The organism is Nocardia sp. NPDC019219, assembly GCF_040632645.1.
GTDB classification, from domain to species: Bacteria; Actinomycetota; Actinomycetes; order Mycobacteriales; family Mycobacteriaceae; genus Nocardia; species Nocardia sputorum.
Genome location: NZ_JBEYCG010000007.1, coordinates 1 through 56,087 on the forward strand (window position 1 = coordinate 1; position 56,087 = coordinate 56,087).

At 69.1% G+C, this 56,087-nt stretch carries 54 protein-coding genes and 2 pseudogenes (1 of these 56 running past the window's edge); 25 read left to right on the forward strand and 31 right to left on the reverse strand.

Annotated features, from left to right (window positions below; all coding sequences use genetic code 11):
* Positions 1-320 (forward strand): annotated as a pseudogene (locus tag ABZ552_RS15155) (esterase family protein); the annotation flags it as partial.
* Between the two features lie 23 nt (positions 321-343).
* Here ABZ552_RS15155 and ABZ552_RS15160 read toward each other — a convergent pair.
* The 3 genes from ABZ552_RS15160 to ABZ552_RS15170 all read right to left on the reverse strand — a co-directional run bounded on the left by ABZ552_RS15160 (position 344) and on the right by ABZ552_RS15170 (position 3,405).
* Complete coding sequence (locus ABZ552_RS15160; RefSeq protein WP_357437675.1) at positions 344-1,423, reverse strand: LLM class flavin-dependent oxidoreductase; 1,080 nt, start codon at positions 1,421-1,423, stop codon at positions 344-346.
* On the reverse strand, positions 1,420-2,247 hold the full coding sequence (locus ABZ552_RS15165) for a DUF1684 domain-containing protein (RefSeq protein ID WP_357437678.1): 828 nt from the start codon (positions 2,245-2,247) through the stop codon (positions 1,420-1,422). Before ABZ552_RS15165 ends, ABZ552_RS15160 begins: the two co-directional genes overlap by 4 nt.
* Before the next feature lie 432 nt (positions 2,248-2,679).
* A complete protein-coding gene (locus ABZ552_RS15170) occupies positions 2,680-3,405 on the reverse strand; it encodes an SDR family oxidoreductase (protein ID WP_281879703.1) in 726 nt (241 codons plus the stop codon).
* A 58-nt stretch (positions 3,406-3,463) separates the two neighbouring features.
* On the opposite strand from ABZ552_RS15170, the gene ABZ552_RS15175 reads away from it, so the two are divergent.
* Positions 3,464-3,985, forward strand: a complete 522-nt coding sequence (locus tag ABZ552_RS15175) for a MarR family transcriptional regulator (RefSeq protein ID WP_357437682.1) — start codon at positions 3,464-3,466, stop codon at positions 3,983-3,985.
* Between the two features lie 22 nt (positions 3,986-4,007).
* On the opposite strand, the gene ABZ552_RS15180 is transcribed toward ABZ552_RS15175, so the two are convergent.
* The 3 genes from ABZ552_RS15180 to ABZ552_RS15190 form a co-directional block, all read right to left on the reverse strand.
* Complete coding sequence (locus tag ABZ552_RS15180; protein ID WP_281918187.1) at positions 4,008-4,169, reverse strand: hypothetical protein; 162 nt, start codon at positions 4,167-4,169, stop codon at positions 4,008-4,010.
* 20 nt (positions 4,170-4,189) lie between these two features.
* Positions 4,190-4,627: an anti-sigma factor antagonist gene (locus ABZ552_RS15185; RefSeq protein WP_281879697.1), complete on the reverse strand. Its 438-nt coding sequence runs from the start codon at positions 4,625-4,627 to the stop codon at positions 4,190-4,192.
* A 589-nt stretch (positions 4,628-5,216) separates the two neighbouring features.
* On the reverse strand, positions 5,217-6,968 hold the full coding sequence (locus ABZ552_RS15190; protein WP_357437687.1) for an acyl-CoA dehydrogenase family protein: 1,752 nt from the start codon (positions 6,966-6,968) through the stop codon (positions 5,217-5,219).
* Between the two features lie 98 nt (positions 6,969-7,066).
* On the opposite strand from ABZ552_RS15190, the pseudogene ABZ552_RS15195 reads away from it, so the two are divergent.
* Positions 7,067-7,387, forward strand: a pseudogene (locus tag ABZ552_RS15195) (SDR family oxidoreductase); the annotation flags it as partial.
* On the opposite strand, the gene ABZ552_RS15200 reads toward ABZ552_RS15195, so the two are convergent.
* On the reverse strand, positions 7,275-7,718 hold the full coding sequence (locus ABZ552_RS15200; RefSeq protein WP_281879696.1) for a pyridoxamine 5'-phosphate oxidase: 444 nt from the start codon (positions 7,716-7,718) through the stop codon (positions 7,275-7,277). The pseudogene ABZ552_RS15195 and the gene ABZ552_RS15200 overlap by 113 nt on opposite strands.
* A gap of 401 nt (positions 7,719-8,119) precedes the next feature.
* A complete protein-coding gene (locus ABZ552_RS15205) occupies positions 8,120-8,791 on the reverse strand; it encodes a TetR/AcrR family transcriptional regulator (RefSeq protein ID WP_281879694.1) in 672 nt (223 codons plus the stop codon).
* Positions 8,792-9,239: 448 nt separating this feature from the next.
* On the opposite strand from ABZ552_RS15205, the gene ABZ552_RS15210 reads away from it, so the two are divergent.
* Positions 9,240-10,529, forward strand: coding sequence for an oxygenase MpaB family protein (locus ABZ552_RS15210; protein ID WP_281918186.1), 1,290 nt, complete (start codon positions 9,240-9,242; stop codon positions 10,527-10,529).
* A 136-nt stretch (positions 10,530-10,665) separates the two neighbouring features.
* Here ABZ552_RS15210 and ABZ552_RS15215 read toward each other — a convergent pair whose 3' ends face one another.
* Positions 10,666-11,913 carry a TIGR03618 family F420-dependent PPOX class oxidoreductase gene (locus ABZ552_RS15215; protein ID WP_357437689.1) on the reverse strand — a complete coding sequence of 416 codons (1,248 nt, stop codon included), beginning with the start codon at positions 11,911-11,913 and terminating at the stop codon, positions 10,666-10,668.
* 139 nt (positions 11,914-12,052) lie between these two features.
* Entirely contained in the window at positions 12,053-12,652 is a 600-nt protein-coding gene (locus ABZ552_RS15220; protein ID WP_281879690.1) for an SLATT domain-containing protein, read from the reverse strand.
* A gap of 472 nt (positions 12,653-13,124) precedes the next feature.
* Between ABZ552_RS15220 and ABZ552_RS15225 the strand changes: the two genes are divergently transcribed.
* Positions 13,125-13,865, forward strand: a complete 741-nt coding sequence (locus ABZ552_RS15225) for a hypothetical protein (protein ID WP_357437691.1) — start codon at positions 13,125-13,127, stop codon at positions 13,863-13,865.
* A gap of 200 nt (positions 13,866-14,065) precedes the next feature.
* Here ABZ552_RS15225 and ABZ552_RS15230 read toward each other — a convergent pair whose 3' ends face one another.
* The 3 genes from ABZ552_RS15230 to ABZ552_RS15240 form a co-directional block, all read right to left on the reverse strand.
* Positions 14,066-14,962, reverse strand: a complete 897-nt coding sequence (locus ABZ552_RS15230) for a glycosyltransferase (RefSeq protein WP_281879688.1) — start codon at positions 14,960-14,962, stop codon at positions 14,066-14,068.
* A 4-nt stretch (positions 14,963-14,966) separates the two neighbouring features.
* Positions 14,967-15,851 (reverse strand): glycosyltransferase family 2 protein, encoded by an 885-nt coding sequence (locus tag ABZ552_RS15235; RefSeq protein ID WP_357437693.1) that lies wholly within the window; start codon positions 15,849-15,851, stop codon positions 14,967-14,969.
* Positions 15,852-16,158: 307 nt separating this feature from the next.
* A complete protein-coding gene (locus ABZ552_RS15240) occupies positions 16,159-17,550 on the reverse strand; it encodes an aldehyde dehydrogenase family protein (RefSeq protein WP_281918185.1) in 1,392 nt (463 codons plus the stop codon).
* Between the two features lie 161 nt (positions 17,551-17,711).
* Between ABZ552_RS15240 and ABZ552_RS15245 the strand changes: the two genes are divergently transcribed.
* From ABZ552_RS15245 to ABZ552_RS15300, 12 genes are all read left to right on the forward strand, one after another.
* A complete protein-coding gene (locus tag ABZ552_RS15245; RefSeq protein ID WP_281879685.1) occupies positions 17,712-18,689 on the forward strand; it encodes a glycosyltransferase in 978 nt (325 codons plus the stop codon).
* A 31-nt stretch (positions 18,690-18,720) separates the two neighbouring features.
* Positions 18,721-20,028 carry a glycosyltransferase gene (locus ABZ552_RS15250; RefSeq protein ID WP_357437696.1) on the forward strand — a complete coding sequence of 436 codons (1,308 nt, stop codon included), beginning with the start codon at positions 18,721-18,723 and terminating at the stop codon, positions 20,026-20,028.
* An 8-nt stretch (positions 20,029-20,036) separates the two neighbouring features.
* On the forward strand, positions 20,037-20,996 hold the full coding sequence (locus tag ABZ552_RS15255; protein WP_357437698.1) for a UDP-glucuronic acid decarboxylase family protein: 960 nt from the start codon (positions 20,037-20,039) through the stop codon (positions 20,994-20,996).
* A gap of 119 nt (positions 20,997-21,115) precedes the next feature.
* On the forward strand, positions 21,116-22,738 hold the full coding sequence (locus tag ABZ552_RS15260; protein WP_281918181.1) for a carbamoyltransferase C-terminal domain-containing protein: 1,623 nt from the start codon (positions 21,116-21,118) through the stop codon (positions 22,736-22,738).
* Positions 22,735-24,234 (forward strand): HAD-IIIA family hydrolase, encoded by a 1,500-nt coding sequence (locus ABZ552_RS15265; protein WP_357437701.1) that lies wholly within the window; start codon positions 22,735-22,737, stop codon positions 24,232-24,234. The genes ABZ552_RS15260 and ABZ552_RS15265 overlap by 4 nt, the downstream gene beginning before the upstream one ends.
* Entirely contained in the window at positions 24,231-25,274 is a 1,044-nt protein-coding gene (locus tag ABZ552_RS15270; RefSeq protein WP_357437704.1) for a glycosyltransferase family 9 protein, read from the forward strand. Before ABZ552_RS15265 ends, ABZ552_RS15270 begins: the two co-directional genes overlap by 4 nt.
* Positions 25,271-25,834 (forward strand): SIS domain-containing protein, encoded by a 564-nt coding sequence (locus ABZ552_RS15275; RefSeq protein WP_281879679.1) that lies wholly within the window; start codon positions 25,271-25,273, stop codon positions 25,832-25,834. Before ABZ552_RS15270 ends, ABZ552_RS15275 begins: the two co-directional genes overlap by 4 nt.
* Positions 25,831-27,213, forward strand: coding sequence for a D-glycero-beta-D-manno-heptose 1-phosphate adenylyltransferase (gene rfaE2 / locus ABZ552_RS15280; RefSeq protein ID WP_281879678.1), 1,383 nt, complete (start codon positions 25,831-25,833; stop codon positions 27,211-27,213). Before ABZ552_RS15275 ends, rfaE2 begins: the two co-directional genes overlap by 4 nt.
* A gap of 21 nt (positions 27,214-27,234) precedes the next feature.
* Complete coding sequence (locus tag ABZ552_RS15285) at positions 27,235-27,924, forward strand: SDR family oxidoreductase (RefSeq protein WP_357437708.1); 690 nt, start codon at positions 27,235-27,237, stop codon at positions 27,922-27,924.
* The gene (locus ABZ552_RS15290; protein WP_357437711.1) at positions 27,921-28,865 is read left to right on the forward strand and encodes a glycosyltransferase family 9 protein; all 945 of its coding nucleotides are present in this window, start codon (positions 27,921-27,923) and stop codon (positions 28,863-28,865) included. Before ABZ552_RS15285 ends, ABZ552_RS15290 begins: the two co-directional genes overlap by 4 nt.
* Complete coding sequence (locus ABZ552_RS15295) at positions 28,858-30,180, forward strand: UDP-glucose/GDP-mannose dehydrogenase family protein (RefSeq protein WP_281879675.1); 1,323 nt, start codon at positions 28,858-28,860, stop codon at positions 30,178-30,180. The genes ABZ552_RS15290 and ABZ552_RS15295 overlap by 8 nt, the downstream gene beginning before the upstream one ends.
* A 205-nt stretch (positions 30,181-30,385) precedes the next feature.
* Entirely contained in the window at positions 30,386-30,973 is a 588-nt protein-coding gene (locus ABZ552_RS15300) for a hypothetical protein (RefSeq protein ID WP_357437714.1), read from the forward strand.
* Positions 30,974-31,025: 52 nt separating this feature from the next.
* Here the strand turns inward: ABZ552_RS15300 and ABZ552_RS15305 are convergent, their stop codons facing one another.
* Both ABZ552_RS15305 and ABZ552_RS15310 read right to left on the reverse strand, forming a co-directional pair.
* On the reverse strand, positions 31,026-31,688 hold the full coding sequence (locus tag ABZ552_RS15305; protein ID WP_281879673.1) for a hypothetical protein: 663 nt from the start codon (positions 31,686-31,688) through the stop codon (positions 31,026-31,028).
* A 314-nt stretch (positions 31,689-32,002) separates the two neighbouring features.
* A complete protein-coding gene (locus tag ABZ552_RS15310) occupies positions 32,003-33,481 on the reverse strand; it encodes a cytosine permease (RefSeq protein ID WP_357437717.1) in 1,479 nt (492 codons plus the stop codon).
* Positions 33,482-33,960: 479 nt separating this feature from the next.
* Here ABZ552_RS15310 and ABZ552_RS15315 point away from each other — a divergent pair, with 479 nt between their 5' ends.
* Both ABZ552_RS15315 and ABZ552_RS15320 read left to right on the forward strand, forming a co-directional pair.
* On the forward strand, positions 33,961-34,938 hold the full coding sequence (locus tag ABZ552_RS15315; RefSeq protein WP_357437720.1) for an NAD-dependent epimerase/dehydratase family protein: 978 nt from the start codon (positions 33,961-33,963) through the stop codon (positions 34,936-34,938).
* A 310-nt stretch (positions 34,939-35,248) separates the two neighbouring features.
* Positions 35,249-35,677 (forward strand): hypothetical protein, encoded by a 429-nt coding sequence (locus ABZ552_RS15320; RefSeq protein WP_357437723.1) that lies wholly within the window; start codon positions 35,249-35,251, stop codon positions 35,675-35,677.
* Positions 35,678-35,855: 178 nt separating this feature from the next.
* On the opposite strand, the gene ABZ552_RS15325 is transcribed toward ABZ552_RS15320, so the two are convergent.
* The 4 genes from ABZ552_RS15325 to ABZ552_RS15340 form a co-directional block, all read right to left on the reverse strand.
* Positions 35,856-37,496, reverse strand: a complete 1,641-nt coding sequence (locus ABZ552_RS15325) for a RecQ family ATP-dependent DNA helicase (protein ID WP_281918173.1) — start codon at positions 37,494-37,496, stop codon at positions 35,856-35,858.
* 108 nt (positions 37,497-37,604) lie between these two features.
* Positions 37,605-38,201: a GTP cyclohydrolase I FolE gene (gene folE, locus ABZ552_RS15330; RefSeq protein ID WP_281879667.1), complete on the reverse strand. Its 597-nt coding sequence runs from the start codon at positions 38,199-38,201 to the stop codon at positions 37,605-37,607.
* A gap of 2 nt (positions 38,202-38,203) precedes the next feature.
* A complete protein-coding gene (locus ABZ552_RS15335) occupies positions 38,204-38,620 on the reverse strand; it encodes a hypothetical protein (protein ID WP_281918172.1) in 417 nt (138 codons plus the stop codon).
* 34 nt (positions 38,621-38,654) lie between these two features.
* Positions 38,655-39,167 carry a DUF2231 domain-containing protein gene (locus ABZ552_RS15340; RefSeq protein WP_281879664.1) on the reverse strand — a complete coding sequence of 171 codons (513 nt, stop codon included), beginning with the start codon at positions 39,165-39,167 and terminating at the stop codon, positions 38,655-38,657.
* On the opposite strand from ABZ552_RS15340, the gene ABZ552_RS15345 reads away from it, so the two are divergent.
* Positions 39,154-39,984 (forward strand): helix-turn-helix domain-containing protein, encoded by an 831-nt coding sequence (locus ABZ552_RS15345; protein WP_281879663.1) that lies wholly within the window; start codon positions 39,154-39,156, stop codon positions 39,982-39,984. The genes ABZ552_RS15340 and ABZ552_RS15345 overlap by 14 nt on opposite strands.
* A gap of 109 nt (positions 39,985-40,093) precedes the next feature.
* Here the strand turns inward: ABZ552_RS15345 and ABZ552_RS15350 are convergent, their stop codons facing one another.
* From ABZ552_RS15350 to ABZ552_RS15370, 5 genes are all read right to left on the reverse strand, one after another.
* A complete protein-coding gene (locus tag ABZ552_RS15350) occupies positions 40,094-40,720 on the reverse strand; it encodes a hypothetical protein (protein ID WP_357437728.1) in 627 nt (208 codons plus the stop codon).
* Positions 40,721-40,862: 142 nt separating this feature from the next.
* Complete coding sequence (locus tag ABZ552_RS15355; protein WP_357437731.1) at positions 40,863-41,774, reverse strand: manganese catalase family protein; 912 nt, start codon at positions 41,772-41,774, stop codon at positions 40,863-40,865.
* Positions 41,775-42,060: 286 nt separating this feature from the next.
* Positions 42,061-42,669 carry a LysE family translocator gene (locus tag ABZ552_RS15360; protein ID WP_357437734.1) on the reverse strand — a complete coding sequence of 203 codons (609 nt, stop codon included), beginning with the start codon at positions 42,667-42,669 and terminating at the stop codon, positions 42,061-42,063.
* A 396-nt stretch (positions 42,670-43,065) separates the two neighbouring features.
* Entirely contained in the window at positions 43,066-43,374 is a 309-nt protein-coding gene (locus ABZ552_RS15365; RefSeq protein ID WP_281879656.1) for a hypothetical protein, read from the reverse strand.
* Between the two features lie 419 nt (positions 43,375-43,793).
* Positions 43,794-44,189, reverse strand: a complete 396-nt coding sequence (locus ABZ552_RS15370; RefSeq protein WP_350356404.1) for a hypothetical protein — start codon at positions 44,187-44,189, stop codon at positions 43,794-43,796.
* A gap of 92 nt (positions 44,190-44,281) precedes the next feature.
* Between ABZ552_RS15370 and ABZ552_RS15375 the strand changes: the two genes are divergently transcribed.
* Positions 44,282-45,304: a zinc-dependent alcohol dehydrogenase family protein gene (locus ABZ552_RS15375; RefSeq protein ID WP_281879655.1), complete on the forward strand. Its 1,023-nt coding sequence runs from the start codon at positions 44,282-44,284 to the stop codon at positions 45,302-45,304.
* A gap of 220 nt (positions 45,305-45,524) precedes the next feature.
* Here ABZ552_RS15375 and ABZ552_RS15380 read toward each other — a convergent pair whose 3' ends face one another.
* The 3 genes from ABZ552_RS15380 to ABZ552_RS15390 form a co-directional block, all read right to left on the reverse strand.
* Positions 45,525-46,829 carry an APC family permease gene (locus ABZ552_RS15380; protein WP_281879654.1) on the reverse strand — a complete coding sequence of 435 codons (1,305 nt, stop codon included), beginning with the start codon at positions 46,827-46,829 and terminating at the stop codon, positions 45,525-45,527.
* Between the two features lie 11 nt (positions 46,830-46,840).
* Positions 46,841-47,236, reverse strand: a complete 396-nt coding sequence (locus ABZ552_RS15385; protein ID WP_281879653.1) for a VOC family protein — start codon at positions 47,234-47,236, stop codon at positions 46,841-46,843.
* A 76-nt stretch (positions 47,237-47,312) separates the two neighbouring features.
* Complete coding sequence (locus ABZ552_RS15390; protein ID WP_281879652.1) at positions 47,313-48,086, reverse strand: ArsR family transcriptional regulator; 774 nt, start codon at positions 48,084-48,086, stop codon at positions 47,313-47,315.
* A 123-nt stretch (positions 48,087-48,209) separates the two neighbouring features.
* On the opposite strand from ABZ552_RS15390, the gene ABZ552_RS15395 reads away from it, so the two are divergent.
* The gene (locus tag ABZ552_RS15395) at positions 48,210-49,241 is read left to right on the forward strand and encodes a DUF2293 domain-containing protein (RefSeq protein WP_281879651.1); all 1,032 of its coding nucleotides are present in this window, start codon (positions 48,210-48,212) and stop codon (positions 49,239-49,241) included.
* A 41-nt stretch (positions 49,242-49,282) separates the two neighbouring features.
* Here ABZ552_RS15395 and ABZ552_RS15400 read toward each other — a convergent pair whose 3' ends face one another.
* Positions 49,283-50,386: a spore photoproduct lyase family protein gene (locus tag ABZ552_RS15400; RefSeq protein ID WP_357437740.1), complete on the reverse strand. Its 1,104-nt coding sequence runs from the start codon at positions 50,384-50,386 to the stop codon at positions 49,283-49,285.
* A gap of 189 nt (positions 50,387-50,575) precedes the next feature.
* Positions 50,576-51,598: a saccharopine dehydrogenase gene (locus ABZ552_RS15405; RefSeq protein ID WP_357437743.1), complete on the reverse strand. Its 1,023-nt coding sequence runs from the start codon at positions 51,596-51,598 to the stop codon at positions 50,576-50,578.
* Positions 51,599-51,692: 94 nt separating this feature from the next.
* On the opposite strand from ABZ552_RS15405, the gene ABZ552_RS15410 reads away from it, so the two are divergent.
* Positions 51,693-52,292 (forward strand): TetR/AcrR family transcriptional regulator, encoded by a 600-nt coding sequence (locus ABZ552_RS15410; protein WP_357437746.1) that lies wholly within the window; start codon positions 51,693-51,695, stop codon positions 52,290-52,292.
* A 56-nt stretch (positions 52,293-52,348) separates the two neighbouring features.
* On the opposite strand, the gene ABZ552_RS15415 is transcribed toward ABZ552_RS15410, so the two are convergent.
* Together ABZ552_RS15415 and sigJ are read right to left on the reverse strand one after the other, a co-directional pair.
* Positions 52,349-53,533: an FAD-dependent oxidoreductase gene (locus ABZ552_RS15415; protein ID WP_357437749.1), complete on the reverse strand. Its 1,185-nt coding sequence runs from the start codon at positions 53,531-53,533 to the stop codon at positions 52,349-52,351.
* An 82-nt stretch (positions 53,534-53,615) separates the two neighbouring features.
* A complete protein-coding gene (gene sigJ, locus ABZ552_RS15420) occupies positions 53,616-54,560 on the reverse strand; it encodes an RNA polymerase sigma factor SigJ (RefSeq protein WP_281879646.1) in 945 nt (314 codons plus the stop codon).
* Between the two features lie 246 nt (positions 54,561-54,806).
* On the opposite strand from sigJ, the gene ABZ552_RS15425 reads away from it, so the two are divergent.
* Together ABZ552_RS15425 and ABZ552_RS15430 are read left to right on the forward strand one after the other, a co-directional pair.
* A complete protein-coding gene (locus ABZ552_RS15425; RefSeq protein ID WP_357437752.1) occupies positions 54,807-55,988 on the forward strand; it encodes an FAD-dependent oxidoreductase in 1,182 nt (393 codons plus the stop codon).
* A gap of 80 nt (positions 55,989-56,068) precedes the next feature.
* A protein-coding gene (locus ABZ552_RS15430) for an RNA polymerase sigma-70 factor (protein ID WP_357437755.1) crosses the window boundary here: on the forward strand, positions 56,069-56,087 show its start. Its footprint extends 905 nt past the window's final position; the window shows 19 of its 924 coding nt (coding positions 1-19); its start codon is at positions 56,069-56,071; the stop codon falls past the right edge of the window.

Genomic DNA, 56,087 nt, shown 5'->3' on the forward strand with positions numbered 1-56,087 from the left:
ACGACCCCTACCTACACGCCGACAAACTGCGCGGTACCGCCATCTACGTCTCCACCGGCACCGGCACACCCGGACCACACGACACCCTCGACGGCTCCGGTATAGAGCACAACTCCGGCAAACTGATCGACCAGCTCCTCATCGGCGGCGCGCTGGAGGCATTCGCCGACCGCTGCACCCGTCAACTCCGCGAAAGGTTGGACCAGCTGGCGATTCCCGCCACCGTCGACCTGCGCGGCAACGGCACCCACTCCTGGCCCTACTGGCAGGAAGATCTGCACAAGTCGTGGCCCGTGTTCGCCGCGGCGCTGGGCACCTGACGCGAAAACACGTCCCTTTCGTGTCAGGCCCGAGTGGTCGCGGCCACCTCGCCGGTGTCGTGCTCGACGCCGGGCCGACCGGTCACCGGGCGACGACCCAGCGCGGGCGCGATCAGTTCCACGGTGTCGTGCAGGATCTGCTCGTAATCGGCACGGTGGAATTCGTAGGGCAACTCCAGTCGCAGCTCCGCGGTCTGCGCGAGCACCGGGTCTGCTCGCAGCCGGTCGACGATCTCCGCGGCGGGACCGACCAGGTCCGGGGCGAACAGGACGCGCCGCTCCCCCTGCGGCGCCGTGGTGCGCTCGTGCCTGCTCGCCGCGTACTGCCGGTACCGCTCGCGAGTCGTGCGGTCGGCGCTGTCGAACGGGACGATCACCCGCCCCACCGCGACACGGGCGGGCCGGGCCGGGTCGACCAGCCGGCGATAGTCGTCGATCAGACTCAGTTGGGTCGTGGTGAAATCGTCGCTGCGCTCACCGAAGACGATGTTGCCGGTGAGCAGGTTCAGTCCGTTCTCTCCTGCCCAGCGGACCGAACGGATGCTGCCGCCGCCGTACCACAGCCGGTCGATCAAGCCGGGATTGTGTGGCTGCAATCGGGGCCGCTGGGTATTGCCCGGGGAGTGGATCACCGTGTCCGCGTCACCGAGGTAGCCGCCCCGCAGATTCTCGATCAGCCGGGAGATCCGTCCGTAGGACAGGTCGTAGGTGCGCCAGTCCCCATCGAAGACCAAGTCGCCGATCAAGTCGGCATGCGGCGGAGTGCCCGCGCTGAAACCCGCCTGCAACCGGCCCCGCGACAGCACATCGGCCAGCGACAGATCCTCGGCCAGCCGGAACGGGCTCTCGTAGCCGATCGGAATCACGGCCGTGCCCAACTCGATTCGGCTGGTGCGCTGCCCGGCGGCGGCCAGGAACACCGCGGCCGACCCGACGCCGTGCTCGAGATGACGCTGCCGGATCCACGCGCCGTCGAAACCCAGGCGCTCGCCGTATTCGAACAGCCGCAGCGTGTCCTCGAGTCCCGAGTAGGGGTCGTCGTCGGGGTAGTTGCCCGGAGTCAGGAACGACAACGTCCCGATCCGAGGTGTCGTGTTGCTCATCGGGTTCGGCGACGCTCGTACGGGAGCTGCTCACCGGCTTCGATCGCGACCGGCAGCCGGTTCTCTGCCGGTGGCAGCGGGCAGGTCGCCAGGTCGGTGTAGGCGCAGGGTAAGTTCGCGGCCCGGTTGAAGTCCAGCTCCACCGATCCGTCGGCGCCGGGCGGTGACAGGTGGAGAACACGATTGGCGGCGTAAGTCGTGACACCGGAGGTCTCGTCGGTGAACAGCACCGTCAGGCTACCGGGTTCCTTACCCGGGAACGCGGTCAGACCCAGCGGCCTGCCGTCCAGCTCGAACTCGATCCGCCCGGGCGCGTCGTAGACGTGTTCGAGTCCTTCGACAGCGGCGCCGACAGTGGTCGGCTGCGGCTCCGGAAAGGGTACATACCGCCCGGCGACAACCCATTTCGGGTGCGGTGCATAGGCGGGCGTGCCCTGGAACGCGGTGCGCAGTGGGTTGTCGGGATGCCGCGGGCGAACGATGTCGTACCCCCCGCGCTTGGCGACTTCGATCACAGCGTCACCCCAGACGGCGTTCACCCCACCGCGTTCGGGGATGACGCCGAAGCCGTGCCTGCCGTGTACCGGTGTCCCGTCGATCACCAGCTCGTCACCGTCGTCGAGAACCACTGTGACGCCCTCGGCGCCGGTGGACCAGGAGCCCGGTGCGTCCGGGAATCGCTGCGGCCCGCTGGTGAGCCAGTGCAGGTTGGTGATGGCCAGGAATCCGTGCGGGTCGGCCAGTCGCGACTCTTGCGTGTGGTGCCAGTCCGCCCAGTCGGCGACGAAGGCGTCGGTCGGAGTTGCCTCGGCCTGCACTGTCATGTGGTGCTCCTCGTCTGAAGCTGTGCCCTGCCCGGGTTCGGCGCTGTCCCGGCACCGGCCCCTCGGCCGCGACGCCCTCGCGAGTCCGAGGTCGGCACGTTCCGAGGCGTCGGCGACTGCTCTCCGGGAGACGAACGCAGGTGATACCGGATTCAACCGCACGCACCAGCCCACGGACAGGATTGTGATCAGCGCGAATACAAGTACTGCGCACCGGCCCTACCCGACGGACTGCGGCGGTGCGCGCGACGTGAATGCGCGTTCGCTGAGGCCGGTCGACCCTTTCCGGCCGATCCCGTATCTCGTCCGACCTGCATCACTTCCCATGTCGCCGATGGAGCACCGGGAGCGACTTCGGCGTCCTCGTCGAACCCGACGGGCGACCGGGTCAGCCGCATCCTGAGTGCACGCACGAACCCCTCCGCGCGGAGTTCATCTGGTCGTGTGCGCGCCGCCGTTGACGTGGATCGTCTGCCCCGTAATGTGACGGGCGTGCGGGGAGGCCAGGAACTCGATCAATCCGGCGACGTCATCCGGGTCGCCCGGACGCTTGTCATGTGTGGAGTCGATCAACCAGGTACGCCGCTGGTCGCTCAGCTGCCCCTGGAAGAAGTCGGTGTTCTCGATGTAACCGGGCGCGACCGTGTTCACCGTGACTCCCTTCGGCGCGAGCTGCGCCGACAACCCTGCCGACCATGCCGCCAGCGCGGCCTTCGCGGCGCCGTAGGAGCCCGCGGCGTATTCGGCGCCGATCGAGCCGACATTGATCACCGCTCCGCCGGGCCGCAGACGTTCCCGTAGCGCCGAGGTGGTGAGCACCGCGCTCAGCAGATTCGTCGACAGGTTGGCCTGCCACTGCGCGGCCAGATCCGCCAACGAAGGCGTCCCGCCCCCGCCCGCGGCGAGATCGGTGTTGCCGCCGGCCATGTTCACCAGCACATCCACTTCGGGCCCCACCGACTCGGCGAAGCGCTCCACCGCCGTCGGATCACCGGCGTCACATACGATTCCGCGCACTCCCAGCTCCCGCGCCGCCTGTTCGACCCGCTCCGGCGAGCGCCCGGTGATCACCACCTCGGCACCGCCTTCGGCGAATCGCTGTGCCACTCGGCGGCCGATTCCCCCGCTGGCGCCGGTGACGACGACCGTCCCACGCATTTCATCTCCCTTCGTTTATATTTAGCGCTAAATATACCGACGGGAGACACTTGCGGCAATGACGCACGAAACACAGGACGAGATACCGTCGCCCGCCCAGATCGCCGCGGCGTGGCACCGCGAACTACCCGGCGCGCGGACCGAGTCGATCGAGATCCTCACCCCGTTGTGGCGAGTCGCCAAACTCCTCACCGACGAACGGCAGCGCACCCTGCAGCGCTTGGGCATCGACGAATCCACTCTCGATCTGCTCAGCACCCTGCGCCGGTCGGGGCCGCCTTACCAGCTGACCACCCGCCAGATCGCCGCGCGCAGCCTCGTCACCGCGGGCGCCATCTCCCAGCGCCTGACCCGTGCCGAGTCGGCAGGCCTGATCACCCGCGAACCCACCGCGGCCAGCCGACGCGGCGTGCTGGTCACCCTCACGCCGGAAGGCCACCGCCTCACCGAACGAGTCGTGCCCGCGCTGCTCGAGCACGAGACCGCGCTCACCGACCGGCTGCCCGCGAGCGAACGCGCCGTACTGACCGCGGCCCTCACCACACTCGCGGCCGCGCTCCGGTCCGCCGGGCCGGCGTAGGCCGCCGTGCCCGACTCCGCGCTCAGGCGCCGGACAGATCGGCGGAGAGGTCCCGCGCTTGCACCCCTTCGGGCAGTTGCACTTCCGCCACCGGTTCCGGCCGGTCGTCGTACTCGAGACGCAGGGCCCGGCAGATGGTCGCATGCATGTCACCGAGCCCGCCCCTGCGCATCAGAGATGTCACATCGACTTGACCGCGCGACGCTATACCGCCTCGCTTTGCCGGGAAAGCCCGCTCGGGACCGCGTCGGCCAGCGCGTCGTCGACGGACGAGTAGATGGGCAGAAGGGCGTCGAGATTCAGGAGGTCGACGACGCGGGTCACGGTCGACCGGCGGCCGACCACGCACAGCCGGACGCCCCGGCGCCGGCACGCCTCGGATTCCTCGGCCAAGGCCAGTATGGAACGACAGGCCATGAAGTCCAGGCCGCTGGTGTCGATCACCACCAGCCCCGGCGCCGCGGTGGCCGTGGCGGCATCCCGCAGGACTTTGCGCCAGGTCGGCAGGGTGTAGGCGTCGACTTCGCCGTGAGCGTGGACGATGGCCGCCGCGCCGCGACGTTCGACCGTCGCGCGCAATCCGAAGGGAACGTCTTCCGTGGGCTGAAGAAGGCCGCTGAGATCGTGCGATGTTGTGCTCATATGGGCACTCGATTCGTTTCGCGCCTGAAGGCGCTCAGTCGGGCCCATCCTGCAGCTTCAAGACAGACCTGTTCTTCCTTACTAACAGAGACAGGTCTGCCTGTACAGCGAACCGGCGCTCGCCGTGTCCGGCGCCGCACGCGATGGTGAACGTTCCACCTGCCCGAAAGCTGGTCGCCCCGCGCGGAACCTGCGACGCACTCCACGTATCCGATACGATAAGAGAATAATTATATCGTTCTATCAGGAGTTCCCGATGCGTCCCCGGCTCGACTACCGACGTAACCCGATGTTCCAGGCGTTTTTACGCGGTCTGGGAGCGCGCGAGCGCCCATTTCGACGAAGCGCAGCTAGCCGCGCTGGTCTCGCTGATCGCCGCGATGAACGCCTTCAACCGCATCAACGCCATGGTGCGACAGCCCGCCCCGCGGCGGGAGAAACCTACGCCTGATCCGACCTGAGCGGAACCAGCGGTCCGTGCCCGGTACAAGGGCACGGACCGTCGTGTTTCCGGACACACCTGCTCGCGGCCGACGGCCCGACGCATCGTCCTGCTGTGGCCGGTGCGGCTTTCGATCCGGTGGTGTGGCTACGGATTCATCTGGAATGCGCCCGCGTAGCTCATCACCTCGTCGTGCAGACGTGCGATTCGTTGCTCGTCGACAGCGGGTTTGCGCAGGACATTCATCGCCCAGTCCTGCTGCGCCGGTGTCGAGGACGCCTTCGAGAACAGGTTGAGTGCGTACGCGGAGAAATCGCGCACGAAGACCTCGAAAATGGCGTCCACCAAATCTTCCGAAGTCCCGACGAGTGCGGCCTGCTCCAGAATGAGCTGGCCGTAGGGCGGCAGCGTGAACAATTCCCCCACCGCCAGCTGATAGTCCAGATCTTCCAGCTGAATCGACGTCGGCGGAGCCTCGACCGGGAACAGGGTGAATCGCTCCGCCTGCTCGAGGAACAGGGCCACATTGGGCAGATGACGGTAGGGCGCGTAGGCCGGCCGCCAATCCGCGAATCGCACCTTGCTCAATCCGGCAGCGCTCGGCTGCCGGAACAGCGCCTCGTCGTCACCGGGATCCCGCCGCACCGGCACCGGAGGCAGCTCGGCCGGATTGAACAGGAAGTTCGGCATGAATTTCAGCGTGAGCGCCATGTTGACGTGCGCGGTACCCTCCAGTCGTGGCATGGAATCGATGGTGCCGCGCGCGGTGGAGAAGTAGGAGTCCTTCTCGAAACCCCTGGCGGAGATGACATCGGACAGTTCCCGGAATACCCGCTCGGCCTCGCGGGTCACTTTCATCTTGCCGATGGAATTGAACATCACGAAGCGGCGGTCCTCCGGAGTGGAGCAGCGCATGTAGTCGATCGCCCGTTCGTGGTAGAGCCGCATGGCGTTCATGCGTACGTAGCTGTCGTCGAGGATCTGCCGGACCTGCGCGAAGTCGGTGACCGGATGCCCGAACAGGATCTTGGCACTGGCGTGGTTGATCGTCTCGTAGAAACAGTGCTCTACGATGCCCAGCGCGACCATGCCGATATTGAACTTGCCGCAGTTGACCGCGGCGAGTGCGGAATCGAACGCTTTGCGGCCGACGTGCAGCACGTCGTCCGCCGCGACGGGATAGTCCGCCAGATCGTAGGCCGAGACGAAATTCTGACCGTGGATGACGTTCTTGACCAGCCGGTAATTGGGGTGCTGACTGTCGGCGATGAACCAGACGTATGCGTCGGGGCCGTCCAAGTCCGTCCGCCGCCCGATGGTGGGCACGATCCTGGCCACGTTGCCGTTGCCGATGTAGTACTTGCTGCCGGTCGCAGTGAAACCGCCCGCGCCATCGGGGGTGAGCAGCATGTCGGTGGCGTAGATGTCGGCGCCGTGATCCTTCTCCGACAATCCGAACCCGATGATCCCGCCCCGGTCGAGCTCCTCGGCGGCTCGGAGGTGGGCCTTTTCGTTGGCGCTCTGCCAGATGGTGGCGAGCCCGAGCGTCGAAACACCCCACGCGTACCAGTACTGCGATCCGTAGAAACCGGTGATCTCGTTGAACCGGGAAATGACCGCGGTGTCCCAGCGTTTGCCCGGATCTCCGCCCGCATGCGCTCGCGGCGTCGCCATGTGGGCGATGATCCGGCTCTCGGCCAGGAATTCCATCCAGTCCTCGTACCACTCCGCCCGGTGCGCGTCGCCGGTGAGCGCCTGCTTGCCCTTTTTCTCGAAGAAGTCGACCACCGACCGTAGCCGCGCCCGCGTGGCGGGGTCGAACTCCTCGAACGTGTCGGTCTTCGGGTTGAACAGGGCCATGGCGATGCCGCCTTTCGAAGTGATGGCAAGTGCCCTCACATTAAGTCTGATGGCACCTGCCGTCAATTGTCTGACGCGCGCCTCGTCAGCAGCGCCGCCGCGGTGTCCGGCTCGAAGGTCGGACTCGCGCTTATGCGCGGCTGCGTGGCGCGAACGTCGCAGGCACACGCACGGTGCTGCGTCTGGCGCTACAAGGGCAGGGCGTGCCGGTGCATTTCATCTCCACCACGTCGGTGGCGCTCGCGGACGGGAGAGTTCCGCGTGCACCCGTGTCGGAGTCCACTCGCCCTATGCGAGCGAGCTACGGGCGGGCGGCCGACAAGTCCGCCGCGCAGGACGACGTTCTCAGCTGTTGCCGTAGACACGCTCCGGCAGGATCAACACCGCCGCTCTGCGCTCGGCGGCCATCACCCTGTCGTACTCGTCCCAGTCCTCGTGCACACCACCGGCCGCGGTGAACACCTCACGCAGCAGCAGTCGCAACCGCTCGGCGCCGACGCCCGCCGCCGGGTCGTCCGGACCGGCGATCCATACCGGCCCCTCGGCGGCGCACCATTGCCAGCCGACGCGAGCAACGATCGTCGCACGCGGCCGGGCACGCATGTTGTCCAATTTTCGCGCACCGCCGCGCACCACCATGCCGACCACATCGGCACCGGTCTCGGGGTGCCGCAACACGCCCGCGTTGACCAGTGACGAGTGAATGGTGTGGTCGGCTCGAAGGGTGGAGACGACGCAGAGTCCGTGATCGCCGGCGATCAGCTGGGCGAAGTCCGCGAGATCGGTCACGCCGAAAGTCTACGTATGCACGTCGGCCGGACGGCCGCGAACCACAGCCCCGGTGGCGAACCCCGCCGATCGAAGCCCGCGCCGTCGAGCGCCGACGATGACTTCTGGTCGGCGGTGCACGAGCACTTGCGTGGCAGCGCGATCCCACCGCACCGGAAGCGACCGATCAGGACGCCGACCGCCCGCCGGACCACTGACGCCCCCTTCCCCTCGCCGGCAATGCCGCTGAGAACCGCAGCGCGGACGTGAACGCCGCGATGTATTGGGACGCGGGCCACGGCAGCGACGCGGACGCTGCGGACTTCATCAGCTGGATCCGCGACATCACCGGCTACACCCGTTGGCGCGGCGCTTCCCCGCCGGTAGCGAGCGTGGTCCGCCCAGCCCCGCTGACCATAGGTCTACGAGCGGGTTCGCTTCGGAGCAGGAATGGTCAACAGCTCGAGAATCGCTCTGGCGTCTTCCGCGGTCGGCGCGGGCAGGCTGTCACGACCGTGGATGAAGCCGATGCCCAGATACACCATCGCACCGGCCCGCAGACGCGCTCCGTCGGGCGTGAAGCCCAGCTCCAACATCGCTTTTCGCACCGTTTCGAAGATCTGCCGATCCAAGGCGCGCACCGTTTCGGCCACCTTCTCGTCGCTGCGCGCCCATTCACGCACGGTGGCTTCGGTGGCCCAGGTGCCTTGGTCGATGAGATTGGCGGCCATATCGGCGATGCGCTGCTCGACCGGAACGGACGCTATCGCGCCGAGCGCGCGGATGATCTCGCTCTGGCGGGCGGTCCACCGGTCGGCCATCGCCGCCATGAGCTGTTCGATGTCGTCGAAATGCCAGTAGAAACTGCCTTTGGTGACGCCGAGTTCCTGGCACAGCCGGGGAATCCTGATGGCGGAGACACCTTCTCGGGCGAGCAGCGTCAAAGCCCCGTCGACCCATGCCTCATAGGACAGCCGCGGGGTGCGGCCGCGTTGCTGGGCCGCGGCTTTGCGGGAACGCCGCGGCGCGGCGTTCGTTGCGCCCACGTCGGAGGGCCGGATGCCGTCGGCTGCCGACGGCCGGTCCGCTGTCATCGGTGCGGCCCCGTGTCGGTGGAAATCACCACACGATCGTAGGCGACCCGAACACGCGGCTGCTTCGACGCGACGACCGTCCGCCGCGCCTGTGCAGCGCCGGCGCCGAATCCGCCACGCACCGATTTCCTTCGGCACGATCCGCAACGGACCTGCACTTCCATTCAAAATGGTACCGATGACTATACCCAATGGTATGGTCGCCGCAGTGGGCGCCCGACGGGGCCGCCTGAGAAGGGTTCGAACATGAGTCGCGGATCGGACGCCGGAAATTTTGCGAATCCCCTGGGTGCTGCAAAATGCCCCGCCTCACCCACTCGTTGGTCGACCAGCCCGAAAGCCTCGCGCAGGACCACTTGCGGTCGTGGCTGATCCGGCGCGAGCTGGTGGCCTGAGCAGGCCCGCCGGCCGAGCCGGATCGCTATCGGAGAGTAGGAGAAGTTCACCCATGCCAGTGGAAGTCCCGCCCGCGCGCGCGGATGCCGTCGCGGAACCATCGGTGAAGTGCCCGACAGCGTTCCGTTACTGGGAAGCGCGTCGCAGCCCCGGAGTTCGGCGCATCGAGCGTCTTTTCGCGAAAGTCACCGGGAAGCAGCTGTTTCCGACCGATGCGCAAGCCGTCGCGCTGTGCGAGGACCTCTTCACCGGTGATCCGGTCGCGGAGCGGTTCGTCGCTGAGGTCATGCACGGTGAGATCGGTCGGCAAGCCGGCCGCGAGATGCTCGAGATCGCCCTCGCGGCAGGCATAGACGCCGTACCGGACGCACCGGAGTCGATGCGCGCGCTGTTCGAGGAATTCGAGACGGTCCCCGCGTGGGTGATACCCGAATTGGTCGAACAAGGCGCCGCGATCTGGCGACGGTGGGGCACCATGCTGTTCAGCTTCGCCGGCGCGGAAACTCTCGAGATGTACACCGAGGCCGCGGTCGCGACGCCGTTGTCACTGGCCGGTGGGTACGCCGGGGACAGCGCGCTACGCCGCTTCCTGGAGACGACCCGCTTCTGGATCGATGTCTCACAGCCCGGCGCGTTGCTGACGCCGGGATCGGCGGGACGTGCCACCGCGCTGAAGGTGCGCATCATGCACGTCTCGGTCCGCGCGAAGGTCGCGGAGCATCCGGAGTGGGACATGGACCGGTGGGGCCTGCCGATCAGCCAGACCTACCAGATGCTGACCTTGCTGGCCGGCAGCGTCACCCCGGGGCTCGGGCTCTGGGCGCTCGGTTACCAGACGACCCCCTCGGAAATCCGCGCGTTGCTGCATTTCCAGAAGTACATGGGCTACCTGCTCGGCGTTCGGCTGCGCTGGTACCCGGAGACGGTCCTCGACTCGTTGCGTGTGCTGGCCATGACCATTGCCTCCCGCTCCTACGACGCGGGGCGGCACGGTGCGGAGTTGATCGAGTCCTATCCGATGGCGTTCGCGCCCCGTGACGGCCACCGCGGCTTCACGCGGCTGCGCGAGGCGTACAACTTTCGCATCAACTCGGTGTACTCCGCGATGTACATGGTTCCCTTGACCCGGCGCCGCTACATCATGCCGCCGGCGTTTCCCTGGATCGTCATCCCGCTGCTGCGCTTTCCCTTGATCACGACGATGGAGATCCTGCGCAGGACGTTCCCGCCCTTCGCGCGGGCGCACGAGAAGCTCATGCTCTGGCATCGCGAGAACTGGTACCGCGCTCAGATGCAGGGTCGCGAAGCGGCTTTCGAGGCCGGCGGGGCGCTACGCCGATGACCTCCGCTCGCGGACGCCTTTCGCGCCGATCCCGACCGTGTTCGCCGTCACCGGGCGTCGCCGGCCAACTCCCCGGCATGCCATGACGAGCCGGGGAAGTCACGCGCTTCAGTCGGTCCAGAGAGCCGAGTGCGGCTCAGAGTCGGCCGACTACTCGGTCGGGGGTCACCCGGACGACGAGCATCGGGGTATCTCCATACGTGGCCGCCGCTTCCGGGTTGTGCTCGAGGTAGGTCATGCCGGTGTACTTGCGCGCCAGGCGATCCCGCAGCTCGAGGCCGCCTTCGGCGGAGAGGGTGGCGGTGCCGTGGATCGCGGCGTAGGTGTAAGGCTGTTCGGGCGGGTTGACCAGCACGCTCACTCGGGCGTCACGACGCAGGTTGCGCTCCTTGCGACTGCCCGCCCCCACCGCGAAGAGCACGTCGTCACCGTCTCGCAGGATCCACACCACCGATTGGTGCGGACTGCCGTCGGGCTGAATCGTGCCCACCACACCGAAGACGGGCGCGTCGAGGACCTGACGCAACCTGGCCGGGGAAACGCCCGAGGCCGCTGACTGCAGCCGGCCGAGCAGTTTCGTCGTCTCGCTGTAGAGCCGTGCGGCCGCCGCGGCGTCGAACGCGGGTCCGTGCACGTCCAGTGGCCGGCCCTGCGCGAGGGCGGTCAGCGGATCGGCCGGTGGATCGTCCAGGACGTCGAGGATCGGGCGGATGGCTTCGTCGATCGGTCGCGCGGTACGCCGCAGTGCTTCGATCCGGGCCGCCGTCTCGGCGTCGTAGTCACCGGACAGGGCGGTGTCGACCACCCCCGGGTGCACCAGGACGTATCGCACTCGCGCCGACACCGGCCTGCGCGCGAACTCGATGCCCAGCAGATCGTTGAGCTGGCCGCCCTGGGCGAGGGCGCGCATTCCGTGGTACTCGCGCTCGTGTTGCAGGTCGTCCCAGCGGATTTCGCCGGTGCCGCTGCCCGGGCCCGCGACATTCACGACGACCGGGCGCTCGGCGGCGTTCAACAAGTCGACCAACTCGTAGCTGAGCACGAATCGGCTCAGGTAGAACAGCGCGAAGGTGTACTCGAAGCCTTCGTCGGTCGCCAGCCGATCGGACCGGTAGTGCCGGGCGCACAGCACCAGGGCATCCACCGTGGCGAACCGGGCCCGGACGGCGTCGATCGCCCGGCGAGTCGCCTCGATCGAACTGAGATCCGCGGGCACGAAGTGCGCCCGGTCGACCGCGCCGAGCGCCTCCGCGGCGGCGAGAAAGCCTTCGCCCTTCCTCGCGTCTCGACCGATCACCACGACGGAGTCGCCCTCGGCCAGGCGCTCCAGCGCGACCGCCCGGCCGATTCCGTCGGTTCCACCCGCGACCACAACATGCTTCATGCCACGAATTTAACCAACCAGTTCAATCTTGTCACCTGATCGGTTCAGTTACCGTGCGAGCGCAGGCTCCGCTCGCCCGCGCCCACACCGCGTTGTCGATGCTTGCCTCTTGACCATCCGGGCGGGAGGCTTCCCGCCGCTACCTCCGATCGAACCTGCTCATCCGCGCGGTGACCGAGGGCTGCACTTGGCCTGCCCAGCTATCGGTTTCGTGTGCGATCACCTCGTTGACCCGATAGGAGAAGTCTCGCAGCAACCCCATCCGACGGTCGATCTCCCCGTTCGAATTGGCGGGACCACGAGACACCGACGCCCACTCCAGCTGGAAATCGCACAGCATCGCGTTGATCGACTGCGCGCTGCGGAGATCACGAATCCATGCCGTGGAGACGCCGAAGAACCGGTCGAACGCGGCAGTGCCGGCGGCGCAGGCCAGCAGCACGAATCCCCAGCTGGGATCGATGGCGTCGATGCCGGCGGTCGTCAGTAGCGGCACCAGTATTCCGAGTAAGCCGAGAACGAGCGTAGCTCCGGTGAGGGCTAGGCTGATTCGCCGCTTCGTTAGGCCGTCGCGCGAATACCATTCGCGCGCGTCGATGGCATACGCCTCGACGCGTTGGAACAGCCGGGCAAGGGTCTCATCGGAACTCGACCAGTCGGCGGTGCGGAGGTCCAGCGAAGGCGGCACTCCGAGGTCCTGCGAGCGATCCCCGCCGAAGGGCGATCGGTGCTCTGTCACGGCCGTACTGTATCTCCCCAACGTCTCCGGAATCATCTTTCGGCCGTTGTGCGGGTGAGCAAGCAGCACTGCGGACTTCGCAAGCCGGTCACTTCGGCCACAGAACGGCGCGAGACGAGCGCTGCCATGTGCCGCAACGAGATTCGGAACCGCTGTGGGTGACCGGCTCTCCCCTCCGACGAGTCGGTCACCCCGCTCGATCCGGCAGGCGCGGCTGCCGACGTCCCGGGACTGCCGGGCCCGGCCAGTTCTCGCAGCGCCCGCAGGGCCATCCCGCCGGGCTCCGTACCGGGCGCGGCGTGGCGACGCCGGATTCAAGATCGCGCTGATCGCAATAGTTCTGCGGCGGCTCTCCGGCTTCTAGTGTCCGGCTCAACCCTCCTGCCGCGCCGTCCCCAGGACGACCGCAGTGCGGAGACCGCCATGTCCGTCTCGGTCCACGACACCGGACCTACCTCTGATTCGGAGCGACGTGCAGCCAACCCCGTGGTCAGCGAAGGACACTCGGCCCGTCGAGGTTCCGGGTGCGGCGCAGCCGCGCGCTGGTGTCCGCGGCTCCTTGTCGGCGCTCGACGGCCACTGGGGTTACCTGGGCGCGCTGGCGGGCAGCATCGTCACGCTGTTGCTGCTGTTCCAGCCGTGGTTGAACGCCGTGGGTGCCGACGGCAGAGCCCGCGCCGATGCCTTCGGACGGATCACCGCGACCACTTCTTTCCTGAACGCCTGGTCGTCATCGCCGCCGCCCAGCGTGCGAATCAGCGGCGCCCTGGCGATACTCGCCGCAGGCGCGATCGTCGTCACCGTCTGCGTGGTGGCGGCGAATCTCCGTTACCGCGCCGAGGTGCTGTCGCGTGCCGCGGCGGTGTCCGCGGTGGTCACCGCGGCGCTGGTGGTCCTCACCGTGCTCTACGTCAACAGCAAAGCCCCCGAGCTGCGCGGCATGCTCGGACGGTCCTCGGATCTGGGTGGTCAAATCGGCATGGTGACCAGCTGGGCCTTCGGCAACGGCAGCCTCATCGCACCGGGAGTCCGGCAGGTCTCCTACAACACCGCCGGCCTCACCCACTGGGCGCTCCTCGCGGGTGTCGTTTCGCTGGGTTCGGCTGTTGCCGCCGTCGCCCAATGGACGTATAACCGCCCGTCGTCATCTCGCCGCCTGCCGTGGCGCGGCACCGGAGCCGGAGGGAAAGAACCGGTCCGCCGAGTCGAGTGAACAAAGCGGCACATCCCCCAGTGCCCCGCTGAATCCACCCGTCTCTTCGGATGACCGGCCGATGGTGATCGAAGCTCCGCGCGAACATCGCCCGAACGGCTCTCCGCATTCTGGACGACCTGGAACGCGTGCGCATTCCGCGGTCAGAGGAACAACGCGACCGCGCTCTCGCCCGGAAAGCACGCCGGCGAAACGCCTCGTCAGCCCACATAACGACGCGCGGTCGAACGACGCTGCGAGTCTTCCAACAGCACGAGACCCGCTTCCACCTGCGGCGGCAGGACTTTGCGTTCCCGCAGGACCCAGGGCATGCCGCGCAGCGTCTCGAGGACGGCCGCCGCCGTCGTCCGATCCGCCGGTGCCGACCGGAGCACGGCGGCGGTCCGCCGGGCGGCGCTGCGGGCCGGGCGGCGCAACCACAGCGTCCACAACGTGTTCCGGATACCGAGCCTGCGACGATGGGTCGCGTCGCGCGAGGTCGACGGCTCGTGATGGATCAGCATGTCCTCGATCCAGCACATCCACCAGCCGTGTGCCGCGAGATCGAGCGCGAGCAATTCCTCCTCGCCGCCGAACCACAAGCGCCGGGAGAAGCCGCCGACTTCCCGGAACGCGCTGACCCGGAAGGCGGACAGGGCCGCCATCACGCCGAGCAGGGCGGGGCCGGGCAGCCAGTCGGGCCCGGAAACCGGTGAATACCGCAGTTCCGGCGTGATCGGATCCTCGCGCAGATCGGGTGCGACCAGGCATCGTCCGGTCACCGAGCCGAGGCCGGGATACCGGTCGAGCAGGTCGGCGGCGCGGGTCAGCGCACCCGGCTGCCACCGCGTGTCGTCGTCGCAGAACGCCACATACGGCGTGACCGTCCGCTCCACCGCGATGTTGCGGGCCACCGCGCCCAGATTGTCCGCCGAGCGGATGAGCTCGACGGCGGGGAACGCCGCGGCGACCGCGTCGGCGGTGCCGTCGGTGGATCCGTTGTCGACGAGGATGATCGGCGCCGCGTCGGCGAGCGCGGTCATGTGCGCCAAGGTTTCCAGCAGTTGTTCGCGCCGGTCGCGGGTGATGATGACGACCGTCATGCGATCGGTACCCATCCGGTCACTTCCTTTCATGGGCGAGTTCCAGGATCCTGGCCCGGCGCTCGATCTCCGGCGGCAGCCTGCGCCGCTGCGCCAACGCCTGGGGCAGGCGGCGCAGCAGTCCCGCGACCGCCAGTAACGTCCCGGGGTCGCGCACCGTGCGGCCGACCAGGCCGACGGACTCGGCCGCGCACCGCCGCAGCGGCCGTCGCATCCAGACGATCAGCGCGTTGTTGCGCTGTTCGGCCCGCTTGCGCCACGCCCGAGGCGGTCGGCGCGTGGAGGGATGGTGGTGGGCCCGCACCGCCGCCACATAGCAGAGGTCCCAGCCACACGCCGCCATGTCGAGGGACAGCAAGCGTTCTTCGGCGCCGAAGTGCAGCAGCGGACTGAACCCGGCGGCCTGCAGGTACGCCTCCTTCCGCACGATCGCCGCGCAAGCCAGGAAGCCGAGGACCAAAGGCCCCGGCAGGCCGGGTGGGTGGCCGAGCGGGCTGGTGGCCATCAGTTCGTTGACGGGATCGTCACGGTGCTCCGCGCCGACGAGCGTGCGTCCCGCCAGGAGGCCCAGCCGGGGGCAGGCGTCCAGCAGCCGCTCGGCTTCAGGAAGCGCGTCGCGGGCCCACCACGAGTCGTCGTCGCTGAAGGCGATGTACGGCGTGCGGGCGAGCGCGACGCCGAGGTTGCGCGCGGCCGCGCCGAGGTTGCGGGACAGCGGGACGACCCGCACGCCGGGGAATGCTCGCGCTCGCGCCACGGTGTCGTCGGCGGAAGCGTTGTCCAGCACCACGATCTCCGGGCGCGGGCGCAGTGTGTGCAACTCGGTCAGGGTGCGGACCAATTCGGCAGCGCGGTTGCGGGTGGCGATGACGACTGTCGTCTTCGCCCCGTTCTGCCCGCTCACGCCGACCGTCCCACGAGCAACTCCCGGCTCTCGACCGTGGCCGCAGGGAATTCACGCCGCCGTGCAGCCCGCGAGCGCGCAACGACCGAACGGACTTCACGCCGGGTCACGTGTTGCCCAGCGGATGCCAGAGCCGCGCTCGGCTCATCCTCGACACGTCTGCGGCCGCCGCTTCCCCGTGCGCGAAGCTGGGCCACCCGGTGACAAGTACCCGCATGTGCGGGCGCATACCCGGGCGCGACTCAGGTCAATCAGCGGGGTCGGTGAGTGCGCGCTCGCGGTTCCCGGGCCGAGCCCGCGCTCGACGCTAACTGGGGGCCGGGCGCAGGTGCACGACCTTCGTCTGGGTCATCTCGTCCAGCAACTCGGGCCCATAACCGAAGCCGGATCCGCTGGCCCGGCGCGGGTGCGCCGCTCCGCCGGGCGCGCCGCCGAACACCGCGTTGATCTTCACCGTGCCGACGGGCAGTTCCCGCCAGGCGCGCTGGGCGTGGGCCATCGACGGTGTGAGCACGGTCGCCGCGAGCCCGTAGTCGTCGGTCGCGGCCTCCGCGAGGCCTCGGTCGAACGAATCCACCACCCGTACCGGCGCGACCGGGCCGAAGGTCTCTTCCCGCATGATCCGCATGGCCGGATCGCACTGTGCCAGCACGGTGGCCGGGTAGTGCGCACCGGCGCCTTCCGGCACCACTCCGCCCGTCAGCAGTTCGGCGCCGTCGTCCACGGCATCGCGCACGTGGGCGTGGACCTGCTCGCGGTGGCGCCGGTCGACCAACGGCGCCACCTTCCTGGACTCGGCTTCGGCCACCAGCGCCGCCAGGAAGGGCTCGGCGACTTCCCGATGCGCGAAGATCCGTTCGACGGACACGCAGATCTGACCGGCGTTCGCGAACGCGCCGAGCGCGGCTTGACCGGCGGCCCAGACGGGATCCACCCCCGCGTCGACGATCAGCGCGTCGTTGCCGCCGTTCTCCAGCAGCGCCTTGGTGCCCGTGACCGCGGCGCTGCGCGCGATCGACCGCCCGGTGGCCGTGCTGCCGACATGCGCGATGACGTCCACATCGGACCGTGCGGCGAGCAGCGCGCCGACCCTGCCATCGCCTTGTATCGTCTGCAGCACCCCCTCCGGGAGTCCACGGGCGAGCAGATCACCGAGCAGAGCGCCGGTATGCGGTGCGCGTTCGCTCGGCTTGTACACGACCGTGTTTCCGGTGACCAGCCCCGCGCCGAGCAGACCGCAGGATACGGCCACGGGATCGTTCCACGGCGTCAGCGCTACGACGACGCCGCGAGGCTCCCACACCATGAGGTCGGTGGCGTCGAAACCACCCTGCAAGCTTCGTCCCCGATGCAGCGGGCCGATTTCGGCGTATTGCTCCAAGGTCGCGGCGCCGGCCAGCACTCCTTCCCTGCTCTCGGAGTGCGGACGTCCGGTTTCGGCGCGGTTCAGTTCGGCGAGTTCATCGGCCCGCTCGCGTAGCAGCGCGGCACCGGCGCGGAGCGCGGCGGCCCGCTCGGCCGCCGGTGTCCGCGCCCACCCCCGCTGAACGCGGTTGGCGGACTCCATCTTCTGATCTATTTCCGCGGCATCGGCCATGGGAACCGTGCCGACGGCGGCACCGGTGGCGGGATCGAAGATCTCGATCGTTTCGGAAGCCCGGAGCCCGGTGGCGGACGGGACAGCGTTCGGTGCGCTCATACCGCGGCCATTGCCGCGCATCCCCGGTTCAAACCCGCCGGGCCGCAGCCGGATCGGTGCCGCCGCCCAGCTGCGCCGGGACGTTCGACGCCCCCCGGCCTGGGTCGCTGCCGGGCACGTGACCAGGTTTGATCCGGAAATAATAGGCAAGAGCTACCGATATGGCCGCAATGACCGAGGGGCTCACGGTGCTGTTGTGGCACGTGCACGGCTCGTGGACGACGTCGTTCGTGCAAGGGCCGCACCGTTACCTCGTACCCGTGGTGGACGGCGGCGGGCCGTGGGGGCGCGGCCGGTGCGGCCGCGACTGGCCGTCCGTGCGGGAGGTGCCCGCGGACGCGTTGCGCGAGGCGGAGCCGGACGTCGTCGTGCTCCAGCGTCCGGAGGAGATCGACCTCGCCGAACGATGGCTCGGGCGGCGTCCCGGCGCCGACATCCCGGCGATCTACGTCGAGCACAACACTCCGCGTCCCAGCGCGGCCACCACCACGCATCCGCTGGCGGATCGCGCCGACATCCCGATCGTGCACGTCACCCATTTCAACGACTTGATGTGGGACAGCGGACGCGCGCCCACCCGGGTCGTGCCGCACGGCATCGTCGACCCCGGCGCGCGCTACACCGGCGAACTGCCGCACGGCGTGGCACTGATCAACGAGCCGGCGCGGCGCGGGAGGATCACGGGAAGTGATCTGTTGCCGGACTTCGCGATGGCGGGGCCGATCGATCTGTACGGCATCGGAGCCGACGAATTCACAGCGCACCGGCCCACCGCACACCCCATTCGCGGAATCGGCGACTTCCCGCAATCGGCATTGCATCCGGAAATGGCCCGCAGGCGGGTGTATCTGCACACCGCGCGCTGGACCTCACTGGGATTATCTCTCCTGGAAGCCATGCACCTGGCCATGCCGGTGGTAGCCCTGGCCACCACCGAGGCCGTCTCGGCCGTGCCGCCGGAAGCAGGCGCCATCTCCACCGACATCGCGGTGCTCACCGCGAAATTCCGGGAATTCCTCCACGAACCCGACCTGGCGGTGCTCGCGGGCAAATCGGGACGGCAGTTCGCGCTGGAGCACTACGGCCTCGAGGTCTTCCTGCGCCGGTGGGATTCCCTGCTCGCCGAGGTCACCGAATGAAGGCAGGGTCCCGGAGAGAGAAGGCGGAATCATGAAGATCGCGATGGTGTCCGAACACGCCAGTCCGCTAGCCGTGCTGGGCGGCGTCGATGCCGGGGGGCAGAACGTCCATGTCGCGGAGCTGTCCGCGGCTCTGTGCCGCCAGGGGCACGACGTCACCGTCTACACGCGGCGCGACGACGCGCAGGCTCCGCATGCTGTCACCGCCGCACAGGGCTATCGCGTGATCCATGTCCCGGCCGGGCCTGCCCACCCGCTGCCGAAGGACGAATTGCTGCCCCATATAAGCGAATTCGGCGCTTTCCTGCAACAGCAGTGGCGAGACTGCCGCCCCGATGTGGTGCACGCGCACTTCTGGATGTCCGGCTTGGCCGCCCTCCAGGCCGCTGGGCAAACAGGCATCCCGGTCGTCCAGACCTTCCACGCGCTGGGGGTGGTGAAACGCCGCCACCAAGGAGCCGACGACACCAGCCCGGCCGACCGCGTACGCCTCGAGCAATCGATCGCCGAACGCGCCGATCGCATCATCGCCACCTGCACCGACGAGGTTTTCGAACTGGCCAGAATAGGCGTGCCGCAGTCCAGGACATCGGTGATTCCCTGCGGCGTCGACCTCGAGCAGTTCACCCCCCACGGGGCGAGCGCACCGAGGTCGGCCGAGCACCGGATGGTCAGCGTGGGCCGGTTGGTGCCCCGCAAGGGTTTCGACACCGCGATCACCGCACTGGCCGCTCTGCCGGACACCGAGCTGGTGTTGGTCGGCGGCCCGGACGACGGCGACGTCGCCGACGACCCGGAAGGCAGGAGGCTGCTGGAGCTGGCCGACGAACTCGGCGTGCGAAACCGGCTCCACATGCTGGGCCAGGTCCCGAGGACACGAATGGCGCCGCTGCTCAGGTCGGCCGACGTCGCCGTGTGCACGCCGTGGTACGAACCGTTCGGCATCACACCGCTGGAAGCGATGGCCTGCGCCGTTCCCGTGGTGGCCGCCGCGGTCGGGGGCCTCATCGACACCGTCGTCGACGGTGTGACCGGCAGGCTGGTCCCCCCGCACGAGCCCGCGCAACTGGCCGACGCCGTCCGGGATCTGCTGGCCGCGCCGGAGATCAGGCGGAAGTACGGTCAGGCCGGACGTGAGCGGGTCGAGGCGCGCTACTCCTGGGACCGTATCGCCGCGGAGACCCTGCACGCGTATCGCAGGGTGACCGCCCCGGCTGTGCGCGCGGGGAACGGAAGCGGGCCCACGGACGGCCGTGCGCTCGACCCCGCCGGGAACGACGGGCTTCCCACCGGGTCACCGGCGATGGGTCACGGTGCTCGCGCGAACGGCCACGGGTAGGCGGCGCCGTGTCCGAACCCTGTGAACGCGCGTTGGTCACCGGCGGTTGCGGTTTCGTCGGCTCGCACCTGTGTGAACAACTGCTCGACGCGGGCACCGCCGTGGTCGCGCTCGACAATTTCGCCACGTCGACTCCGGACAACGTCGCCCGGCTGCTCGACCGGCCCGGCTTCGATCTGCGGCGGCACGACGTCACCGAACCGCTGCCTGCGGTGGGCGCCTTCGACGTGGTCTTCCATCTCGCGTCGGCCGCGTCGCCTCCCGATTACCTCCGGCTGCCGATCGAGACGCTGCGAGCCGGTTCGCTCGGGACCGCGAACGCCCTCGATCTGGCGGAGCGCCATGGCGCCCGTTTCGTGCTCGCGTCGACCAGCGAGGTCTACGGTGACCCGGCCGTCCATCCGCAGACCGAGAATTACTGGGGTCATGTCAATCCCGTCGGTCCGCGCAGCGTCTACGACGAAGCGAAGCGGTATGCCGAAGCTTTGACCATGGCATTTCGCCGGGAAAGAGGCGCGAATACCGGAATTGCCCGAATTTTCAACACCTACGGTCCGTGCATGCGCACCGACGACGGTCGTATGGTGCCCACCTTTATCGCACAGGCCTTGTCGGACGCGCCGCTGACCATCGCCGGAACCGGTGAGCAGACGCGATCACTGTGTTATGTCGACGACACGGTGCGCGGGCTGCTCGCGCTGGCGGCCACCGATTATCCGGGACCGGTGAATATCGGCAATCCGCACGAACTCTCCGTGCGCTGCCTCGCGGCGGAAATCCTGTCGCTGACCGGCAGCCGGTCCGTCGTGACGTACGTCGACGGGGCGGTCGACGACCCGAAACGACGGTGCCCGGACATCTCGCTGGCTCGACGGGAATTGGGCTGGTGGCCGGTGATCACCCGGGTGGAGGGGTTGCGCCGCACGATCGACTGGTTCGCCGGACGCGCGGCGGAACCGGCTCGGTAGTCGCCGCGCTGATGGGCGCCGGGCGGCGCATCGGTTTAGTCGTGACTTCAGCGGGTAGCGCCAGACATATGTCAGCGGGTAGACCGGCAGGTCCCGCGTCTCGAACAGAAAGGCGGCCCGTGCGCATTCTCGGAATAAACGCGATATTTCATGATCCTGCTGCGGCCCTGATCGTGGACGGCGAAATCGTCGCGGCCGCCGAGGAAGAGCGGTTCACTCGGCGTAAGCACGGCAAGCGGCCGGTGCCGTTCTCCGCGTGGGAGCTCCCCGAGCAAGCGGCCGCGTGGTGCCTGGAACGAGCGGGATTGCGTCCCGAGCAGCTCGACGCGGTGGGCTATTCCTATGACCCGCGCCTGGTCGACCATTCGCTCGGCGGTCTCGATCAGAAAAGCGAAAATACCAGAACCGATTACGCTTTCCGCGCACCCGCGTTTCTCACGGCCGCACTGCCCGGCCTCGATCCATCGATCGTGCGTTTCGTGCGGCATCATCTGGCGCATGCCGCGTCCGCCGCGCTCGCGGCCCCGTCGGGCGATTCGGCGGTGCTGGTGGCCGACGGCCGCGGCGAGAGTCAGTCCTATCTGGCCGGGGAATACCGGGACGGCAAGTTCGTGGAACTGGCCGCCCAGCAGCTGCCGCACTCGCTCGGGCTGATGTACGAGGACCTCACCGAACATCTCGGATTCACCCGGTCGAGCGACGAATACAAGGTGATGGCTCTCGCCTCCTACGGCACCCCGCGGTTCCTCGATCGGTTCCGCGAACTCGTGTACACCACCAGGGATGGCGGTTTCCGCACCGAACCCGTGGACTGGTCGGAGTTCGCACCCGCGGTGACCGCGGGTGCGCCCGGCCCGGACCATGCCGACCTCGCCGCGAGCGTCCAGCGCCGGCTCGAGGACGTGTTGCTCGAATTGACCTCGTGGCTGCATCGCCAGACCGGTCAGCAGAACCTCACGCTGGCCGGTGGCATCGCGCTGAACTGCGTGGCCAACACCCGGCTGCACGCCGAAGGCCCCTACGACCGGGTCTGGGTCCAACCGGCCTCGGGCGACGCGGGCACCGCGCTCGGCGCCGCGCTGCAATTGGCGGCCGAATTCGGCGAGCGGGTCACCCCGATGCGCGGAGCCGATCTCGGCCGCGAATGGACCGACGCGGAGCTGGAGACCGTGCTGCGCACGGCCAAGGTCCGCTACACGAAATCCGCGGACATCGCGGCCGACGTGGCCCAAGCGCTCGCGGAAGACCAGGTGGTGGCCTGGTTCCAGGGCCGGGCCGAATTCGGCCCGCGCGCGCTCGGACATCGCTCGCTGCTCGCCCATCCCGGCCGGTCGGCGAATCTCGAGCGCCTCAACGACGTGAAAGGGCGCGAGCAGTTCCGGCCGCTCGCGCCGATGGTGCTGGCCGACCGGGCAGCCGAGATCTTCGAACGCGGACCATTGCCGAGCCCGTACATGCTGTTCGTCCACGACGTCGCGCCGCAGTGGCGCGCGCGGATCCCCGCCGTGACCCATGTGGACGGCACCGCGCGGGTGCAGACCGTCGATCCCGCCGACAATCCCGTCCTGGCGCGGATGTTGTCGGAGTTCGACCGGCGCACCGGCTTGCCCGTGGTGGTCAACACGAGCTTGAACACCGCGGGCAGGCCGATGGTGGATTCGCCCCGCGACGCCCTGGAGTGCTTCGGTTCCGCGCCGATCGATCTGCTCGCTCTCGGTCCGTTCGTGGTCCGCCGCGCATGAACGGCCAGACCGTGGACTACAGCATCGTCATCCCGACCACCGGCCGGGAAAGTCTTCGGACGCTGCTCGAGTCGCTGGCGGCCGCGACGGGTCCGAAGCCACGCGAGCTCATCGTCGTCGACGACCGGCCCGGCACCGGCGACCTGCCGCTGCCCGAGACCGTGCCGCCGGTGCGGGTCATCCGCTCGGGCGGCCGTGGGCCCGCCGCGGCGCGGAACGCGGGGTGGCAGGCCGCCTCGGGCGCGTGGATCGCGTTCTTGGACGACGACGTGCTCACTCCGCCGGATTGGCCTGCCCGCTTGGCCGACGACTTGCGGGAGCTCGACGAGAACACGGCGGCGTCCACGGCCCGGATCGAGGTTCCGCTGCCCGAGCACCGCAAGCCGACCGACGCGGAACGGGGAATCGCACGGCTGGCCACGGCGCGGTGGATCACCGCGGACATGGCCTACCGCAGGTCCGCGCTGGTCGCGGTCGGTGGGTTCGACGAACGGTTCCCGCGGGCGTTCCGCGAGGATGCCGACCTGGCGCTGCGGGTCTGCCTCGCGGGGTACGTCATCGCGGCCGGACGACGCAGCACTCGCCATCCGCTCCGCGCATCGGGGCCCATGGCGAGTGTGCGCGCACAGCGCGGGAACGCCGACAACGCGTTGCTGCGGCGGAAGTACGGCGCTCGGTGGCGGCAGCGCATCGGCGAGGACAAGGGGCTGCTGCCCCGGCACGCGCTCACCACGGCGGCAGGCGCGGCGGCCGCGGCGCTCGGCCTCGCGGGCCGCCTGCGCCCCGCCCTGGCGTTCGCCGCGGTCTGGCTGGCGTCGACCGGCCAATTCGCCGCGCGCAGAATCGCGCCGGGTCCGCGCACGCCCGGCGAGATCGGCCGGATGACGGTGAGCAGCGCGCTGATCCCACCCGCTGCGTGCTGGCATCGCCTGCGCGGCGAGCTGCGCCACCGGAACGCCTCCCACGCCTCGCCGCTGGCGTTGCTGTTCGACCGCGACGACACCCTCATCATCGATGTCCCCTACCTCGCCGATCCCACCAAGGTCCAGCCGGTGCCGGGGGCCGTCGACGCGCTCCGGAAGGTGCGCGCGGCCGGCGTCCAGCTCGGCATCGTGAGCAACCAATCCGGCGTCGCGCGCGGATTGATCAGCCGCGAACAGCTCGCCGCGGTGAATTCCCGCGTCGAGGAGTTGCTCGGACCGTTCGCGACATGGCAGGTGTGCGTGCACGGCGAAGGCGACGGCTGCGGGTGCCGCAAACCCGAGCCGGGCCTGATCCGGCGAGCCGCGGCGGAACTCGGCGTCGACGTCGGCAGATGCGTGGTCATCGGCGATACCGGCGCCGACATCGCCGCCGCGCAGGCCGCGGGCGCCCGCGCGATCCTGGTGCCGACGGCGCGAACCCTTCCCGAGGAGGTGCACCGCGCACGCCGCGAAGCGACCGTGGCGCAGGACCTGCCCGAAGCCGTACGGCTGGCGATGGTGAGCGTGCCATGACACGCCGGGCGCTGGTCGCACGCATGGACAATTTCGGCGATGTGCTGCTGGCCGGGCCGTGCGTGCGGGCGGTGGCAGCGCACGTCGATTCGGTGACGCTGTTGTCCGGGCCGCGCGGCCGGGCCGCCGCCGACCTGTTGCCGGGAGTGGACCAGGTCGTGACCTGGTGCGCGCCGTGGATCGATCTGGAGCCCCCTTCGGTCGCCGCGGCCGGCATCGAGGGCTTCCTCGACCGGATCCGCGCGCTAGACCTGGACCTGGCGTTGATCCTCACGTCCTTTCACCAGTCACCGTTGCCGCTGGCGCTGTTGCTCCGGATGGCCGGCGTCCCCTGGATCGGCGCCATCTCGGAGGACTACCCCGGTTCGCTGCTGGATCTGCGCCATCGCGTCGAAGGCGATCCGCCCGAAGCCGAGCGCGCGCTGTCGCTCGCCGAGGCGGCCGGTTTCCGGCTACCCCCCGGGGACGACGGGAAACTCGCCGTCCGCCAGCCGTTGCCGAAGGTCGGCGCGCTCACCGGCGAACCGGGCTACGTGGTGGTGCATCCGGCCGCGTCGGTACCGGCGCGACAGCCCTCCTCGTCCCGTTCGGCGGCCATCGTCGCCGCGTTGACCGGCGCCGGGCACCGCGTGGTCGTCACCGGCGCACCCGCCGACCGGCCGCTCACCGGCGCCGTCGCCGGCCGGCACGCCGTCGACCTCGGCGGCGCCACCACGCTGCCCGAGCTGGCCGCCGTGTTGCGCGACGCGAGCGTCGTGGTGGCGCCGAACACCGGGCCGGCGCACCTGGCCGCGGCCGTCGGGACGCCCGTGGTCTCCCTCTTCGCACCGGTCGTCCCCGCAGCGCGGTGGGCGCCTTACGGCGTGCCGGTGGCCATGCTCGGCGACCAGCACGCGCCCTGCCGCGGCAGCAGGGCCAGGGAATGCCCGGTCGTGGGGCACCCGTGCCTGGACTCGATCTCCCCGGAGCAGGTCGTCACGGTGGCGGAAGAACTCGGTGCGGGCAGGCGTGCGCGTCTGCGGACAGGAGGTGTGCGGTGATCGAGGAGCATTTCGCGGCTTTGCACGCAGCGCTGGAGCGCACCAGTTGCTTCGCACCGAGTATCCGCAGATGGGGGCGAGAACTGGCGGTGGTACTGGACAACGGCGGCAGATTGCTCGCGTGCGGCAACGGGGGCAGCGCGGCCGAAGCGCAGCACCTGACGGGGGAACTGGTCGGCCGCTTCCGCAACGATCGCCGTCCGCTGTCGGCGATCGCCCTGCACGCCGACACCTCGGCGGGCACCGCCATCGTGAACGACTACGGCGAGACCGAGCTGTTCGCGCGTCAGGTCCGCGCGCACGGCAGACCCGACGACGTCCTCATTCTGTTGTCCACCAGCGGCAGCAGCCAGAACGTGGTGGCCGCGGCGAAAGCGGCGCACGACATCGGCGTCACCACCTGGGCCATGACCGGCCCCGCGCCCAATCCGCTCGCGGCCCTCTGCGACGACGCGGTGGCCGTGGACGCGCCGAGCACCGCCACCGTGCAGGAGGTGCATCTGGTCTTGGTGCACGCCCTGTGCACGGCGCTCGACGACGCACTGGGGGTACCGACATGAAGCCGTTGGTCGTGATCGGCGACAGCATGCTCGACGTCGACATCGAGGGCGTCGCCAACCGGTTGTCGCCCGAGGCGCCCGTGCCCGTGGTGGACGTGGAACGCCGGTGGATGCGCCCGGGCGGCGCCGGTCTGGCCGCCGTGCTGGCCGCGCGGTCGGTCGCCGAGGTCTCCCTGGTCACGGCGACCGCCGACGACCACGACGGCCGGCTCCTCACCCGCCTGCTGGACCAGTACGTCCAGGTGGTTCCGATGCCGCTGCGCGGCGAGACGGTACGCAAGACCCGCGTCCGCGCCGCCGGTCAGTCGCTGTTGCGGCTGGACACCGGCGACGGGACCGCCGACGGCGGCTCGGTGAGCGCGTCGGTCACCAGGGCACTGCGGGCGGCCGGCGCGGTCCTCGTGGCGGACTACGGCCGGGGCGTCGCCGCACATCCGGAGATCCGCAGCCTGCTGACCGAACTGGCGCGGTCCGTGCCGGTGGTGTGGGATCCGCATCCGCGCGGCCCCGCCCCGACGCCGGGCGCGGCGCTGGTCTCGCCGAATCTCGAGGAGGCACGCCAGTTCGCGCCGGGATACGTCGAACCGGATGAGTTGGCGAAGGTCCTCCGCGACGAGTGGGCCGCCGATTCCGTCGCGGTCACGACCGGTCCGAACGGGGCGGTGCTGGCCAATGGGAAGCGGCTCACGGTAGTGCCGGTGCCCGCTGGGATACGGATCGCGGGGCACGTCGGTTCGGATACCTGCGGCGCGGGCGACCGATTCGCCTCCGCCGCGACCGCCGCACTCTTCGACGGGTCGACGGTGGCCGACGCGGTGTCGCACGCCGTGGACGCGGCGGCCGGATTCGTCGCCGCGGGCGGCGCGGCCACGTTGTCCGCATGCGACAGCACCGCCACCGGGGAGGAGGACACGACGGAAGCGGGCGGGTCGGCGTTCGAGGTGGCGGCGCGGGTCAGGGCGCGCGGCGGCAGGCTCGTGGCCACCGGCGGCTGTTTCGATCTATTGCACCCCGGACACGTGAGCTTGCTGCGCCAGGCTCGCGCCATGGGCGACGCGCTGGTGGTCTGCCTCAACTCCGATGCCTCGGTGCGGCGTTTGAAGGGGCCGCGCCGTCCGATCGTCACCGCACGCGACCGCGCCCGCCTGCTGATCGCACTGTCGTCGGTGGACGCCGTCGTCGTGTTCGACGAATCCTCCCCGAGCGCACTGCTGGAGCGCCTTCGCCCCGATGTCTGGGTCAAGGGCGGCGACTACACCGGCGTCGACCTCCCGGAGGCCGCGGTCGTTCGCGGGTACGGCGGCGAGATCGCGCTGATTCCCACTGTTCGCGGTTATTCGACAACCCAGCTGGTCGCCGCGACGCAGGCGTGCGGCTGACCCGAGAACGTAAGGAGCACGATGCGAACCCTCGGCAATGTCCTGATCACCGGCGGCGCTTCCGGACTCGGCGCGGCGGTCACCGCCGCGGTACGCGAGAACGGCGGGCGTCCCTTCGTGATCGATCGGGTGGAGCCCGAGACGCCCGTCGACTTCGTGCGGGCCGACCTCGCCGATACCGTCGCCGCCGAACAAGCCGTGTGCGAGCTCGCCGAGCGGGCGGGTGGGCGGATCGACGGCGTCTTCACCGCCGCCGGAACCGATGCGTGCGGCCCGTTGGACAAGGTGCCCGCGAAGAAGTGGGAATACGTCGTGCAGGTCAACCTGTTCGGCACCGCCGCCGTCATCCGTGCCGCCCTACCGTTCTTGCGGAAAAGCAAGGGAACCGTGGTGACCTGTGCTTCCACCCTCGGCATCAAGGCGGTCGGTGATGCCACCGCCTATTGCGCGTCGAAATTCGGCGTCGTCGGCTTCACCAGAGCGCTCGCCGCCGAGACAGCGGGCAGCGTCGGGGTGACGCTGCTGATCCCGGGCGGAATGCACACCGCGTTCTTCGACGACCGTGACGAGCAGTACAAGCCACCGCCCGACGCGAAACTCAACCAGCCCGAGGACGTCGCGGCCGCGGTGGTGTTCGCGCTGCGCCAGCCGCCCGGCTGCGAGGTCAGGGAGATGGTCGTGTGCGCGTCGGAAGAGGGTTCGTGGCCTTGAGCGACACGATTCTCGTGTTGCGCGCGCTCGGGCTCGGCGACCTGCTGACCGCCGTGCCCGCCTTGCGCGGGCTACGAAACGCCTACCCGGAAGACCGCGTGGTGCTCGCCGCACCGGAATCGCTGCGCGATCTTGTCCATCTCATCGACGCGGTCGACGAACTGCTGCCGACCGCGGGACTGGGTGCGCTGCGATGGCACGCGGCGCCCCCGAGACTGGCGGTCAACCTGCACGGCAGCGGACCGGAGAGCATCCGTGACCTCCTGGCGGCGCGTCCCGAAACGCTGCTGACGCATCACCATTCGGACTACCCCGGACTGCCCGGCCCCGAGTGGCGCGAGGACGTGCACGAAGTGGACCGCTGGTGTCTGCTGCTGGGGTACAGCCGGATCCATGCCGATCCCACCGCGCTGCGGCTGCCTGCTCCCCCGGCGCCCGCCGCCGAGTCGAACGTGGTCGTGATCCATCCCGGCGCGGCGCATCCCGCACGCCGCTGGCCCTCCGAACGATTCGCTCGCGTGGCCCGCGAACTCGGCGCCGACGGCCACCGCGTGGTGATCACCGGCACGCGCGAGGAGATTCGGCTGGCGAACGCGGTCGCCGAGCAGGCCGGCCTACCGCCCACCGCGGTGTACGCGGGGCGCACCGGCCTGATCGAACTCGCCGCGCTGGTGGCCGACGCGGCGCTGGTCGTCTGCGGCGACACCGGCGTCGGGCACCTCGCCACCGCCTTCGGCACACCGTCGGTCCTGCTGTTCGGCCCCACACCGCCGCAGCGGTGGGGGCCGCCCGCCGACGCGGAACAGCACGTGACACTCTGGGCCGGGACCGTCGGCGATCCGCATTCCGGCCATCCGGATCCCGGGCTGCTGAGGCTGCGGCCCGAGCATGTGCTCACCGCCGCAACCGGTTTGCTCGGGGCGAAGGTGCGCCATGGGTAGCCGCGTCGGCGTGGTCGGCGCCGGTTATGTGGGGCTGACCAGCGCCGCTTGCCTCGCCCACTTGGGCCATCATGTGGTCTGTGTCGACAACGACGAGGCCAAGGTAGCCGCTCTGCGCGCGGGTACGGTCGCGATCGTCGAGCCCGGCTTACCGGAGCTGGTGCGGGAAGGGCTCGCGGAGAACCGGCTCGTCTTCATGTCGGATCCCGAAGCGCTCCACGAATGCGAAGTGGTCCTGCTGTGCCTGCCCACCCCCATGGGCACCGGCGGCACGGCGGATCTCGGCGTGCTCGAGGACGCGCTCGAGGCGTTGTCCACGGTGCTACCGCCGGATTGCGTGCTGGTCACCAAGTCCACCGTCCCGGTGGGGACGGCGGCGCGGATCGCCGCCCTGTCCGGTCTCGCGAGCACCGCGGTCGTCAGCAACCCCGAATTCCTCCGGGAGGGACACGCGGTCGAGGACTTCCTGCACCCCGACCGAGTTGTCGTCGGCGCGGCCGAGCCCGATCAGGAGTCGGCCGAGCGGGTCGCGGCGTTGTACGCCGGAACCGGCGCGCCGGTATTGCGCACGGATTCGGCCAGCGCGGAACTCGCCAAATACGCCAGCAATGCCTTTCTCGCGATGAAACTCTCGTTCGTCAACACGCTGGCCGAATTGTGTGAACGGGTCGGCGCCGACATCACGAAGGTCACCGGCGCGATGGGCATGGACGACCGGATCGGACCCGCTTTCCTGGCTCCCGGCCCCGGCTGGGGCGGCTCGTGCCTGCCCAAGGACACGCGCGCGCTGCTGCGGGCCGCGGAGGCATCCGGAGTGGACTTCGCTCTGGTCCGAGACACCCTGCGCGCCAACGATCACCAGCAGGCGATGGTGTTGCGCAAGATCCGCCGCGCGGTGACCGGCGCGGTCGACGGCTCGCTGTCGGGGACCCGCATCGGCGTGCTCGGCCTCGCCTTCAAAGCCGGTACCGGCGACCTGCGCGACTCCCCCGCCGTCGCGGTCGCCAGGCAGCTCTCCCGGCACGATGCCACGGTCACCGCGTACGACCCCTGCGTCCCGGCGGGCACCCCTGATCTCGACGGTATTCGAGTGGTGGACGATCCGTACCTGGTGGCGAAGGATGCCGGCGCGCTCGTGATTCTCACCGAGTGGCCCGAATTCCGTTCGCTCGACTGGGCGAAGCTCGCGACCGACGTCGACCGGCCCGTGATCGTCGACACCCGGAACCTGCTCGACGAGCAGCTGCTCACCGGCACCGGTTTCACCTTGTTGGGCAACGGCACCACCGGCGCTTCGGACAGCAGCCGAGCCTGATCGGCCGTGGCGAACGGAGAACCGAGCCGAGTCCCCGACCCCCCAACCAGGGCACTCGATGATGGGAAGATTCATGTTCTAATGCGCATATCCGAGTATCCAGATGAGCTTTGTTCGCAGCTCCGGTTCCGCTGGAGCGGGTCGGAGTCCTCGTGGGTCTCCACCGCGGACGTCCGCACCCGTGGACTGCGGATAATCTGTGCCGGTGCCTATTTCGTTCGACATCGGGGAAATGCAGCAGGTCGACAGCGCGACCTGGCGCGATCCTCGGACCGGTGACATGGTGAACGTGTCGTATTTCGACCTCGTCCCGGATCTGCCCGCGCCGTTGGATGATCTGGAAACCTTGCGCCGCCGCCTGGCCGAGAGAAGCGCGCAGAACGGCTGCCTCATCGAAGCTTTCGTGGTGTGGCTGGACGCGCAGCCTGCGCTGCTGCGCATGGAGAAGTTGCCGCTGCCGAACCAGCCACAGGGCTTGGTGTTCGCCGCGTCCGTGATCGTCCCGAAGGCCCGCAGCAGCGCGGTCCTGCAGATCCTCTGCCCCGAGACCGGCACCACAGGTGTGCGCGAGGCCCTCCTCGCCACCAAGATCGGTTTCGACCATATGTTCCCGCCGCATCCCTACGCGCCCGAGGTGCGGGGTCGGCTGCCGTACAACGCGGCCGACGACATCCGCTGGGACGCAGAGTTTCCCGAGCATCCGCTCAGCCGTGCCCGTCGCTGGATCGCGCACACCGTCCCGACCGCCCGGCTCGCGCCGGAATTCGCGGCACTCCCCGCGTTCGCCGGCTGACGCGACCCGTGTGAACACGGCCCGACGCCGATGATCGGCGCCGGCCGCGCGCTCACACCCGCGCCGCGCGGCCTCGTGCGTACGCGATGACGTCCGCCGCGTAGGCCGCGGTGTCCTCGTCCACGCAGCACGCCCGGAATCGGTCGAACGCATCCTCCAGTTGCGGACCCGGCCCGCGGTCCGCGAGCAGGACGACAATCGCCTCCCACGTTCCGATCACCGGGTCCGGCAGCGCCATCAGTTCCTCGAGGTACCGGCCCGGTTCCAGCAACCGCAACGCCCGGCGGGCGTAGGCGTGCACCCGCCGGGGCAGCTCGGCGCGGATGACGTCGACGTCCGACTGCAATGCCCGGCCAGGTTGCGCCGGGTCCACCCGCAGGGACCACAACGCCGTCAGATCCTCCGGCAGCGGGTGGTCGTCGATCAGCCCCGGTCCGGTCGCCTCTTCGAGCGGCACCAGCGGCAGACCGCGCTGCGCGTTGCGCCGATTACAGAATTCCCACCAAGCGGTGGGCGTAGCGCTCAGGGTCAATCCGAACTTCAACTCTTGCTGCCCATCGGTCCAGGTACGCACGGTTCGGGAGCGGCCGACGCAGGCCACACCACCCGGTACCACCCGCACCCATACGGCCTCCGGGCCGTCGAAGCCATAGGGTTGCAGCAACTTCCGCGCATCGCGGGTCAGTCGGCGCAGCGCCGAGTCCGGTCCGACCATGCGAGCAGATTAGCGGCAGGTACCGACACGAACGAAAAAGGCACCGGCTCAGTATGATTCGCCCGAGGACTCGGTCCCATCCCTCGATCGGGCCCGCCCGACTCCCCGGTGGCGGATCACCGGATTCGTCGGCGCTGAATGTCAGAAAGGGTAGCTGGCGGGAGGCCACGATCGCATCGGCTGGTGGCCGCATGCACGGCCGACGCTTGGTACAGGCACGCGAAGGAGGGTCCGCCGCGCTCGACGCCGGCGGTGTCACCCCAGCGGACGAGTGATGCAGACCTCGGAATTCGCACTGCCGTAGAGGCTCCCGACTACGCCGGGACTCGGGCCGGCTCGGAATCCCGACTCTCGATCGACTCGGTCGTGCGCCCCGGTGCGGGCGGACGCACTCGGTGCAGAGCGGCATACCCGACGCTCGCGAGGACCAAGGCGACGAAAACACCGAGGTTGCTGCTGCCCAATCCGCCCGCGCGGGCAGCTGGTGTGAACAGGTAGCCCAGCAGCGGACCGATATGCGGATCGGGCGACGTGACCAGACCGAGCCCGACGAGGGTCGCGACGATCAGGCAACCGACCCCGGCGCGGTTCACCTTTCCGTAGCCGCCGACCGGGCTGTACAGCGCTGTCCGGTCGTATCCGATTCGGCGACGCTGCCACAGGTCGACCACGAAGATTCCGGTCCATGCGGCCATCACGACACCGGTCGTGGTCAGGAAGGCCTGAAACGGAGCGAAGAATCCGGGCGCGGCGAAGGCCACATAGCCACCGACAGCCGCGATCAGAACGGCGTCGATCAGGACCGTGTAGTGCCGAGGGACCCGGACGCCCACTGTTTGCAGAGCGAGCCCTGACGAGTAGAGGCCGATGATGGAGCCCGACACGAAGCCGACCAGCGCGAGGATCAGATAGGGCACCAGAAACCAGGTCGGCAGATGAGCCGACAGCGCACTGATCGGATCGGTCGCGGCCAGCGCCGCGACATCCGGATCCCCGACTGCCAGAACGGTCCCGAATCCCATCAGGACAAGTGCCGGAGCGGTGCCGCCGAAGGTGATCCAGCCCACCAGCGCACGCTTGTCGGCGTCCCGGGGAAGGTAGCGGGTGTAGTCGGCGGCGCAGTTGACCCAGCTCAGACCGAGCGTGTTGGCGACCAGCATCACGCCGCCCACGAACGCGCCCAGGCTCACCTGGCCATGCGTCGCGAACGAGATCCTGGGCAGCGTCAGCACAACATAGACCACGGACAGCGCGGTGAACGCCATGGCGAACCACTTCTGGATCCGCAGGATCACGTGGCAACCGTAGATGCCGATCACCGTGGTCACCACGATGACCGTGAGCAGGGTGACGACCATGAGCGGTCCGGTATCCATATCCGGGTCGAGCCGATGTGCCACGGTGCGAGCCGCCAGGGTCGCCAAGACCGCGGAAAAGGTCTCCCACCCGACCAACGCGAGATAACTCAGCAGCGCCGGGATCTTGTTGCCGTGGAAGCCGAATGCCGCCCGGCCGGCCACCATGGTCGCCGCCCCGCCCTGCTGCCCGGCCAACGACACCAAGGCGAGCAGCAGAAAGGACAGGACCGCTCCCACCGCGGCAGCGAGCGCTGCCAGATGCCAGTCGAGGCCGAGCGCGGTGACATACGGGCCGAACGACACCAAGACCACATTGCAACTGGTGCCCGCCCACGGCCAGAACAAGGCGCGCGGCTTACCGCGACGTTCCTCATCGGCGACCCATTCGGCGCCTTTCCGCTCGAAGGACCAGTCCGAGGGCTTCGCTGAACTCATAGCCATGGGGCATCCGTTCCTCGACGGCGGCGGGACCGAGACCAGCCACGCGCACCTAGATATCGAGCCGTTATTTATCGGCTCATTGTATGGGTCGAATGAGTTCTTCGTAACTGAAGTTGACAGGACAACTAGGACGGCCAGAGACGGGTGCACGGCGGGCGACATCCTCGGGCAACAGAAGTTGACCGTCCGATGCTCGACTCCGCGCAGGCGCAGCCAGCCGTTATGCCAGGGCATGACACCGAATAGACCAGCTATAAGTCACTATTCAACGGCTCGCTATGTAGCGGCAGCAAGATCCGGGAGCGGGCGCCCGCTCGTCATCGAACCGCTGAGTCTTCGCCGCCGCCGGGGTCCCTCTCACCCGGCACCAGGGACGCTACGATCCGACGAACCGACCGACCGAGTGTGGCACCAGCGGCAACGCGAAGCCCGCGGCACCGTTTCGCTCACGGGCGTCGGGGAATCCCGGTCGCATGGGTATCACCGTCGCCGTCACCGGGCCGACCGGCGAGATCGGCATCTCCGCCGTCACCGCGCTCGAACAGGACCCCGCTGTGGACAGGATCGTCGGAATGGCCCGCCGTCCGTTCGACCCCGCCGCGCACGGCTGGACGAAGACCGAGTACCGGCGCGGCGACATTCTCGATCGCGCCGCCGTGGACGCACTCGTCGCGGACGCCGACGTGGTGATCCACCTGGCGTTCGTGATCATGGGTTCGCGGGAGGAGAGCGCGCGGGTGAACCTCGCGGGCACCCGCCACGTCTTCGAGGCGACAGCGACCGCCGAGCGGCCCCGCCGCCTCGTCTACACGTCCTCGGTCGCCGCCTACGGCTACCACCCGGACAATCCCTCCCCCATCACCGAGGACGTGCCGCCCGACGGCTCGCCCGAGCACTACTACTCCGAGCAGAAGGCCGCGTGCGAGGCGGCGCTCACGGAGATCACCGCGGGCTCCGGCCTCGAGGTGTTCGTGCTGCGGCCGTGCATCGTGGCCGGTCCTCAGGCGCCGGCCCTGCACGACCTGCCGTGGGAGAAACTTCCCGGCCCGCTGCGTACGCTGGCCCGGTCGAATTCCTTGTTCAAGCCGGTGGTTCCCGATCCCGGCCACCCGCTGCAACTCGTCCACCACGACGACGTGGCCGCGGCCATCGCGCTGGCCGCCACCGCGGATGCGCCGCCCGGCGCCTACAACATCGCGGGCGACGGCACGCTCACCCTGTCCGACGTGGTGTCCGCACTGGGCGGCAGGCCGGTGCGCGTCCCCGCGGTCGCCGCCACCGCCGCGTCCGCGGCCCTCGCCCGCCTCCCCTTCGTGCCGGCCACCCTCGAGTGGCTGCACATCGTCCGCACGCCCGTCGTCATGGACACCAGCCGTGCGAAGCGGAATCTCGGCTGGAAGCCGGCCCATACCTCCGCCGAGACGCTCGCCGCGCTCGCCGCCGCCCGCTGATCTGCACGAACCCGACGCGGCCTCTTACTCCGCAACCACATCGCCGACGGACACCGCGAAGGAGTCACCGGCGGCGGGCATCGGTGATCCGGACAGCGCCGGCATCCGCAGGCCCGGGAGCGCGATACCTGCCGCGCGACCGCACGACTCCGGCTGATTCGCCGGATCGACGTGATTCACTCATCCCCGGCCGGGTAGTTCGGTAGTGCACGAATTCTCCCGGACCACAGGCCCAGCCGCCAGATGCCGATCTTCCGCCGGCGCTCCTGCGGGTGGCACGGATCCGGGCACACAGTGAGGACGGCGGATTGTGGCTGAGTTGGATGAGGGTGTGTATCGCATCGTCAACGTCGGCACGGGTCGGGTGCTGTCGCTCGACAGCGGCGATCAGGTCAGAGTCGTAGGCGAACCGGGTGTCGAGGACGGCTGGCAGCACTGGCTGTTGTCGAGCGCGCCGGAATTCGGCGAAGGGATCTGGTTCATCGCGAACGGCCGCACCGGCACCCGCCTGGGCCTCGACCTGGTGTGCGAAGGGGCGCATGTCGAATGCAGCGGGACTCCGATGGGATGGCAGATCATGACCGACGAAACCCAGCCCGATTGCTACCGCATCGCCGTCTGGCCCGCCAGTGACCTCGTCCTCGCCCTATCGGCACCGGGCATCGGCACCGAACAGATCGGTTTGACCCACTACGTGCCCACCAGCGACGTCCAGCAATGGCACTTCCAGCGCCCATGACGCGGTCCGCGCACGCTCACCCTTCACCAGCGTCCGCTCTGGCCGCACCGATGCCGTTCGCAACCCGGCACGCAGGTCGGCCGGTACCGCGTCGGCGACTTCGGCCGGCCCGCGGTCCGGACAGACTCGGTTCCGCCGCGACCGGTCACGAACGATCCGGAGCGCCCAAGGACGCGCCTCAGGCTCGGCTGAGCAGATGGCGCTCACGCACCTCCGGCAGGGACAGGGTCTTGTAACCGACTTCCTCGAACAGCACCGTGATGCGATCGGCCTCGGCGGACATGATCGTCCCTGCCCCCCAATCACGATGCCGCACAGTGGTGTTCGCAGGGAACTCGGTGGAGCCCGGTGCGCGCCGCGCGGCGGTTCCCGTAGCACAGGTGTCGCAGTTGCCACACGGGTCGAGCAGCTGTTCACCGAAGTACCCGAGGAGATGCTGCCGTCGGCAGCTGGTCGTCTCGGCGTAGCCGCGCATCATCTCGATGCGCGAGCGAGTCAGTTCTTCGTACGCCCGCGCCGCGTCCGCCGCCTGCTCGACCGCCCGGCCGGGGGTGCCCCCGGGATCTGGCTGCAAGAGACCGCTTTCCGTGTTCGTGATCGCGCCGACCTGTTCGAGCAGGTTGATCGCCCGCGTGCGCCGAGCGGGGGCGGCGTCGACCTCGAGCTGGGACGGTCGGACGGGACGATCATGCCGGTACAGGGCGTGGGCGACCTCCGCGATGGTGTCCTCCGGGACCGCTCGCGCGGTGAGGAACTTCTGCAGGCTCAGATCCTCGGGGCGGTAGAACAAGAGGATCTGGGCGGGCTCGCCGTCCCGTCCCGCCCGGCCGATCTGCTGGTAGTAGGAGTCCAGCGAATCCGGCGCCGACGCGTGGACGACGAAACGGACGTCGGGCTTGTCGATGCCCATCCCGAATGCCGAGGTGGCCACGACCACATCGATCTCGCCGGAAAGGAAGCGCTGGTGCACCTCGTCGCGGACCGCGGCCTTCATGCCCGCGTGGTAGGCCGCGACCCGGATACCGGCCGCGGCTGATTCTTCGGCGTAGAACTCGCTGTCCTTGCGGCTGGCCACATACACGAGTCCGCGGCCGGTCGCCGGGTCGGCGGTCAGGGTTCGAATGCGCGTGATCACCGCGTCGCGCTTCTCGGAGTCGCCGGTGTATCGGTCGACAGCCAGGTGCAGGTTGGGCCGATCGAAACTGGCGACCACCTCGCGATGGTCGCGCATGCCCAACCGGTTCACGATCTCGCGGCGGACCGGTGGTGCGGCGGTCGCCGTCAAGGCGATCACCCTCGGATGCCGGAGTCGCTCGATCACCGGGGCCAGCCGCAAATAGTCCGGCCGGAAGTCGTGCCCCCACGCCGAAACACAATGTGCCTCGTCCACCACGAACAGGGAAGCCCGCAAACCGGCGAGTTCGTCGACCAGATCATCGTTGGCCAGCTGCTCCGGCGAGAGAAAGACGAATTCGGCAGCGCCGCGACGCAGGGCAGCCCACGCCGCTCGGCGTTCGCTTCTGCTCTGAGTGGAATTCAACGCGACCGCGCCCGGGGCCCTGCTGTCACCGATGCTCTCGATCTGATCGTGCTGCAACGCGATGAGCGGCGACACCACCACGGCCGGACCGTCCAGCAACAACGCGGGCACCTGGTAGATGGCCGACTTACCGGCACCGGTCGGCAGCACGACCAGCACGTCCCGACCGGCCATGATGTGCTCCATGGCGGTCAGCTGCTCGTCGCGCAGGTGCGGCCAGCCGAATTTCTCGGCGGCCAGACTCCGCAGGCGACTGTCGTATTCGGACGAGGTCGTCATCGGTCAGGGCATACCACCACCGGCGCGGCGGAAACGCCGCCGAATCCCCACGCAGGCGGGAAAGGTAGCGGTCGAACTCCTGGACCCGCATCCATGGCACTCGATCGCTCAGGACGCGATTCCGGTGAGCGAGAAGAACTCCTGCCGTGAGCGGGCGTCTTCACGCAGCGTGCCGAGCAGCGTCGACGTGACGGTGGTCGTGCCTGCGGCTTGGACACCACGCAGGGTCATACAGGTGTGTTCGGCTTCGATGACGACGCCGACTCCGATCGGTTGCAGGTTCTCGGCCAGCCAGTCCGCGATCTGTTTCGTCAGCCGTTCCTGCACCTGGGGGCGATGGGAGAAATGCTCGACGATACGGGCGAGTTTGGACAATCCGAGTATGCGCTCACCCGGCAGATAGCCGACGTGGGCGACGCCGACGAACGGCAGCAGGTGGTGTTCGCACACCGACCGCAGCGGAATGCGGCGAGCCAGCACGAGTTCGTCGTAGCCCTCGTCGTTGGGGAACGTGGTGAGGTCGAACGGGCGGGGCGTGAACAGTTCGGCGTAGGCGCGGGCCATGCGCCGCGGGGTGGCGTGCAGGTGTTCGTCGTCCAGGCCGACGCCGAGCGCGGTCAGGAATTGCCGGGCGGCATGCTCGGCGGCGGTCAGATCCACCTCGGTGGCGGGCTCGTGGACGACCCGTAGCGCGGGCTGTGGCACGGCTAGCTCCCGCCCACGCCGAGGGCGGTCAACAGCACCAGCACGACGGTGGCGACGGCGAAGACACCGTGGCCACCGACGACCGCGACCGGAAAATGTCGTTCCGCCGGTTCGGGCGTCTCGGCCGTCGTACGCGCTCGGTACACGGGCAGCCACCGCACCACCATGGCGAATCCGAGCAGCGCCACCGGAAGCAGCAGCACGAACGCGACCCATGCCAACGCGTCTTCGTCGACGACGAGGTAGCCGATCCACACGATCAGCCCTACGACGGCGAGCAGGAAGTGCCCGAACACGACCGGTGCGGGCAAGTGACTGCTGTTCGGTTGCCGCGCGCCGCCTTTGGCGATCCAGGTACCCAGCAGAACGAAGCCGCCTACGGCGGTGAGCAGCCAGAGCAGCAAGGCCGCGATGCCCATGATGTCTCCTGACGGAAAGGAATCGGATGAGTGTTCAGTGGTGGTAGCCGGTGGCCTGAGTGGTTTCGTCGGCCACCCGGACGCCGTAGTGGTAGGCGAGCTTTCCGCCGAGGTAACCGGACACGGCCACCGTCATGAGACCGGCGATCGACAACGACAGCGGCCCGGCCGGGACGGCACCGTGGGGTCCGGTGCCGGTGCCGCGCCACCAGAAATTGATGGCGTACGCCACGGTGACGATCAGGTTGAGGCTCATGTGCACCAGCCCGGTACGAAAAGCCGGCGTCCCGGTGGGAATGGCGAACAAGTCCAGCAACCCGATCGCCGCCGCGGCCAGCGCACCCAGCACGCCCAGCGCGATCAGCCAGACCGCGCCGCGGGCGAGGAAGACCGGGTCGTCGACCACGTGCGAGCCGATGTCGAACACCGAACTCGCCACCCATGCGCCGATCGGCACGGTGACCAGGATCGGATGGAACGGATGACCATACGGACCGGCCAGCGCAGCGCTGACCGGCGTCTTGGCCTGCTGCATGGCACTGCTCACGATGACCTCCCTGGCGTTATTTACACCAAAGATTATTGGCGTTATTCACCGGGCCGGTCAAGTCCGCACCGTGCCGGAGTGGCTGATTCGTTGCGACCAACCCGATCGGCGTTACTCTGGTCTGGTGACCAGCGAATCGGCGATCGGCGCCGTCGCCGCTCTCGATGACGAGCTGCGGCGGGGGATGTACTGGTTCATCCGCCGCGCCGGCCGGCCGGTCACCCGCGACGAAGCCGCCGAACAGGTCGGGATCTCACGGAAACTCGCGGCGTTCCATCTGGACAAGCTCGTCGCCGCCGGACTTCTTCGAGCGAGCTACCAGCAGGTCGGCGGCATCCGGAAGGTCGGGCGCGCGCCGAAGGTGTATCAGCCCGCCGACACCGAGGTGCGGGTGAGCATTCCCGAACGCCGCCACGAAGTACTGGCCGAGATTCTGATGGGCGCGGTACTCACGCACGGCGCCGGCGAGACCGCTCGCGACGCGGCGCACCGGGTCGCGACCGATCGCGGCGAAGCCCTCGGCCGGGCCGCACGGGAACAGGCGCGGCCGGGGCGACTCGGCGCCGAACGCGCCCTCACGGTCCTGCAATCGCTGCTCGCCGAACAGGGCTTCGAACCGGCTCGTCCCGCGCCCGATTGCCTCCGCTTGCGCAACTGCCCGTTTCATCCGCTCGCCGCCGCCGAACCCGAACTCGTATGCGGGCTCAACCACGCCTACCTAGCGGGCCTGCTCACCGGACTCGAAGCGGAAACCCTTGACGCGGTGCTGTCCCCCAAGGCCGGGGAGTGCTGCGTGGAACTCCGCTCGGCCCCTTGATGCGCCGCGCCCGCATGGCCGCCTCGCTCGGCCCGGTGTCACGGTTGCGGCCGGCGGCGGGTTGCTCGATCGGCGAGGTGGACGAAGTGGCTCGACCGGCCTGCACGGGTCAGGCGCTGTGGGTCATCGGCCGCGCCGCCGGATCGATGACCAGACCGGCCTCCCACGCGCGCTCGATGACCTGCGCGATATCGATATGCCGCAGCTCGCGCACTTCCGGGCTCGACAGCAGCTCCCCGATGTAAGCAACGATGTGTTCGGCGACTATGGAGCGCACATCGCCGAGCCGGCCCATCAGCCGTGCCGGACGATCCACCGCGCGGAGTCGAACGTCCACGTGCTCCTCGGTCACCTCCTCGGTGCGGACGAACACCGCGCACGGGTCCTGCGGCACCAGCTGGACTCGCATGCGCACCCGGACCGCGGCGGCGAACCGTGCGAGGACACCGGCGAAGTCCACCCGCAGCCGAAGCCTCAGCGGCACCTCCACGGCGATGTCCCACTCCTGACCGTCATAGACGTCGGCCCGAACATCGCCTGGCCAACCGGTCGCGGTGACGCATACCAGCGAACCAGGGCCTGCCTGGACCGGTCCCACCTCGATACGGTCGCCGACGATCTCCGCGATGACCTCCGCAATGCGCTCCGGCCGGGCGGCGGATCGCAGCAGCTGTTGCGCGAACCGTGCCCGCGCCGGCTCCGTCGCGAACCATTCCCGATCGCCACTCCCTGGCATGAGCCACCTCCGTTCACCCACTCCGCGAATACCCCGCGAGCCGGACATAATCACGCCGGGGACGGTCTCCGAAATCCGCCGGACCGGCGCCGGCCTGGTTCGCTGAGAACGCAGGTGGCGCCGGCCCGGCGATCCCCGAGTGTCAGGGCTTGCTGGGGTCCAGGGCGTCCTTGACCTTGCCGACCAGCCCCGCCTCGGTACCCAACGCCGCGGAACGCGGCTTGCCCCGAGAGCCGTCGTAGGTGGCGTACAGCTGCGGGTCCGGCGGCGGCGCCGAGGCCTTGTCACCCAGCGGCTGCGGGTCGGCGAGGAAGCCGTTCTGGTGCACACCGTCCGCAGCGACACCGGTCGCCCACCGGCCCTCGCCCGCATCGGGGCCGTCGGACAGATGCCAGAGGCTCGTCGCGTGCTCGGCGTGCTCCTCGTCGAGCAACGCGTTCGGCGTGACCGTGCCCTCCAATCCGTCCTCCTTCAGCTGCTCGATCGCGGCGAGCCAGAGGTTCTGGTGGTAGGTGTCCCGCGCGAGGTTGAACTTCAGCATGTCCCTGACCCCGGGGTCATCGGTCATGTTGTACAAGCGCGCGGTTTGGATGCGGCCGTGGGACTCGGCGGCCACGTTGGCGCGGAAGTCGGCCAGGAGGTTGCCGCTGGCCACGATGTACCGGCCGTTCCACGGCACCCCGTTGCTGTCCGACAGCGACGCCCCGCCCCCGGAGACGATCGCCTGCTGCGGATCCATCCCACCCAGCACCGCCGCCACCACCGGATCAGCCGCGGCTTCCTGGGTAGCGCGCGTCGCGGGGGCCCCTTCCAGCAGCCGCGCGATCATCGTGGCGATCATCTCGACGTGTCCGATCTCCTCGGTCGCCACATCCATGATCATGTCCTTGTACTTGCCGGGCATCCGGCAATTCCACCCTTGGAACAGGTACTGCATGGTGACGGTCATCTCCCCGAACGCGCCACCGATCAGCTCCTGGAGCTTGCGCGCATACACCGGATCGGGCTTCTCGGGCTTGACATCGAACTGCAGATGATCGGTATGACGAAACATGCACTCTCCTCCGGCACGACAAGCGAATTCAGAACTCTTCCCGTCGTGCGGGTACCGCCAACCACGCGGCGCAAACCCCGGCAATCACTCTCGTCCACCTGAGTTATATTGTGCGGCAATAGCTTTAGCGCATAACAGCGCGAGTAAACGGCGTATCGGCGGATTCCTTCGCCGTAGGTCGGCTTCCCGCACGCCCTACCCCCACTCCCCCGCGTGAAACTTCGCCCGTGCCCGACCACCCTCGCCGCGCCCGCTCTCGGCAGCAACCCGCGGACACGAGCGCGGGCTATACCCGCGCGCGGTCGGTGCAGGCGAGTGAACCGCCGAGACCGGTCAGCGCGACGCCGGCGAGGGTGTCGACGGCGATCTGGGCCCGTCGACGTCGTAGCAGGGAGTGGAAGCGCGTGGCCGTGACCACGAATAGCAGCCACCAGGCGCAGCCGATGGCTATGTCGAGTACGCCGAGGAGCAGCACTTGCGGGAGTACCGGGTTCGCCGGGGCCAGGAATTGGGGCAACACCGCGACGAAGAACAGCGCCGCTTTCGGATTCAATACGTTGGCGATGAACGCCTGAGCGAACACTTTCGAACCCGTCGCCGGAGTCGGCGCCGGCACGCCAGGGATCCGCTCGGCGTTCCGGCGCCGCCAACCGCGATAGCCATCACACAGAGCGCGCGCCCCCAGCGCGACAAGATAGGCGGCACCGGCGAGTTTCACCACGGTGAATACCTCGGCGCTGGTCAACAGAATCGCCGACACACCGACCGCAGCGGCCGCCATGTGCACGATCAAGCCGCATTGCACGCCGATGGCCGCACACATACCCGCAGCCCGCGAGCGGGAGGCCTGGCGCAGAACCACAAACCAATCCGGGCCGGGAACCACATAGGCCACCAGGACCGCCGCTACGAAACCCCATACGAGATGAGCGTCCACTCAAGACCTTCCGGCTCCTCGACAACGATCTCCCCGCCAGCCTAGGCGAGGCGACCCACCGCTTCGGATCACCACGATCAGGCTGCACGCCGCAGCGCCGGACGCTTGTTCGCACCACTCGGAAGTCCGAATAGCCATGCGCCCGCACCAGTTCTGCCGTGGAACAGGGGGAATCACACGGCCCGCGCTCCCCCTCGGCCGGCGCGGCGATCCGATCACCCGACGGACGGCAGATCCGCTGATGTCCGCGGCGACGTGGACGATTCAGCGCCCCAGCGGTGTGCGAGCGACGGAGTGACCCCGCCGCCGGCCACTTTCACGCCCGAGGGTTCGAAGACAGGCCCCGCTCCCCGATCAGCGGGTCGGCGAGACGCACGGATTCGGGAGGGCCGAGATCGTGGCCAGGTCGCAGATGCCGCTGGTCAGTATCTGTAAGGGAGCGGCGACCAGGAGCGTGAGAATTCCGATGACGTCGCCGCGCTGGAGATACCACGCCCCCGTGCGCGCGGCCGCCGATCCGGAGTCCAGCGCCGACGAGCCGGTTTCGCCTGCCACGGCGATCACCGGAGCGGTGCCGCTCGGTTCGGCCGCCGCTTCGGCCGCGGTGACGACCAGAGTCGCCGCCGCGACCGAAGCGGCGGCAAGGCGAAGGGGGGTACGCATCATTGCGCTCCTCTGTTAGGGAATCGTTATTTACATATTAGCTGAAACGCAGACCCGTGCATGGAGATTGGCCAGAAATGATCGGCACCTGCCACACGGTGCCCGCGCCGCGTTTCCAAGCAGAGACATAACCGACTGAGCAGCATATATCCACCGGCGGCACTACTGAAGGAGCCGCCCTCCAGTCAAGAAGGGATGCCTTGTCGCATTACCGACCGTCGTGACACGATACTGATGAATGATCGTGAATATGAGGTCACTTAGGCGCATTGGTCACGCCGTCTCAGGCCGACGGGCGTGACCACGAAGGAGACGGACCCCGAAGCCCCTAGCGAGTCTGCTCCGGCGAGTGAGTGTCCGCCCAGGAGGCCAAGATCTGCAGGCGCTCGGCAGAGGCGGAGCCGGGTTCCGGGGGTAGATCATGAGGATGAGGCCGGGCTCGGCGGTGACGGCGAGTTCTTCGTAAGCCAGAACCAATCGCCGATTTCGGGGTGGTGGAAGCGTTTGGTGCCGGTTCCGTGAGTGCGGACATCGTGGGCTCCCCACAGCCGGCGGAAGGTTTCGCTGCGGGTGGACAGTTCACCGACGAGTTCCTGCAAGCCGCGGTCGTGCGGGTCGCGTCCCGCTTCGGTACGCATGATCGCCACGCACATTTGCGCGAACAGGTCCCAATCCGGGTAGAACTCGCGGGCGGCCGGATCGAGGAACTGGAATCGCGCCAGGTTGGGCGTGCGGCCGCCCGCCCCGAAGACCGGTGAGTAGAAGGCGCGGCCCAGGTGATTGGTGGCCAGCAGATCTTGACGGGGGTCGCGCACACCCAACGACAGAGACTCCCCCGGGTGCGCGCACCGGGGTTGACTGGTCGTTACGCGGGGGATCCGCACAGACAACGAAGGAGAGACCGACTATGCGTGGAGTCGTCATGCACGCTCCCGGAGACGTGCGAGTCGAGCAGCGGGAGGATCCGAGGATCATCGAGCCGACCGACGCGATCATCCGCGTCACCGCGACCTGTATCTGCGGGTCGGACCTGTGGCCTTACCGCGGGGTCGAAAAGCTGAACGGGCCCACCCCGATGGGGCATGAGTACGTCGGGGTCGTCGAGGAGATCGGCTCGGAGGTCCGCGATGTCGCGGTGGGCGACTTCGTGGTGGGATCGTTCTTCGCCTCCGACAACACCTGCGAGATCTGCCGCGCCGGCTACCAGAGCCGGTGCGTGCACAACGTGCCCATCGGCATGATCGGCACCCAGGCCGAACGCGCCCGCATCCCGCTCGCCGACGGCACCCTGGTCGCCGTTCCCAGCCGACCGGGCGACGAGCAGATCGCGCATCTGCTGGCCGCCTCCGATGTGCTCGGCACCGGCTGGTTCGCCGCCGTGGCCGCCGAAGCCGGGCCCGGTAAGACGGTCGCGGTCGTCGGGGACGGCGCGGTCGGGTTGCTCGCGGTGCTGGCCGCGGCCCAGCTCGGCGCGGAGCGCATCATCGCCATGAGCCGCCATTCCGACCGTCAGGCGCTGGCACGCAAGTTCGGCGCGACCGACATCGTCGAAGAACGCGGAGACGAGGGCGTGGCCAGGATCAAGGAACTCACCGGCGGGCTCGGCGCACACTCGGTGATCGAGGCCGTCGGCACCCAGGAGTCGATGCAGCAGGCGATCCGCTGCACGCGTCCCGGTGGGCACGTCGGCTACGTCGGTGTCGCCCACGACGTGCACCTCGACGGCATGGAACTGTTCTTCTCCGGCGTGCACCTGCACGGCGGCCCGGCCCCCGTGCGGCGTTTCCTCCCCCAGCTGGTCGATCTGATCGTGCGCGGCGAGATCGATCCCGGCGCCGTCTTCGACCTCACCCTGCCCCTCGAGCAGGCCGCTGAAGGTTATCGCGCCATGGACGAGCGCCGCGCCACCAAAGTGCTGCTCACCGTCTGACCCGCATCGCCCCGGCCAGGTCAGGACGCTCTGGGGTGACATCGACTGGGCCGACCGGTCGCCACGGCCGACTACCAGCGCGCCATGCGCCTCTGACCAGCGCATGCACCACGGGCGCCGACCCGGGTTCCGGCGCGCGCCGGCACGGCTGCCGACGGCGGCCACCGTCGGGCGCCGCGCCGCCGAGTGTTCCCGTCGTCGACGCCGCTCGCGCCGATGGTCAGCCGGTGGCCGTGGTCTCGGCGGATGTGACTCGGCCGCGTGTCAGCGTGCGGCGGGCGAGGTAGGCGAGCGCGCCGACCGCGAGAACGGCGACTCCGGCCAGAACCGAGGTCACCGGCAGGGCGAAGGCGAGAAGCAGGCAGCCTGCCACGCCGGTCGCGGGGATGACGCGGGGCGGGCGGTTCTCGGCGGGGGAAAGCGTCCACGCGGCGGCGTTGGCGATGGCGTAGTAGGCCAGCACGCCGAAGGAGGAGAAACCGATCGCGCCCCGCACGTCCACGGTGGCGGCCAGGACCGCGACGACCACGCCCACCGTGATCTCGGCACGATGCGGCACGGCGTACCGGGGATGGACCGCGGCGAGGACGTGGGGCAGGTGCCGGTCCCTGGCCATGGCCAGGGTCGTGCGGGAGACGCCGAGGATCAGCGCGAGCAGCGACCCCAGCGCCGCCACCGCGGCACCGGCCCGAACCACCGGCGCCAGCCGATCGGCGCCGGCGGCGGTGACGGCATCCGTCAGTGGCGCGGTGGCCGACGCGAGGTTGCCGGGACCGAGCACAGTCAGCGCCGCGACCGCGACGACGGCGTAGACGACGAGGGTGATACCGAGCGCCAGAGGGATCGCGCGCGGAATCGTGCGGGCGGGGTCGCGCACCTCCTCCCCGAGCGTGGCGATCCGCGCGTATCCGGCGAAGGCGAAGAACAGCAGGCCCGCAGCCTGCAGAACACCGGAGCCGGTGACATCCCCGCCGATGCGCAGCTGCGCCACCTGCGCGCTGCCGGAGGTGAGGGTGGCCACGGCCACGGCTGCGAGCACCGCCAGCGCGATCGCGACGATCACCCGGGTCAGCCACGCCGATTTCCGCACTCCGGCATAGTCGACGGCGGTCAACGCGAGCACGGCCGCGACCGCGACCGCGTGTGCTCGGGCCGGCCAGAGGTAGCTGCCGACGGTCAGCGCCATGGCCGCGCAGGAGGCGGTCTTGCCCACGACGAAAGCCCATCCTGCGAGGTAGCCCCAGAAATCGCCGAGGCGTTCCCGGCCATAGACATACGTGCCGCCCGAGGCCGGATAGCGTGCGGCCAGCCGTGCCGAGGACGTCGCGTTGCAGTAGGCCACCACGGCGGCGATCGCCAACCCGGCCAGCAGCCCCGATCCGGCAGCCTGCGCGGCCGGCGCCAGGGCGGCGAAGATTCCCGCGCCGATCATGGACCCCAGCCCGATCACCACCGCGTCTGTCACGCCCAGCCGGCGGCGGAGCTCGTCGGGCAATGCGGGAACAGCCGATGCGTCGTTCGACATGGAAGAAGCGCTTACGAGGCGGCGGGCTGGAACAGTTCGACCAGGTTGCCCGCGGGGTCTTGCAGCAGGACTTGTCGTCCGCCGGGGCCGCTGATGATGTCGTTGCGGAAGGGGATGCCGGAGGCTCGCAGTCGTTCTGCTTCGGCGGAGATGTCGTCGACGACGAGCTGGATGCGGTTCCAGCCGGTGCCGGGTGCCGGGGTGGCGCCGTCGGGCATCGGGCGTCCGGCGGAACTCGCGGGCCCGGACAGGAGCAGCTGCAAGGGGCCCCGCCGCGCAGCGGCGAAGGCAGGCGCGGCGTCGAAGTCGACGGTGAAGCCGAGGTGAGTGGTGTAGAAGTCGACCGCCGCGCGCACATCGTCGACGAGATAGCGGACGCAGGCGAGTTCGGTCGGCGCGGTCGTCATGGTCGGGTCTCCTTTTGGTTCATTTCCTCGACAGGCACGGAGTTGATCGGGACGGGCGGTCGCCGACCGGCGGTGTCTACGCCGGCGTGCGGACTCGACGTTGCTGCGATAGTGGCGGCCCGAATCCGATTCGGATATCGAGTTCGCTTGCGAGGCGCCGGAATTCCGGATATGTCGCACGATCGGCGCCGGCGGCGGTGGACGGATTGGGCAGACTCCAGTGCGTCGTGACGGCCGCTCCGTGATCGCGGGGAACTTCGCGGATCTTGTCGCACAACGTGATCACGTAGTCGAAGCGCCGCCCGGTGATCGCCTCCAGAGGCTGCGGCTGCCGGGGCTCGAGGTCGATGCCGTAATCAGCCCGCAGGACGCGCGCCGTGTTCGGATGCATCCGTGCCGCGGGATGACTACCCGCGCTGGCGACTTCCACCCCGGTGGCCCGATGCCGCAGCATCGCCTCCGCCATCGGAGAGCGCGCGCTGTTACCGGTGCACAGGAACAGCACCGAACTGCCGCGGGGCCACTCCCGGCGCGCGGGCGCCAGCGCCGGATGCAGGGCGACGGCCGCGTCGCCGAGAGCGTTCGCGCAGGCCGACAGGTCCAGGTGGTAGTAGGTGTCGCGCGCATCGAAACTGCTGCGGCGTGCGCCCACCAGGCCCGACGTGCGCAGCAGCCGCAGGTGATACGACACCAGGTTCTGCGGCTCGCCGACCGCCGCCACCAGCTCTCGCACCCGGCGATCACCGCACGCCAACTCGGTCAGCAACGCCCACCGCACCGGATGCGAAGCCATGCGCATCAGCAACGGAACCGGCACTCGATCGGGGGCGACCACAACGGCAGAATACATCAAATTCATTTGATGAAATACCGTTCCGCGGCATCCGCGTCAGCCGGATCGATCGGCACATGCCGTACACCGTCGCGATCCGATCGCCGGGCCGGTCCGCGACGTGCGCTAGGGTTCGAACCCGTGTCCAAGCTGCGGCGGCGAGTGGCAGAGGCTGCGGAAGCGGCGCTGGCCCAACGCAAATATGTGTCGGCAGTCGACGTCTTCGCCGTTCTGGGGTGGGTGCGATCCAGTCAGGTCGATCGCTGGCGGCAGGGGCAGGTGCGGTCGTTGGAGCAGATCCTGGCGGTGGACGCACGGCGGATGCACGAGGCGGCGGACCTGCTGGGCGAGTGGGCTCGCGAGCACGGGCTCACCGCGAGCACAGCGACGTATCTGTCGGGTGGGCGCGATCGCGAGGCGTTGCGGTTCGCCGACGACGGCGCGGACGAGGTGTTCCGGGTGCACTGGCTCTCCCCGCAGCTCAGCCCGGCGCGCCGCGAACAGGTCGTCCAACGCCAGAACCGGGCACCGGATCTGACGGTGGTCGAGGCCGCGGAGCCGTGGACGTGCGCCGAATGCGCCGAAACCGGCCCGTATTCGATCACCTCCACGGCCGGGCCGCTGTGCCTGACTTGTTCGGACCTCGACCATCTCGAGTTCCTGCCCGCCGGGAACGCGGCGCTGAGCCGGCGTGCCAAGAAGGAGAGCACCCTCGCCGCCGTCGTGGTCCGCCTCAACCGGCGACGCAAACGCTACGAACGGCTGGGCATCCTCGTCGAGGAAGCCGCCCTCATCCGCGCCGAGCAGCAGTGCCTGGCCGACGACGATGCCCGCGCCCGCCGCCGCGAACGCGACCGCATCCGACGCACCGCCCAGGACGTCGAATACTGCGCCCGCATGTCCGACGAGATCCGCCGGCTGTTCCCCGGCTGCCCCGCAGACCGCGCCAACCGGATCGCCGAACACGCCGCCGCCCGCGGCAGCGGCCGCGTAGGGCGCACCGCCGCCGCCAAACTCCTCTCCCCCGAAGCGCTCACCCTCGCCGTCATAGCCTCCATCCGCCACCGCGACACCGACTACGACCACCTCCTCATGACCGGCATTCCCCGTTCGGAGGCCAGGGCCAGGATCCGCCCCACCGTCGACCACGTCCTCGAAACCTGGCGCGGCTAGTTCTGCCGTCAGCGGGTGGGCGATCACCCGCCGGTCCGTCATCAGAACGCGTAACGCACCGTCAACCAGGGGGTCCGCTGGGCGATGAGCTCGGTCAGCGTCCGGACCCCCGCCGCCTTCACGTCGTTGCGATAACGCACATTCCACATGCCCGACTGGGAGCGCTTGGCCTGCTGGATCTGCGGCCGCCACAACAGCTCCTCGGACTTCGGGTGCCAGCCGAGGTTGACCTCGTGCAGTTGCTCGTTGTGGGTGAGCATGATGATCTCCGCGGCGGCCTGGGCCTTGAAGGCGGCGCCCGTACCGTCCGAGAGCTCCTCCAGCAGCTCCGCCCAGTCCTCCTCCCAGCCGGGGCGGACGACGACGGGGGAAAAGTTGACGTGCACCTCGTAGCCCGCCGCCACGAAGTCGTCGATCGCGGCGATGCGCTGCCGGATCGGCGTGCTGCGCAGATCCAGCAGCTGCGAGTCGGCCTCGGGCATGAGCGAGAACCTGATCCGGGTCCGCCCGCACGGGTCGAGATCGAGCAGGTCGCGGTTGACGTACTTGGTGGCGAACGAAGCCTTCGCGGTGGGCCACGCACCGAACGCGGTGATCAGGTCGGCGACGTTGTCGCTGACCAGCGCGTCGACGGAGCAGTCGCTGTTCTCGCCGAGGTCGTAGACCCACGCGTGCGGGTCGCACTGATTCGGCACGGTCTTGGATCCCTGCCTGCGCACGTGACGTTCCAGGTAGCCGATGATCTTGTCGATGTTCGTGAACACCGTGATCGGGTTGGCGTAACCCTTGCGGCGGGGGACGTAGCAGTAGGCGCACGCCATCGCGCAGCCGTTGGACGTCGAGGGTGCGATCCAGTCGGCCGAACGGCCGTTCGGCCGGGCCGTCAGCGACTTCTTGACCCCGAGTACGAGGTCCTCGGTCTTGACCCGGATCCAGCGGTCGACATTGCCCGCGTTGCCGTGCAGCTGGTCGATGTTCCAATGGGAGGCCACGGTGATGATCTCGGCGTCGGGAAAGCGCGCGCGCACCTGCTGCCCGCGCGGGCTCGCCAGCGCATCCGGTTCGGCCCACAGGCGACGGACGTCCAGCAAACGGGGACCCGCCGTGGGCCGGAAAGGGTCCGGAGCTGGGACGAATCGAGTCATGCCCCCTGCCTACCCCACCCCACCGACATGCGGTGGACGCACGCGACCTCCGCATCGGCGATCTCACAGCAACGAGCCGCCGCACTGCGGCGCAGGAACGGATTCCCGCAGCCGCAGACCATCGCCGCGGCGGCGGCCTTCCGGGCGGAGGGAAGCGGGGACGGCGCACGGCATCGGCCGAATGTCCGATCAGCGGCGTGTCAGCGGCTGGACGTCGATGAACTCGGTGCCGATCTCGCGCATCGACTCGACCGCGTGGTGGGGATCGATCAACGCTTCGGGAGTGTGGATGCCGGGCGCGACGGCGTGCCCGCGCAACCCGAGCAAACGCTCGACGCCCAGGGCGATACCGAGCGCGGTCAACGGCCGCTGCCCCGCCGGATGGACCAGGTAGCGGCTGGTTCGCAATGGTTCGCCCACCTCGTCGGCTCCTTCGATGTCGATCCGAACCTCCGTGGAAGCGGATGCGCCGCGGCGGCGGCCCGCGGACTCCCCGACCGCGAGGTCGAAGCGAACGTCCTCCGCGCCGGTGGCGAGCGCGATACTCGGCACGTCGAGAATGGGGATGCTCTGCCCGGGTATTTCGACACCGTCGACGCTGCGCACACCGGCTTGGGCGTCGGCAGCCGCCAGCCAGGTGAAAACGCCGTCACGCCGTAGCCATCCCGCCGAAGTAGCGGCCGACAGCCGCTCCAGATCCGCCATCCCCGCGGGCCCGCCCGCGTCCGTTTCGTCCAGCACGGCGCCGATCCGGACAGCGTCTACCCGGCCGAACGGCTCGGCCGCCGCCAACGACGCGAGGACGACGAGACCGGCGAGATAGTGACTGGCCACCAGAACCGGTGCGGCCTCCGCGCGCTGCGCGCCCGCGACGATCTCCGGCGCGATCTCCACCAAGCCACTGGAGATGCTCAGATACGGCAATCCGCGGTCCTGCGCGAAGCGCAGTCCCGACAGCTTGCGGTCCCACACCGCCGCGACCACCGCCGAGTAGCCGTGATCGGCCGCGAGACCCAGGTCCGGACGCTCCAGATCGCTGGTCACCGCCGTCGCCGCGCCCAATTCGTCGGCGACCTGCTGGGCGCGCGCGAGATCACGTGCCGCGATGGTCAGCGGCAGTGCCGGATGCCACCGCCGCAGTATCGCGGCAGCACCCGCCCCTGCCTGCCCCGAACCGCCCAGGATCAGCACCGATTCCGACCGTACCGACATGTGTCCACTCCTCGTCCAGCCAACTACATTTTGTATATACATTCTGTAGATACAATGTGTAGCTAAACTTGGCCGACAACGCAAGGGAGGATCGATGGCCACCACGCCGCCTCGCCTGTCCAAGCAGGCCAGACGCGAGCAATTGCTCGAGACCGCACTGTCGGTCGTGCGCGCTCACGGCGCCGACGCCCTCACCCTGGTCACTCTCGCCGAGGCCGCCGGAGTGACCAGGCCGGTCGTGTACGACCACTTCGGCACCCGCCCCGGGTTGCTGCTCGCCCTCTATCGGCGGCTCGACGAACGGCAGCGGGCCGCGTCGGTACAAGCGTTGCGCGAGGCCGGACCCACCGCGACGGACGTCGCCCGCGTCACCAGTGCCGTCTACTTCGCCTGCGCCGCCGACATGCCGGAGCTCACCGCGATTTCCGCCGCGCTGAAGGGGAACCCGGACATGGAGGCGGCCCAACGCGAGATGTACGACAGCTATACCGACCTGATGGCCGCCGCACTCCAGCCACACTCGACCCTGGCGCCCCCGGCGCTGCGGTTGCGCTGCGTCGGCATCCTGGGCGCGGCCGAGGCCATCGCGATCGAGTTGAACCACGGCCGCACGACCACCGCCGACGCGATCACCGCACTCACCGACATGATCATGGGCAGCCTGGAGTCCCACCCGCTTCCCGACCGCGCCTGACGACTTCCAGTGCGACTCCGCCGGATCGTCCGGCACGGCCCGTAGCGGGCGCGGCGTCACGCGTTGATCGCGTGGCTCGGCTCGGCTGTGGTGATGTGACGACGGCGGGACGGGATCATCATTGTCGGGTGCGAGATGCTCCAGGCCGCGCTCTTGCAGATGAGCTCTTTGACTCGCGCGGCCGCCCGGCCGGTGAGGGCGGAGGGTTTGGGCTGATCGTCGGGGGTGACCCACTGCACGATGGCATCGCGGCGGCCGAGGCTGATGCACTGGCCGGTGTAGCCGATCGCATTGCGGGGAATCTTCCGGCCGGTCAGTCGTGCGGCGATGGCGTCGGCGGCCTGGTAGGCCGTCGGGACTCCCGAGGCGCAGGACATGCGCAGCGGATCGCCGTTCGCTCCAGGGGCGAGCGCGGCGTCGCCGACGGCGTAGACATCGGGGTGCGAGACCGACCGCATCGTGTCGTCGACGACGATCTGCCCGGTCGCCGACACCTGCAAGGTGGTGGCCGCGGCGATCGGGTGGACGGTGAAACCGGCTGTCCACACGGTCATCCGGGCCGGGATCGTGCGGCCGTCGGCGGTGACCGCGCCGGCCGGCTGGACGCGGACGATGTCGGTGTTCTCGTGCACATCGATACCGAGCCGGTCGAACGCCTTGCGCAGGTGCTGTCGGGCCTTGTCGCTCAGCCAGTCCCCGAGGCCGCCGCGAGCGGCGAGAGCGACAGCCAGATCCGGTCGGGCTTCGGCGATCTCGGTGGCGGCTTCGATGCCGGTCAGGCCGCCCCCGACGATCAGCACGGTCGCACCCGTGGCCAGGCTTGCCAGACGGTCTCGCACCCGCTGCGCGGACTGCTTGCCGGCGATGTCGTAGGCGTGCTCGGCCACGCCGGGAACACCACCGTCGGCGGCGGCGCTGCCGAGGGCGTAGACGAGGGTGTCGTAGGCGATCTCGCCGGGACCGTCGGCGTCGGTGACACTCACGGTCTTACGCTCGGCGTCGACCGCGGTCACTCGCGCCGGCCGCACCCGCACGCCGGTGCCCGCGAAGACGTCGATCAGCGCGCGGCGCTCGAGATCCTGGCCGGTCGCGTACTGGTGCATGCGGACCCGCTCGACGAATTCCGGATCGGCGTTGACGAGGGTGATCTCGACATCGGCGGGGTGCAGCCGCTTGGCGAGGCGACCGGCGGCGTTGGCTCCGGCGTATCCGGCGCCGAGGATGACGATGCGGTGGGTCATGGTCTCACTCCTGTCTGGGTGGTGTTCGCTACCTGAACCGGACAGCGGCGCGAACCCTGACAGAAGTGAAATGTGATCTAGGTCACCAGACGTCGAGGAGCGGGTCCCCATGCCCGGACATCGCCCAGCGGCGCGTGGCGCGTACCAGTTTGCTCGGGTTGGCCTGGGTGTGGACGGCCGCGATGCCGTCGGTCGTCACCTCCAAGGAGATGACACCGACGACCCGGTCGCCGACCACGATCACCAGCGCGGGCACGCCATTGACCACCGCGGCGAACAGAGCGGCGCGACCGCCGATCATCTCCCATTTGGCGGCGGTCGGCTCGAACAGGCGGCGCAGGAATCTCGCCACCCGCAGCGCGCCCGTGATCGGCTCCGGCAGCGAGAAGACCACGCCGCCGCCGTCGCCCGCGCTGATCGCATCATCGGTCAGCAGCCGCACCAGTGAGTCGGTGTTGCCGCTCAGTGCGGCGGCGAGGAACTCGTCGACGATCTTGCGGGCGGCGGCCTCGTCTACCTCCACGCGAGTCCGTTCGCCGGCCATGTGCTGCTTGGCGCGCCGGTAGATCTGCTGGCAATTCGACTCGGTGACCTCGAGGACTTCGGCGATCTCACCATGCGAGTAACCGAACGCCTCGCGCAGCACGTACACGACGCGTTCCCGGGCAGACAGCCGCTCCATCAGCGTGAGCATCGCGATCGAGACCGATTCGCGCTGCTCGACAGTGTCGGCCGGACCGAGCATCCGGTCCCCGGCGAAGACCGGCTCGGGCAGCCACTGGCCCACATACGCCTCTCGCCGCGACCGCGCCGAGGTGAGCTGATTGAGGCAGATGTTCGTGAGCACCTTCGTCAGCCACGCCTCGGGCGTCTCGACGAGCTCGCGGTCGGCGGCCTGCCAGCGCAGGAACGTATCCTGCACCGCGTCCTCGGCATCGCTCGCCGAACCCAGCAGGCGGTACGCGATCGCCTCCAATCGCGGCCTGGAGTTCTCGAACACCTCGACCTCACGGTCACCAACCAACATTCCTCGAAGTTAATTGCTGCGAGCTGCCGCCGCGAACGGCCACACCACCGAACAGGTGAACATACGCACCGCGCGCTACCCCGACCGCCTGTTTTCGCTGGACAAACCGCTCGTCCCGGAAGTTCCGACTGTTGGACAGATGCCACAGCAAGTAGTGATGCAGGTCACATCGAAGAGGTGTCACGTTCTCCGGGGCTGCCCTGTCCCATAGCCGACCCCACGAACAAGCCCCACAGGGAGCGAGCGATGAACACCACCACAACCCACGAGATCGTCGTCCTCGGCGCCGGCTACGCCGGCCTCATCGCCACGGCTCGGCTGGCCCGCTACACCCGCAAGCTGAACACCCGCATCACCCTGGTGAACCCCTCGCCCCGCTTCACCGAGCGACTGCGCCTGCACCAGGTCGCGGCGGGCCAGGAACTGACCGACTACCAGATCCCGGACCTGCTGAAGGGCACCGGCGTGGAATTCCGCCAGGCGACGGCCACCGCCATCGACACCGCCGACCGCATCGTCACCCTCGACGACGGCTCGGTCCTCTACTACGACTCGCTGGTCTACGCCCTCGGTAGCGCCACCGACACGAGCATCGTCCCCGGCGCGGCGGATCACGCGTGGACCCTCGACGACCCCCGGCTCGCGCATCGCTTCTCGCAGCGGCTGCGCGACATCGCCGCCGTGGGCGGAACGGTCACCGTCTGCGGTGGCGGGCTCACCGGCATCGAGGCGGCTGCCGAAATAGCCGAGGCGCACCCGGGTCTGGCCGTCAACCTGGTCAGCGCAGCCGAACTCGGCGACATGATGGGCGAGAAGGCCCGCGCCTACCTCAACCGAGCCCTGGACCGGCTGGGGGTGGTGCGTATGGCCGGGGTCAAGGTCACCAAGGTACTGCCCGACGCAGTGCGGCTGGACACCGGCGAACTCGTTCCCTCCGACTTGATCCTCTGGACCACCGGCGTGCGAGTGTCGCCGCTGGCCGCTCAGGCCGGAATCGCCACCGACGCAAGCGGACTCATCATCACCGACCCCACCCTGCGCTCGGTGTCGCACCCGGAGATCCACGCTGTCGGAGACGCCGCATCGGTGCGACAGGCATGGGGCCAGTTGCACGGCACCTGCCAGAGTGGCGTGGTCACCGCCGACTACACCGCCACCGTCATCGCCCGTCTGCTGCGCGGGAAAGCGGTGCGGCCGCTGCGCTTCGGCTACTTCCACCAGCCGGTGAGCCTGGGCCGCAAGGACGCGGTCATCCAGTTCACCAACGCCGATGACACCCCGAACCGGTGGCACCTCGCGGGCAAGGCCGCGGTCATCTACAAGGAGCAGGTCAGCAGCACCCCTCCGGTGGCCGCCAAGATGAGCCGCTACCTCGCACTCCCGGTGCAGCTGTCGAAGGGCGGCCGCGCCACCCGTAAGACCGCATGATGCTCCGCAGTCCGCGGCCGGGGAACCGACAGGTCTCTCGGCCACTGGACGCCGGATCCGCCGACCGCTAGGGATGTCACATGCAGGATCGCCAACCCG

What these genes read in the sequence shown, in the direction of transcription:
- ABZ552_RS15160 (WP_357437675.1), bottom strand. Translation starts at nt 1,423, where the DNA reads ATGAGCAACACGACACCTCGGATCGGGACGTTGTCGTTCCTGACTCCG.
- ABZ552_RS15165 (WP_357437678.1), bottom strand. Translation starts at nt 2,247, where the DNA reads ATGACAGTGCAGGCCGAGGCAACTCCGACCGACGCCTTCGTCGCCGAC.
- ABZ552_RS15170 (WP_281879703.1), bottom strand. Translation starts at nt 3,405, where the DNA reads ATGCGTGGGACGGTCGTCGTCACCGGCGCCAGCGGGGGAATCGGCCGC.
- ABZ552_RS15175 (WP_357437682.1), top strand. Translation starts at nt 3,464, where the DNA reads ATGACGCACGAAACACAGGACGAGATACCGTCGCCCGCCCAGATCGCC.
- ABZ552_RS15185 (WP_281879697.1), bottom strand. Translation starts at nt 4,627, where the DNA reads ATGAGCACAACATCGCACGATCTCAGCGGCCTTCTTCAGCCCACGGAA.
- ABZ552_RS15205 (WP_281879694.1), bottom strand. Translation starts at nt 8,791, where the DNA reads ATGACAGCGGACCGGCCGTCGGCAGCCGACGGCATCCGGCCCTCCGAC.
- ABZ552_RS15210 (WP_281918186.1), top strand. Translation starts at nt 9,240, where the DNA reads ATGCCAGTGGAAGTCCCGCCCGCGCGCGCGGATGCCGTCGCGGAACCA.
- ABZ552_RS15215 (WP_357437689.1), bottom strand. Translation starts at nt 11,913, where the DNA reads ATGAAGCATGTTGTGGTCGCGGGTGGAACCGACGGAATCGGCCGGGCG.
- ABZ552_RS15230 (WP_281879688.1), bottom strand. Translation starts at nt 14,962, where the DNA reads ATGGGTACCGATCGCATGACGGTCGTCATCATCACCCGCGACCGGCGC.
- ABZ552_RS15240 (WP_281918185.1), bottom strand. Translation starts at nt 17,550, where the DNA reads ATGAGCGCACCGAACGCTGTCCCGTCCGCCACCGGGCTCCGGGCTTCC.
- ABZ552_RS15245 (WP_281879685.1), top strand. Translation starts at nt 17,712, where the DNA reads ATGGCCGCAATGACCGAGGGGCTCACGGTGCTGTTGTGGCACGTGCAC.
- ABZ552_RS15250 (WP_357437696.1), top strand. Translation starts at nt 18,721, where the DNA reads ATGAAGATCGCGATGGTGTCCGAACACGCCAGTCCGCTAGCCGTGCTG.
- ABZ552_RS15265 (WP_357437701.1), top strand. Translation starts at nt 22,735, where the DNA reads ATGAACGGCCAGACCGTGGACTACAGCATCGTCATCCCGACCACCGGC.
- ABZ552_RS15270 (WP_357437704.1), top strand. Translation starts at nt 24,231, where the DNA reads ATGACACGCCGGGCGCTGGTCGCACGCATGGACAATTTCGGCGATGTG.
- rfaE2 (WP_281879678.1), top strand. Translation starts at nt 25,831, where the DNA reads ATGAAGCCGTTGGTCGTGATCGGCGACAGCATGCTCGACGTCGACATC.
- ABZ552_RS15285 (WP_357437708.1), top strand. Translation starts at nt 27,235, where the DNA reads ATGCGAACCCTCGGCAATGTCCTGATCACCGGCGGCGCTTCCGGACTC.
- ABZ552_RS15295 (WP_281879675.1), top strand. Translation starts at nt 28,858, where the DNA reads ATGGGTAGCCGCGTCGGCGTGGTCGGCGCCGGTTATGTGGGGCTGACC.
- ABZ552_RS15305 (WP_281879673.1), bottom strand. Translation starts at nt 31,688, where the DNA reads ATGGTCGGACCGGACTCGGCGCTGCGCCGACTGACCCGCGATGCGCGG.
- ABZ552_RS15310 (WP_357437717.1), bottom strand. Translation starts at nt 33,481, where the DNA reads ATGAGTTCAGCGAAGCCCTCGGACTGGTCCTTCGAGCGGAAAGGCGCC.
- ABZ552_RS15315 (WP_357437720.1), top strand. Translation starts at nt 33,961, where the DNA reads ATGGGTATCACCGTCGCCGTCACCGGGCCGACCGGCGAGATCGGCATC.
- ABZ552_RS15325 (WP_281918173.1), bottom strand. Translation starts at nt 37,496, where the DNA reads ATGACGACCTCGTCCGAATACGACAGTCGCCTGCGGAGTCTGGCCGCC.
- ABZ552_RS15335 (WP_281918172.1), bottom strand. Translation starts at nt 38,620, where the DNA reads ATGGGCATCGCGGCCTTGCTGCTCTGGCTGCTCACCGCCGTAGGCGGC.
- ABZ552_RS15345 (WP_281879663.1), top strand. Translation starts at nt 39,154, where the DNA reads ATGGCACTGCTCACGATGACCTCCCTGGCGTTATTTACACCAAAGATT.
- ABZ552_RS15350 (WP_357437728.1), bottom strand. Translation starts at nt 40,720, where the DNA reads ATGCCAGGGAGTGGCGATCGGGAATGGTTCGCGACGGAGCCGGCGCGG.
- ABZ552_RS15355 (WP_357437731.1), bottom strand. Translation starts at nt 41,774, where the DNA reads ATGTTTCGTCATACCGATCATCTGCAGTTCGATGTCAAGCCCGAGAAG.
- ABZ552_RS15365 (WP_281879656.1), bottom strand. Translation starts at nt 43,374, where the DNA reads ATGCGTACCCCCCTTCGCCTTGCCGCCGCTTCGGTCGCGGCGGCGACT.
- ABZ552_RS15375 (WP_281879655.1), top strand. Translation starts at nt 44,282, where the DNA reads ATGCGTGGAGTCGTCATGCACGCTCCCGGAGACGTGCGAGTCGAGCAG.
- ABZ552_RS15380 (WP_281879654.1), bottom strand. Translation starts at nt 46,829, where the DNA reads ATGTCGAACGACGCATCGGCTGTTCCCGCATTGCCCGACGAGCTCCGC.
- ABZ552_RS15385 (WP_281879653.1), bottom strand. Translation starts at nt 47,236, where the DNA reads ATGACGACCGCGCCGACCGAACTCGCCTGCGTCCGCTATCTCGTCGAC.
- ABZ552_RS15390 (WP_281879652.1), bottom strand. Translation starts at nt 48,086, where the DNA reads ATGTATTCTGCCGTTGTGGTCGCCCCCGATCGAGTGCCGGTTCCGTTG.
- ABZ552_RS15400 (WP_357437740.1), bottom strand. Translation starts at nt 50,386, where the DNA reads ATGACTCGATTCGTCCCAGCTCCGGACCCTTTCCGGCCCACGGCGGGT.
- ABZ552_RS15405 (WP_357437743.1), bottom strand. Translation starts at nt 51,598, where the DNA reads ATGTCGGTACGGTCGGAATCGGTGCTGATCCTGGGCGGTTCGGGGCAG.
- ABZ552_RS15410 (WP_357437746.1), top strand. Translation starts at nt 51,693, where the DNA reads ATGGCCACCACGCCGCCTCGCCTGTCCAAGCAGGCCAGACGCGAGCAA.
- ABZ552_RS15415 (WP_357437749.1), bottom strand. Translation starts at nt 53,533, where the DNA reads ATGACCCACCGCATCGTCATCCTCGGCGCCGGATACGCCGGAGCCAAC.
- sigJ (WP_281879646.1), bottom strand. Translation starts at nt 54,560, where the DNA reads ATGTTGGTTGGTGACCGTGAGGTCGAGGTGTTCGAGAACTCCAGGCCG.
- ABZ552_RS15425 (WP_357437752.1), top strand. Translation starts at nt 54,807, where the DNA reads ATGAACACCACCACAACCCACGAGATCGTCGTCCTCGGCGCCGGCTAC.